This is a genomic window from Delftia sp. WY8 (genome assembly GCF_018437695.1).
Classification (GTDB): Bacteria; Pseudomonadota; Gammaproteobacteria; order Burkholderiales; family Burkholderiaceae_C; genus Comamonas; species Comamonas tsuruhatensis.
Map to the genome: position 1 here is coordinate 1240852 of NZ_CP049795.1, position 55170 is coordinate 1296021.

The 55170-nt window shown below is 64.4% G+C and carries 58 protein-coding genes and 3 tRNA genes (2 of these 61 cut by a window edge); 35 read left to right on the top strand and 26 right to left on the bottom strand.

Annotation, left to right across the window (positions count from 1 at the left end):
* The 11 genes from nhaA to G4D77_RS05755 all read right to left on the bottom strand — a co-directional run.
* A protein-coding gene (gene nhaA, locus G4D77_RS05705) for a Na+/H+ antiporter NhaA (protein ID WP_128730099.1) crosses the window boundary here: on the bottom strand, nt 1-507 show its 5' portion. The gene continues 1359 nt to the left of window position 1, outside the view; the window shows 507 of its 1866 coding nt (coding positions 1-507); it begins with the start codon at nt 505-507; the stop codon falls past the left edge of the window.
* A gap of 56 nt (nt 508-563) precedes the next feature.
* The gene (locus G4D77_RS05710; RefSeq protein ID WP_128730101.1) at nt 564-1877 is read right to left on the bottom strand and encodes a replication-associated recombination protein A; all 1314 of its coding nucleotides are present in this window, start codon (nt 1875-1877) and stop codon (nt 564-566) included.
* 51 nt (nt 1878-1928) lie between these two features.
* Nucleotides 1929-3236, bottom strand: coding sequence for an NAD(P)/FAD-dependent oxidoreductase (locus G4D77_RS05715; RefSeq protein ID WP_128730103.1), 1308 nt, complete (start codon nt 3234-3236; stop codon nt 1929-1931).
* A gap of 20 nt (nt 3237-3256) precedes the next feature.
* The gene (gene fghA / locus G4D77_RS05720) at nt 3257-4087 is read right to left on the bottom strand and encodes an S-formylglutathione hydrolase (protein WP_128730105.1); all 831 of its coding nucleotides are present in this window, start codon (nt 4085-4087) and stop codon (nt 3257-3259) included.
* A gap of 54 nt (nt 4088-4141) precedes the next feature.
* The gene (locus tag G4D77_RS05725; protein ID WP_128730107.1) at nt 4142-5476 is read right to left on the bottom strand and encodes a DUF3422 family protein; all 1335 of its coding nucleotides are present in this window, start codon (nt 5474-5476) and stop codon (nt 4142-4144) included.
* A gap of 182 nt (nt 5477-5658) precedes the next feature.
* On the bottom strand, nt 5659-6057 hold the full coding sequence (locus G4D77_RS05730; protein WP_034007259.1) for a VOC family protein: 399 nt from the start codon (nt 6055-6057) through the stop codon (nt 5659-5661).
* 43 nt (nt 6058-6100) lie between these two features.
* On the bottom strand, nt 6101-7210 hold the full coding sequence (locus G4D77_RS05735) for an S-(hydroxymethyl)glutathione dehydrogenase/class III alcohol dehydrogenase (RefSeq protein WP_128730110.1): 1110 nt from the start codon (nt 7208-7210) through the stop codon (nt 6101-6103).
* A 59-nt stretch (nt 7211-7269) separates the two neighbouring features.
* A complete protein-coding gene (frmR, locus tag G4D77_RS05740; RefSeq protein WP_007182548.1) occupies nt 7270-7545 on the bottom strand; it encodes a formaldehyde-responsive transcriptional repressor FrmR in 276 nt (91 codons plus the stop codon).
* A 282-nt stretch (nt 7546-7827) separates the two neighbouring features.
* Nucleotides 7828-8718 (bottom strand): carbon-nitrogen hydrolase family protein, encoded by an 891-nt coding sequence (locus G4D77_RS05745; RefSeq protein WP_028690945.1) that lies wholly within the window; start codon nt 8716-8718, stop codon nt 7828-7830.
* Nucleotides 8715-9323, bottom strand: coding sequence for a GNAT family N-acetyltransferase (locus tag G4D77_RS05750; RefSeq protein ID WP_023103883.1), 609 nt, complete (start codon nt 9321-9323; stop codon nt 8715-8717). Before G4D77_RS05750 ends, G4D77_RS05745 begins: the two co-directional genes overlap by 4 nt.
* 1 nt (nt 9324) lies before the next feature.
* Nucleotides 9325-9732: a ketosteroid isomerase-related protein gene (locus G4D77_RS05755; protein WP_023103882.1), complete on the bottom strand. Its 408-nt coding sequence runs from the start codon at nt 9730-9732 to the stop codon at nt 9325-9327.
* Nucleotides 9733-9886: 154 nt separating this feature from the next.
* Between G4D77_RS05755 and G4D77_RS05760 the strand changes: the two genes are divergently transcribed.
* Nucleotides 9887-10792 carry a LysR family transcriptional regulator gene (locus tag G4D77_RS05760; protein WP_023103881.1) on the top strand — a complete coding sequence of 302 codons (906 nt, stop codon included), beginning with the start codon at nt 9887-9889 and terminating at the stop codon, nt 10790-10792.
* Between the two features lie 150 nt (nt 10793-10942).
* On the opposite strand, the gene uvrB is transcribed toward G4D77_RS05760, so the two are convergent.
* Together uvrB and G4D77_RS05770 are read right to left on the bottom strand one after the other, a co-directional pair.
* Nucleotides 10943-12919 carry an excinuclease ABC subunit UvrB gene (gene uvrB, locus G4D77_RS05765; protein ID WP_128730116.1) on the bottom strand — a complete coding sequence of 659 codons (1977 nt, stop codon included), beginning with the start codon at nt 12917-12919 and terminating at the stop codon, nt 10943-10945.
* Nucleotides 12920-13294: 375 nt separating this feature from the next.
* Complete coding sequence (locus G4D77_RS05770; protein WP_023835768.1) at nt 13295-13726, bottom strand: DUF488 domain-containing protein; 432 nt, start codon at nt 13724-13726, stop codon at nt 13295-13297.
* Nucleotides 13727-14210: 484 nt separating this feature from the next.
* On the opposite strand from G4D77_RS05770, the gene G4D77_RS05775 reads away from it, so the two are divergent.
* From G4D77_RS05775 to G4D77_RS05785, 3 genes are all read left to right on the top strand, one after another.
* Entirely contained in the window at nt 14211-15152 is a 942-nt protein-coding gene (locus G4D77_RS05775; RefSeq protein ID WP_028698648.1) for a LysR family transcriptional regulator, read from the top strand.
* A gap of 514 nt (nt 15153-15666) precedes the next feature.
* Complete coding sequence (locus G4D77_RS05780) at nt 15667-16833, top strand: glutathione-independent formaldehyde dehydrogenase (RefSeq protein ID WP_020924942.1); 1167 nt, start codon at nt 15667-15669, stop codon at nt 16831-16833.
* A 484-nt stretch (nt 16834-17317) separates the two neighbouring features.
* Nucleotides 17318-18208 carry a LysR family transcriptional regulator gene (locus G4D77_RS05785; protein WP_023103878.1) on the top strand — a complete coding sequence of 297 codons (891 nt, stop codon included), beginning with the start codon at nt 17318-17320 and terminating at the stop codon, nt 18206-18208.
* A gap of 22 nt (nt 18209-18230) precedes the next feature.
* On the opposite strand, the gene G4D77_RS05790 is transcribed toward G4D77_RS05785, so the two are convergent.
* Nucleotides 18231-18524 carry a helix-turn-helix domain-containing protein gene (locus G4D77_RS05790; protein WP_009459591.1) on the bottom strand — a complete coding sequence of 98 codons (294 nt, stop codon included), beginning with the start codon at nt 18522-18524 and terminating at the stop codon, nt 18231-18233.
* Between G4D77_RS05790 and G4D77_RS05795 the strand changes: the two genes are divergently transcribed.
* Both G4D77_RS05795 and G4D77_RS05800 read left to right on the top strand, forming a co-directional pair.
* Nucleotides 18482-19297, top strand: coding sequence for a substrate-binding domain-containing protein (locus G4D77_RS05795; protein ID WP_017514781.1), 816 nt, complete (start codon nt 18482-18484; stop codon nt 19295-19297). The two genes, G4D77_RS05790 and G4D77_RS05795, sit on opposite strands and share 43 nt — an antisense overlap.
* 118 nt (nt 19298-19415) lie before the next feature.
* Nucleotides 19416-20384: a Dyp-type peroxidase gene (locus G4D77_RS05800; protein WP_020924940.1), complete on the top strand. Its 969-nt coding sequence runs from the start codon at nt 19416-19418 to the stop codon at nt 20382-20384.
* 37 nt (nt 20385-20421) lie between these two features.
* Here the strand turns inward: G4D77_RS05800 and G4D77_RS05805 are convergent, their stop codons facing one another.
* From G4D77_RS05805 to tig, 7 genes are all read right to left on the bottom strand, one after another.
* Nucleotides 20422-22365 (bottom strand): tyrosine-type recombinase/integrase, encoded by a 1944-nt coding sequence (locus G4D77_RS05805; RefSeq protein ID WP_023103875.1) that lies wholly within the window; start codon nt 22363-22365, stop codon nt 20422-20424.
* A 226-nt stretch (nt 22366-22591) separates the two neighbouring features.
* A tRNA-Gly gene (locus G4D77_RS05810) sits at nt 22592-22667 on the bottom strand.
* A gap of 67 nt (nt 22668-22734) precedes the next feature.
* Nucleotides 22735-22810 (bottom strand) — tRNA-Gly (locus G4D77_RS05815).
* A gap of 103 nt (nt 22811-22913) precedes the next feature.
* Entirely contained in the window at nt 22914-25328 is a 2415-nt protein-coding gene (lon, locus tag G4D77_RS05820; RefSeq protein ID WP_012204531.1) for an endopeptidase La, read from the bottom strand.
* A gap of 120 nt (nt 25329-25448) precedes the next feature.
* Nucleotides 25449-26711 (bottom strand): ATP-dependent Clp protease ATP-binding subunit ClpX, encoded by a 1263-nt coding sequence (gene clpX / locus G4D77_RS05825; RefSeq protein ID WP_012204530.1) that lies wholly within the window; start codon nt 26709-26711, stop codon nt 25449-25451.
* Between the two features lie 107 nt (nt 26712-26818).
* The gene (gene clpP, locus G4D77_RS05830; protein ID WP_016445088.1) at nt 26819-27427 is read right to left on the bottom strand and encodes an ATP-dependent Clp endopeptidase proteolytic subunit ClpP; all 609 of its coding nucleotides are present in this window, start codon (nt 27425-27427) and stop codon (nt 26819-26821) included.
* Between the two features lie 135 nt (nt 27428-27562).
* On the bottom strand, nt 27563-28873 hold the full coding sequence (tig, locus tag G4D77_RS05835; protein WP_016445087.1) for a trigger factor: 1311 nt from the start codon (nt 28871-28873) through the stop codon (nt 27563-27565).
* A gap of 568 nt (nt 28874-29441) precedes the next feature.
* Here tig and G4D77_RS05840 point away from each other — a divergent pair.
* The 23 genes from G4D77_RS05840 to G4D77_RS05950 all read left to right on the top strand — a co-directional run bounded on the left by G4D77_RS05840 (nt 29442) and on the right by G4D77_RS05950 (nt 47917).
* A complete protein-coding gene (locus G4D77_RS05840) occupies nt 29442-29660 on the top strand; it encodes a hypothetical protein (RefSeq protein ID WP_016445086.1) in 219 nt (72 codons plus the stop codon).
* A gap of 384 nt (nt 29661-30044) precedes the next feature.
* Nucleotides 30045-30248 (top strand): tail protein X, encoded by a 204-nt coding sequence (locus G4D77_RS05845; protein WP_213757914.1) that lies wholly within the window; start codon nt 30045-30047, stop codon nt 30246-30248.
* Between the two features lies 1 nt (nt 30249).
* The gene (locus G4D77_RS05850) at nt 30250-30516 is read left to right on the top strand and encodes a hypothetical protein (protein WP_016445084.1); all 267 of its coding nucleotides are present in this window, start codon (nt 30250-30252) and stop codon (nt 30514-30516) included.
* On the top strand, nt 30513-31094 hold the full coding sequence (locus tag G4D77_RS05855; protein WP_213757915.1) for a glycoside hydrolase family protein: 582 nt from the start codon (nt 30513-30515) through the stop codon (nt 31092-31094). The genes G4D77_RS05850 and G4D77_RS05855 overlap by 4 nt, the downstream gene beginning before the upstream one ends.
* The gene (locus tag G4D77_RS05860) at nt 31094-31672 is read left to right on the top strand and encodes a DUF2514 family protein (RefSeq protein WP_213757916.1); all 579 of its coding nucleotides are present in this window, start codon (nt 31094-31096) and stop codon (nt 31670-31672) included. Before G4D77_RS05855 ends, G4D77_RS05860 begins: the two co-directional genes overlap by 1 nt.
* The gene (locus G4D77_RS05865; RefSeq protein WP_213757917.1) at nt 31656-32165 is read left to right on the top strand and encodes a phage tail protein; all 510 of its coding nucleotides are present in this window, start codon (nt 31656-31658) and stop codon (nt 32163-32165) included. The genes G4D77_RS05860 and G4D77_RS05865 overlap by 17 nt, the downstream gene beginning before the upstream one ends.
* An 86-nt stretch (nt 32166-32251) precedes the next feature.
* Nucleotides 32252-32857, top strand: a complete 606-nt coding sequence (locus G4D77_RS05870) for a phage baseplate assembly protein V (protein ID WP_213757918.1) — start codon at nt 32252-32254, stop codon at nt 32855-32857.
* The gene (locus tag G4D77_RS05875) at nt 32854-33204 is read left to right on the top strand and encodes a GPW/gp25 family protein (RefSeq protein ID WP_016445079.1); all 351 of its coding nucleotides are present in this window, start codon (nt 32854-32856) and stop codon (nt 33202-33204) included. Before G4D77_RS05870 ends, G4D77_RS05875 begins: the two co-directional genes overlap by 4 nt.
* An 8-nt stretch (nt 33205-33212) precedes the next feature.
* Nucleotides 33213-34058, top strand: a complete 846-nt coding sequence (locus G4D77_RS05880; RefSeq protein ID WP_250134260.1) for a baseplate assembly protein — start codon at nt 33213-33215, stop codon at nt 34056-34058.
* On the top strand, nt 34055-35035 hold the full coding sequence (locus tag G4D77_RS05885) for a phage tail protein (RefSeq protein ID WP_012204517.1): 981 nt from the start codon (nt 34055-34057) through the stop codon (nt 35033-35035). The genes G4D77_RS05880 and G4D77_RS05885 overlap by 4 nt, the downstream gene beginning before the upstream one ends.
* 2 nt (nt 35036-35037) lie before the next feature.
* Nucleotides 35038-35523, top strand: coding sequence for a BW3TFN family phage tail fiber component (locus G4D77_RS05890; protein WP_012204516.1), 486 nt, complete (start codon nt 35038-35040; stop codon nt 35521-35523).
* 10 nt (nt 35524-35533) lie between these two features.
* Nucleotides 35534-38650: a DUF4815 domain-containing protein gene (locus G4D77_RS05895; protein WP_213757919.1), complete on the top strand. Its 3117-nt coding sequence runs from the start codon at nt 35534-35536 to the stop codon at nt 38648-38650.
* Entirely contained in the window at nt 38647-39186 is a 540-nt protein-coding gene (locus tag G4D77_RS05900; RefSeq protein WP_047327083.1) for a hypothetical protein, read from the top strand. The genes G4D77_RS05895 and G4D77_RS05900 overlap by 4 nt, the downstream gene beginning before the upstream one ends.
* The gene (locus tag G4D77_RS05905; protein ID WP_213757920.1) at nt 39183-39878 is read left to right on the top strand and encodes a hypothetical protein; all 696 of its coding nucleotides are present in this window, start codon (nt 39183-39185) and stop codon (nt 39876-39878) included. The genes G4D77_RS05900 and G4D77_RS05905 overlap by 4 nt, the downstream gene beginning before the upstream one ends.
* A gap of 345 nt (nt 39879-40223) precedes the next feature.
* A complete protein-coding gene (locus G4D77_RS05910; RefSeq protein WP_213757921.1) occupies nt 40224-40631 on the top strand; it encodes a hypothetical protein in 408 nt (135 codons plus the stop codon).
* Nucleotides 40632-41117, top strand: a complete 486-nt coding sequence (locus tag G4D77_RS05915) for a hypothetical protein (protein ID WP_213757922.1) — start codon at nt 40632-40634, stop codon at nt 41115-41117. It begins immediately after the preceding gene.
* Between the two features lie 57 nt (nt 41118-41174).
* On the top strand, nt 41175-42368 hold the full coding sequence (locus G4D77_RS05920; RefSeq protein ID WP_016450710.1) for a phage tail sheath subtilisin-like domain-containing protein: 1194 nt from the start codon (nt 41175-41177) through the stop codon (nt 42366-42368).
* Nucleotides 42369-42431: 63 nt separating this feature from the next.
* Nucleotides 42432-42941 carry a phage major tail tube protein gene (locus G4D77_RS05925; protein WP_213757923.1) on the top strand — a complete coding sequence of 170 codons (510 nt, stop codon included), beginning with the start codon at nt 42432-42434 and terminating at the stop codon, nt 42939-42941.
* A gap of 96 nt (nt 42942-43037) precedes the next feature.
* Entirely contained in the window at nt 43038-43397 is a 360-nt protein-coding gene (locus G4D77_RS05930) for a phage tail assembly protein (protein ID WP_012204507.1), read from the top strand.
* 8 nt (nt 43398-43405) lie between these two features.
* Complete coding sequence (locus G4D77_RS05935) at nt 43406-43522, top strand: GpE family phage tail protein (RefSeq protein WP_012204506.1); 117 nt, start codon at nt 43406-43408, stop codon at nt 43520-43522.
* Nucleotides 43523-43635: 113 nt separating this feature from the next.
* On the top strand, nt 43636-46464 hold the full coding sequence (locus G4D77_RS30985; protein ID WP_213757924.1) for a phage tail tape measure protein: 2829 nt from the start codon (nt 43636-43638) through the stop codon (nt 46462-46464).
* Between the two features lie 11 nt (nt 46465-46475).
* On the top strand, nt 46476-46916 hold the full coding sequence (locus G4D77_RS05945) for a phage tail protein (protein WP_016450707.1): 441 nt from the start codon (nt 46476-46478) through the stop codon (nt 46914-46916).
* Complete coding sequence (locus G4D77_RS05950) at nt 46904-47917, top strand: contractile injection system protein, VgrG/Pvc8 family (protein WP_213757925.1); 1014 nt, start codon at nt 46904-46906, stop codon at nt 47915-47917. Before G4D77_RS05945 ends, G4D77_RS05950 begins: the two co-directional genes overlap by 13 nt.
* Nucleotides 47918-47965: 48 nt before the next feature.
* Here G4D77_RS05950 and G4D77_RS05955 read toward each other — a convergent pair whose 3' ends face one another.
* Nucleotides 47966-48298, bottom strand: coding sequence for a helix-turn-helix domain-containing protein (locus G4D77_RS05955; RefSeq protein WP_012204502.1), 333 nt, complete (start codon nt 48296-48298; stop codon nt 47966-47968).
* 158 nt (nt 48299-48456) lie between these two features.
* Between G4D77_RS05955 and G4D77_RS30815 the strand changes: the two genes are divergently transcribed.
* The 6 genes from G4D77_RS30815 (at nt 48457) to G4D77_RS05985 (ending at nt 52069) form a co-directional block, all read left to right on the top strand.
* Nucleotides 48457-48606: a hypothetical protein gene (locus tag G4D77_RS30815; RefSeq protein WP_236884675.1), complete on the top strand. Its 150-nt coding sequence runs from the start codon at nt 48457-48459 to the stop codon at nt 48604-48606.
* 61 nt (nt 48607-48667) lie between these two features.
* Nucleotides 48668-48991, top strand: a complete 324-nt coding sequence (locus G4D77_RS05965; protein ID WP_012204500.1) for an Ogr/Delta-like zinc finger protein — start codon at nt 48668-48670, stop codon at nt 48989-48991.
* Nucleotides 48992-49097: 106 nt separating this feature from the next.
* Nucleotides 49098-49562 (top strand): hypothetical protein, encoded by a 465-nt coding sequence (locus tag G4D77_RS05970; protein WP_213757926.1) that lies wholly within the window; start codon nt 49098-49100, stop codon nt 49560-49562.
* A 4-nt stretch (nt 49563-49566) separates the two neighbouring features.
* Nucleotides 49567-51549 carry a replication endonuclease gene (locus G4D77_RS05975; RefSeq protein ID WP_213757927.1) on the top strand — a complete coding sequence of 661 codons (1983 nt, stop codon included), beginning with the start codon at nt 49567-49569 and terminating at the stop codon, nt 51547-51549.
* A gap of 21 nt (nt 51550-51570) precedes the next feature.
* The gene (locus G4D77_RS05980; protein ID WP_213757928.1) at nt 51571-51828 is read left to right on the top strand and encodes a hypothetical protein; all 258 of its coding nucleotides are present in this window, start codon (nt 51571-51573) and stop codon (nt 51826-51828) included.
* 34 nt (nt 51829-51862) lie between these two features.
* Nucleotides 51863-52069 carry a helix-turn-helix transcriptional regulator gene (locus G4D77_RS05985; RefSeq protein ID WP_012204496.1) on the top strand — a complete coding sequence of 69 codons (207 nt, stop codon included), beginning with the start codon at nt 51863-51865 and terminating at the stop codon, nt 52067-52069.
* A gap of 26 nt (nt 52070-52095) precedes the next feature.
* On the opposite strand, the gene G4D77_RS05990 is transcribed toward G4D77_RS05985, so the two are convergent.
* From G4D77_RS05990 to G4D77_RS06005, 4 genes are all read right to left on the bottom strand, one after another.
* Entirely contained in the window at nt 52096-53403 is a 1308-nt protein-coding gene (locus G4D77_RS05990) for a type II toxin-antitoxin system HipA family toxin (protein WP_213757929.1), read from the bottom strand.
* Nucleotides 53403-53816, bottom strand: coding sequence for a helix-turn-helix domain-containing protein (locus G4D77_RS05995; RefSeq protein WP_212646052.1), 414 nt, complete (start codon nt 53814-53816; stop codon nt 53403-53405). Before G4D77_RS05995 ends, G4D77_RS05990 begins: the two co-directional genes overlap by 1 nt.
* A 119-nt stretch (nt 53817-53935) precedes the next feature.
* Entirely contained in the window at nt 53936-54952 is a 1017-nt protein-coding gene (locus tag G4D77_RS06000; protein WP_026062098.1) for a tyrosine-type recombinase/integrase, read from the bottom strand.
* Between the two features lie 185 nt (nt 54953-55137).
* A tRNA-Leu gene (locus G4D77_RS06005) sits at nt 55138-55170 on the bottom strand; it runs 54 nt beyond the window's last position.

Consider the following 55170-nt stretch of genomic DNA (forward strand, 5'->3'; position numbering starts at 1 on the left):
GAACACGCGCAACTGACCGGATAGCCGCGGGCCGACGATCGCCAGGGTGCCCAGCATGAACGCCGTATCGGTACCGACCACCGCCCCCCACCCGTGCAGGCCCTCACTTCCGGCCAGCCCCACGATCAGGACATACACCAGCGCGGGAAGCACGACACCCGCGACCCCCGCGATCAGAGCGAGACGGGCACGGCTGCGGTCCCTGAGCGACCCGTGGGCGAATTCCTGACGCACCTCCAGGCCGATCAGGAAGAAGAAGACGACCATCAGGCCGTCGTTGACCCAGTGATGCAGATCCATGTGCAGGCCCAGCGGCCCGAAGTCAAACCCGACGTCCAGGTGCCACAACTCGAAATAGGCATCGGATAGCGGCGAGTTCGCCCACGCCAGCGCCACGACCGTGACGATCACCAGCAGCACCGCAGCACCAGACTCCGTGTGCAGATAGCGGGCAACTCGTCTTCGTCGGATACTCGCCGAGGATTCACCGAGAGAAGCGTCTGGCATGTTCTTATCCTGTAGTTCGTGAGGTAGCGATGGGCCGATTTCGGGGGAGATGTCGGTCAAGCGTCCGGGCTTGGCGGCGTCGCGTCATCGAGCGAGCGCAGCCAAGTAAGCCTTTCTCCCAGCCTTCGCTCGACGCCCCTGTCCGTTGGCTGGTACCAGCCCGGCCGCGCCACGCCCTCGGGAAAATAGGTTTGCCCAGCGGCATAGCCGTTGGGCTCATCATGCGCGTAGCGGTAGCCTTCGTGATATCCCATCTGCTTCATCAGCTTCGTCGGCGCATTGCGAAGATGGAGCGGCACAGGCTGGGAGCCGCTGCGCTTGACGAATGCCTTGGCCTGATCCCAGGCCGCATAGGCGGCATTCGACTTGGGGGCCAGAGCGAGGTAAGTCACCGCCTGGGCCAGCGGTATCTCGCCTTCGGGCGAGCCCAGCCTGTCGTAGGCCAGCGCGGCATTGAGTGCCAGTTGCAGCGCCTGCGGGTCGGCATTGCCGATGTCTTCGCTGGCCATCACCACCATGCGGCGGGTCACCTGGCTCACGTCGCCGCTGCCGTCGAGGATGCGGGCCAGCCAATACAGGGCCGCATCGGGGTCGGAGCCCCGTAGCGACTTGTGGAAGGCTGAGAGCTGCCAGTAGAACTCGTCACCGCCCTTGTCGAACCTGCGCAGCGATGGACTGGTGGACAGCTTGGCGAACTCGCCATCGACCACGGTCTTGCCAGCGCCCGACGCCGCATTCGTCACCTGCTCAAGCAGATTGAGGAAGCGCCTGCCATCGCCATCGGCAAAGCCCTTTAGCAGGTCCAGCGCGTCCGCGTCCAACGTGACGCCCTGGAGATGCGGCAGTGCGCGTTCGTAGAGCTGGTTCAGTTCGTCGCTGGACAGCGGTTCGAGGGTATAGACCTGCGCACGCGAGAGCAGTGCGGAATTGACCGCCAACCCCGGATGCTCGGTCGTCCCCCCCACCAGGGTCAGGAGCCCCGACTCGACATGGGGCAGCAGGGCATCCTGCTGCGCCTTGTTGAAGCGATGGATCTCATCGACGAAAAGCACCGTCGATCGACCATGGTTGTCCAGTTCGGCCTGGGCCTCGTCGATGGCTTGCCGGATGTCCTTCACCCCGGCCAGCACGGCCGAGATGGCGATGAATCGGCTGTCGGTCGTACTGGCGGCCAGGCGCCCTAGGGTGGTCTTGCCCACGCCTGGGGGCCCCCAGAGGATGAACGAGTGCAACTTGCCCGCCTCGAACGCGAGACGCAGCGGCTTGCCGGGGCCGAGCAAGTGCCGTTGCCCGACGAATTCGTCCAGCGTCTTGGGCCGCAGGAGTTCGGCCAAGGGAGGCTTGGGCTTTGTCGTGAATAGATCGGTCAAGTTCCTCTCCCTGGCATTTCTGATAGTTGACGTTCCGATAAAGTGGGCACCTCAATCCAGAGAGCCGGATTTATCCAACGCCGTGGGCTCTTTGTCGGCAATCGCATGCATGATGATGCGAGAGCCGCGGTAGCCGATGCTGTGGTTCCATACCCAGCTCAAAGCGACGCTGAGACGATTTCGCGTACCGATCAGAAAGTAGATATGCGCGAGCTTCCAGATCCACCACGCAAAGGCACCACGCAGCTTAACCCGCCCCATGTCAATCACGGCCAGGCTGCGGCCGATGGTGGCCAGGTTCCCCTGATGCCGGTATTTGAAAGGCCCGTCAGCGGACTTGCCTTTCAAACGCCGTCCAATGAGGTTGGCGACGTACTTCCCTTGCTGTTTGGCGGCCGGGGCGATGCCCGGTACGGGCTTCCCGTCGGCCATAGTGCACGAGGCGGTATCGCCGATGGCGAAGACCTCCGGGTGGCCGGCCACCGTCAGGTCGGGACCGACGACCACTCGACCGGCACGATCGGACGCAGCACCCAGCCAGCGAGCCGCGGGAGACGCCTGAACCCCGGCCGCCCAGACGATGGTCTTGGCCGAAAGGGGCTTGCCGCCATACACCACGCCGTCGGCCGAGCATTCGGTGACCGGAGTACCCAGCACGACCTCGACCCCGAGCTTTTCGAGCGCCTGGCGCGTATAGGCCGACAGATCCTCTGGAAAGACGGACAACAGACGCGGGCCAGCCTCGATCAGTACGACACGCGACGTGCCCGGGTCGATCGAGCGGAAGTCACGCGCCAGCGTGTCTCGTGCAAGCTCGGCAATGGTTCCGGCCAGTTCGACTCCGGTGGGACCACCACCGATGATGACGAACGTCTGCAGCGCGGCACGCTGCTGGGGATCGCTCGTGCGCTCGGCCTCCTCGAAGGCCGCGAGGATTCGGCCGCGAATGGTCGTGGCATCTTCCAGCGTCTTCAACCCCGGTGCGAAAGCCCCCCATTCGTCATGTCCGAAATAGGCATGGGTAGCGCCTGTCGCGAGCACGAGCGTGTCGTAGGCTTGCCGCGAGCCATTGTTGAGAATGACCTCGCGCGCGTCCTGGTCGATACCTTCCACTTCCGCCATCAAAGTGTTCACTTCCGGGCGATTGCGGAAGAGATAGCGAATAGGCCAGGCGATCTCCGATGTCGAGAGTGACGCCCCTGCAACCTGGTAAAGCAAGGGTTGGAACAGGTGATGATTGCGCCGATCGATGATCGTCACATCGACCTCGGCACCGGCAAGCTGGTTGGCAACTTCGATCCCGCCAAAGCCCGCCCCGATGATGACGACGTGATGTCGGTTTTTGGAGGTCTTTATCATGACCTGATCTCCTCTCTGTATCAGCGTTTCAGCGCCGAGGCGTGGTGTGCCATGTGCTCGCCAATGAAGCTGGCAATGAAGTAGTAGCTGTGGTCGTAGCCTGGGCGCAGATTCAACGTGAGCGGGTGCCCCGTCTCGTCGCAGGCTTTGCGCAGCAGATCGGGCTGAAGCTGACTCTCCAGGAACTCGTCGCCCAAGCCCTGATCCACCAGCAGCGGCAGACGCTCCTGCACGGTGCGAATCAGCTCCACGGTGTCGTACTGCTTCCACGCCTCCCGGTCGCTGCCCAGGTACGCCTCGAAGGCCTTGTGTCCCCAGGGAACCTGGGTGGGCGCGACGATGGGCGAGAAGGCCGAGACGCTTCGATAACGGCCCGGGTTGCGCAGGGCGATGACCAGAGCACCGTGTCCCCCCATGGAATGGCCGCTGATGCTCCGCTCCGCTGTCACGGGAAAGTGGGCCTCGATCAGCGCCGGTAGTTCCTGCACCACGTAGTCATACATCCGATGATTCGCAGCCCAGGGTTCCTGCGTGGCGTTGACGTAGAAACCCGCCCCCTGTCCGAGGTCATAGGCGGGATCGTCGGCGACGCCTTCGCCGCGAGCGCTGCTATCGGGTGCGACGACGGCAATGCCATGTTCGGCCGCGTAGCGCTGGACTGCGGACTTCGTGATGAAGTTCTGCTCGGTGCAGGTGAGGCCCGAAAGCCAGTACAGCACCGGCACCTTGCCGTGCTGCGCCTGCGGAGGCAGATAGACGCCGACTTTCATCGTGCAGCCCAGCGTCGTGGATTCATGCTGATAGACGTCCTGCCAACCATCAAAGCTGGTGTGATGTTCGACGCGTTCCATGTTGTTCTCCTGTATTAAAACGGCGCTGCGATCGCGCGCCAGGGTGGCAGTCCGTCAGGAAGGTTTCTCTTCCGCCGCCGTGTCGCCGTGGGCGTGTCTGATCCTGCGCACGATCCACCAGATCGTCAGCATCACCACAGGCACCAGAACCGCCGTCACCGGCGCCACAACGTCGTGAACGAGCGGAATGCCCTTGAGCAGATAGCCGAGAAGGCTCACGACGTAATAGGAGATTGCCGCGACCGACAGGCCTTCGACGGTTTGCTGAAGGCGCAATTGCATCTTGGCCCGGTTGTTCATCGAAGCCAGCAGATCGCGGTTCTGGCGTTCGAGTTCGACGTCGACCCAGGAACGCAGCAAGGCGATGGCCCGGGTCAGCTTGTCGGAGAGCTTGGCCTGGCGTTCCTTTACCGATTGGCATGTCCGCATGGCTGGAGCGATGCGGCGCTGCAGGAAATCCGCCCAGGTGCAGTACCCGGATACGGCCTCTTCCGAAAGCGCTGCCAGCCTTTCCTCGACGATCTCGTAGTAGGCACGGCTGGCGCCGAAGCGATAGAGATTCGCCGCAACGCCGGCTTCCAGCTCGGCAGCCAGGCCGGTCAGTTCGGACAGCAGCACGTCGCTGTCGCGCCGTTCCACCAAGCTCGTACACATCTCTTCGGTGATCGCTGCGAGCCGCGACTCCATGCGTCGCAGTTCCGACGCCATCGATCGTGTCAACGGCAGCGACAGCAACGCCAAGGTACGGTAAGTCTCGATCTCCAGCAGACGTTGGGCCAGCGCCCCCGCCCGCGCCGGGGTCAAATCCCGGGCAAGGATGAGGATCTGCGTCAGGCCGTCCTCATCCTGTCGAAAGTCGGTCAGGATGGCGGCAGAGCCGTTCTCCACCAGCGAGTAGCACAGGCTGGCAGGATCGAAGCGATCGGCCTCCTTCTGCGTTTCCGGCGTCCATGGAAGCAGTCTCAAACGGATGCCGGATACGACCTGGCCCGGAGCGACAAATCCATGCTTGAACGGGTTTTCGCCGCACGGCTCTCCCGTCTCGGAATCCAGCGAAGCGCACCAGAGATACGTCGAGAACTCGGTGTGCTTTTCGCAGTGCAGGTCTCCCTCGTCCCATGTCACGCCGTGAAGCGGCGTAGCATGGTCGGGCTCGGCAACGCCGAAGCGATGAGACAACTCGCTCATCGCCACCTGATCCTTGGCCACGTCGCCTTCGGTCATGAAAGCGAGCTGCAATATGCTGCGGGGGGCCTGAAGCAACAGATGCGGGCGCGCGTGCACTTCACCCACGGCTGCAGCACGATCGGCATAGGCCGGCATGCCGTACACGGTGGCGGTCGGGGCGGGTTGTGCGGTCGTCGTATCGATGTTGGCCGGCTCTTTCATAACGACCTCATTTCTCATTGGTTGAAAAACACGCTTCAAGGTAAATGCCCGCAGCCATGCGTTTCGCACATGGCTGCGGGCCGATCTTCATGAGCAGGCACCGCCCTACAGGGTCTGTCTAATAGGCTCGCCGGATAGAGGCTTGTGCTGGCCCTTTCAGAACGCCCTCAGCTTCCTTGCTTTCAGACGAAGGTGTACGAGCAGACCTTGTTGCCCGCCGGATCACGCAGGTAGGCCGCATAGGCACCCGGCAGGTGACCACGCGGGCCGGGCTGGCCCTCGTCGGTGCCGCCTGCGGCAAGGCCGGCGGCATGGAAGGCATCCACTTCGGCGGGAGTGGCGGCCGCAAAGCCGATCGTCACGCCGTTGCTGGAGGGCGCTTCACCATTACCCGGGCGGGCGATGATGAAAGCCGGCTTTTCACGACCGAAAAGCACCCATCCGTTGCCGAAAGGACCGAGGTTCTTGATGCCGAGAGCACCCAGGGCGGCGTCGTAGAACGCGGCCGACTTCTGAACGTCGGCGGCGCCGATGAAGACGTGCGAGAAGATGCCGTCGCCGGAAATGACAGGATTGGACATGGTTAATTTCCTTGGTGGTTGGTGTTGAATGGAGAGTGAGTGATCAGTAGTGGATCACCGTGCGAATCGACTTGCCTTCGTGCATCAGGTCGAAGGCCTTGTTGATGTCGTCGAGGCCCATGGTGTGGGTGACGAACGGGGCGAGATCGATCTCGCCTTTCATTGCGTCTTCCACCATGCCCGGGAGTTGGGTGCGCCCCTTGACCCCGCCGAAAGCAGAGCCCTTCCAGGTGCGGCCGGTGACCAACTGGAACGGACGGGTCGAGATTTCCTTGCCGGCACCGGCGACGCCGATGACGATCGATTGGCCCCAACCACGGTGGGCAGCTTCCAGGGCCGAGCGCATCACGTTGACGTTACCGATGCACTCGAAGGTGTGATCGACACCCCAGCCGGTCATCTCGATGAGAACCTCGTGGATCGGCTTGTCGAAGTCCTTCGGGTTGAGGCATTCGGTCGCGCCGAAGGTACGAGCCAGCTCGAACTTCGCCGGATTGGTGTCGATGGCGATGATTCGACCTGCCTTGGCCTGGCGTGCACCCTGAATCGCAGCGAGACCGATGCCGCCGAGGCCGAAGATGGCCACCGAGTCGCCCGGCTGCACTTTGGCCGTGTTGTGAACGGCGCCGATGCCGGTGGTCACACCGCAACCCAGCAGGCAGACGTGCTCGGGATTGGCGTCCGGGTTGATCTTGGCCAGCGAGACTTCGGCGACCACCGTGTATTCGCTGAAGGTCGAGCAGCCCATGTAGTGGTAAAGCGGCTGGCCGTTGTACGAGAAGCGGGTCGTACCATCGGGCATCAGCCCCTTGCCCTGGGTTGCGCGAACCGCGACACACAGGTTGGTCTTGCCGGACTTGCAGAACAGGCACTCGCCGCATTCGGCGGTGTAGAGCGGAATGACGTGATCGCCAGGCTTCACGCTGGTCACACCTTCGCCCACCTCCACGACGATACCCGCCCCCTCGTGACCCAGCACGACCGGGAAGAGACCTTCGGGGTCGTCGCCCGACAGGGTGAAGGCGTCGGTATGGCAAACGCCGGTATTCGTGATCTTGATGAGCACCTCGCCCTTGCGCGGCGGCTCGACGTCGATCTCGACGATTTCCAGCGGCTTTCCTGGCCCGAAGGCAACTGCTGCACGTGATTTCATGATGTCGCTTCCTTTACTAGCTAACTAAATTTGCCCTCACCGAGGGCACCCTGGTGCCTCTATCGCAGATAGGAGCGGACGATAGAGATGGTCTCGTCAATGGACTTGTTCTGCGAATCGCTCCTGATTTCGCTACTGGGAAATTCTTCCCGCAGATAGCTCTCCAGAACGGTTGCCATCAATCCGTTGACTGCCCCACGAACGGCCGCAAGCTGCTGAAGAATTGCAGGGCATTCCGCACCTGCATCAAGCGCTTGCTCAAGAGTCGCTACCTGACCTTTGATGCGCCGGATGCGCGTCAGTGCTTGCTTCTTTTCTTCCGGACTGTGTGGCATCGAACACCTCTCTACTTGGGTACACCGCCGCATTATACAATACTCCCCCATAGTATATGCGGCCGAACTTCGCCACAAATTCTGTGCTCTTCGAGCACTCTTACAGGCTAGTACAGGTTTGTTCCCAAGAAGCGCAAAACATTCAAATCAATGAATATTTCTTGCATGTATCGACAGCATCGGGGCAAGTTCAAAACTGGTCAAACTGGAAAAATCTATGCGCAGATAGATATGACCTATCTAAGCCGACTCATCGAGTTGAAGCTATCAAGATGAGACCGGCTAGGCGACCTGATGACCCGAGTGTCGCGCTTTCCGCAGTGCAGGCAACATCTGTCCGTCCCAGTCACGATCGACCGCAACCTGGGCCTGTTCTTGGTTTCGTTCGAGTGCTTCAACGTCAAGATCACCGATCGCCCATGTCTGCGTGCCGCAAGTAGTCGCGAGAATGCCATCCTCGGGGAATCCACGATCCATGGGTGCATAGATCGTGGCCTCGCCAGTGTTCGTGTCCAGCGCCGGACTCCAGTCAGCAGCTCCGGTCGTCACGGCCTGTGCGACGAACATCCGGTTCTCCAGTGCCCGCGCCATGCAGCCCACACGAACCCGGGTTGCACCTGCCCTCGTGTCCGTACAGCTCGGGACCAACAGCAGGCGTGCACCCGCCTCTCGCTGGGCTCGCACGGGCAATGGAAACTCACTGTCGTAGCAGACAGCGATGCCGGCACGCACGCCATTCAGGTCGAACACCTTGAGTTCGTCGCCCCCCTCGATGACGCCAGTGTCTTTCTCGAACCCCGTCAACTGCAATTTGTCCTGGTAGTCACGCGTGCCGTCCGGCGCAAACCACCACGCCCGGTTGCGATAGCGATCCGGTCCAACCCGGGTCAAGAACGTACCGGCCTGAATGGTCATGCGCAGCTCGCGCGCCAGGTCGGTGTACAGGGCCAGCCACGCAGGCTGCAAGGCCTGCAGCGCGGCCAGCGAGGCGTTGAAATCCTGGCGGATGCCAGGCTCGAACATCGCAGCCAGTTCGAGGGACAGATATTCGGGCAAGACGGCCAGTTCCGCTCCGGCACGGCTCGCCTCCTCCAGAACCCGCCGCTGCCGCGCTGCGAATGCCTCGAAGCCCGTGGGCTGACCCACTGCGTATTTCGCAACTGCTACTTTCATTTCGCGTTCTCCAGGGAGCGCAGCCACATCGTGAGCGTCTGCTCGGTTTCGCTCGGCTCACCCACCTGTTTCCAGGGCAGCGTAACCTTCATGTCCGACTGCCGCACGTAGCCACGACGGGTCCAGAAGGGATCATTACTGCGGTAGTTGGAAGGACGCCGGGGATCGTCGTCTGCTCGATCCACCGACGCGAACGATGTCCACTGCATGCCGCCCAACGAACGGGCATGCGCTTCGCGTTCGTCAAAGAAGCGATGGCCCAGGCCAAGGCCCCGGAAGGCCGGGAGCAGGACTGATTCGCCGCAGTAAAACACTGCCTCCATCGGGATTCCTCGATCGGCGAACGGCACCTGGAAGGCCGGCTCCGCATCGCCGAGCGGCAATCCCGTGGACGCACCCACGACCACGTCATCAGCGAGCGCGAGTACCAGCAGGCTGTCTGCCGAACGGGCGTACATAGCGAGGTAGTGCTTCTCGTATTCGGTGTCGCCCTCGTACAGGTAAGGAAAGCTGCGGAAGACGCTCGCCCGCAGGCCTGCCACGGCATCGAACCATTCGGCAATGTCCGGACCACGACGAACCAGCACCTGCACGTCGCTGGTCATTTCAGGCGTCCCCTCCAACCTGTGCGATCCAGTCGCCGAGGTTGTAGTAGTTGGTGACACGAGCGATCTTGCCATCGCGGATCTCGAAGAACGCGCCGCCCGGCAGCACGTAGCGCTGGCCCTGGGCTTCCGGCAGCCCGTCGTCCGTGACCTTGTATTCGCCATGCACCACGTACTCCGCGCCTGCACACAGGCCGTCGGCGCTGACCATCACCACGATCCCGCGCAGTTGCTCGCCATAGCAGCGGTCCATGCGCTGCAGGAAGGCGCGGAAGGCTTCGCGACCGACCTCACGAGCGCCCTGGTTCAAGTCGTGCGCGACGTCATCGGTCAACATTGACAGCATGGCCTCGCGGTCACCGCGGTTGAAGGCGTCGTAGTAGGCAGTGATGAGGGTCGCAGCGTTCATTCGCGTTCCTTATTGGGTTGTTCGGAGCGGAGCATTCCGGGGTGTTGTCAGTCTGGGCAACCGCGCCTCCCTTGTATATGGAATTGTTGCGATTTTATAATTCCACAATCTGGAACAATCAACGAGCAGCGAAATCGGCCATAAGGCGTGCGTCATGAACAAGGAAATGGAACTACTGCGCATCTTTCGGGTGGCGGCCGAAAGCAGCAGTTTTCGCGATGCGGCCGTCCGGCTGGGGACTTCTCCGCAAGGTGTAACCCGTGCCATCCAGCAACTGGAGCAACACTACGGCGAGGTGTTGTTTCATCGAAGCACGCGCCAGGTGCGCATCACCGCCTTCGGCGAAGGGCTGCTAGACCAAGTGCGCCCCGCATTGGAGCGGTTCGAGGATCTGTGGCGAACGCCTGGCTCCGACCAGCAGGCCTCTCTGTCCGGTACGGTTCGCATCACCGCACCGCACAGCTTGGGCACCAGAGCGGTGCTACCGGCACTGGAGCGCGTGGCCGCGCGCCATCCCGGCATCACGCTGGATGTGCGCCTGTCCGATCGCATCAGCAATACGGTTGACGAAGGGATTGACGTCGGGATCAGGGTCGGATTCATGCGCGATAGCCGCTTCGTCGCACGCAAGGCCGCCGACATGAGACTCCCCATCGTTGCCGCTCCGCGCCTGATCAAGAAAGTGGGCGTACCTGCAAACATCGATGCGCTAAGCAGCCTGCCAGTTACCGTGGCCTTGGATATCAATACCGGCCGTCCCTGGCCTTGGCACTTCAAGGCGGGACGCCAGTGGACACCTACCGCACCCACTCTCGTCGCCGACAATGCCGACATGGAAATGGGAGCGGCGCTGGCCGGGATCGCGTTCGCGCAACTGGCGGACTACATGGCCGCCCCCTACATTGCCAGCGGGAAGCTCGTGCGAGTGCTGGAGAACGAAGAACCTCCGGCATGGGGGTTGTACGTCTATCGGCCTCAGCGTGGCCCCATTCCGGGAAGGGTTCGAGCGGTATTTGATGAAATGCTGGTCGCCGTTGGATCGTTGCCAGCTTTGCGCTGACACGTCGCAAGACGCTGTAGGGCACACACCTTGGAAAGCGGGGCACTGAGCCTCGGCGGCTCACCCCTCCGGTTGAATGATGAGCCGACCGTCTGCCCGCTTGCCCCAGGTGCAGATCGGTCGGCCATGCAACCCAATGCCGGCGAACGATTAGATGTAAATGAATTGCCGGTACAACCCATCCAACTGATGACGAATGTCTTCGACGCGCTGCTCGTCACCGGTATCGGTAAATTCGAGTAGCTGCTGTTCCTTGGCAGTGATCTGATCGCAAAGGTCGGACAAGTTCTCGCAGAAAGCCTCGGAATGAACGGTGGGCTCCTCCGTATTCGTCTCTTCCCCTGCTAGTTTTCGCACAGACGAGGCTGGAGAAATCCCATTTTCCTCGTTAAAGGCAATTTGAAGCTGCCTGCGCCTATTGGTCTCATCGATCGCCTGCTTCATCGCCGGCGTCACCGCGTCGGCGTACAAGATCGCCTTGCCGTTTTCATTCCGAGCGACTCGACCGATCATCTGAATGAGCGCATGGGCCGAACGCAAGAACCCTGCACGGTCTGCATCGAGAATGGCAACCAATGATGCCTCTGGAATATCCAGCCCTTCGCGCAAAAGACTAATCCCAATCAAAACATCGAACTCTCCTGCGCGCAGGCCATTGATGATCTCAACACGATCCTCCGCTTTTATGTCCGAATGCATGTAGCGCGCTCGAATCCCGTTGTCCGTCAAGAAATCCGTTAGCTCTTCTGCACTGACCTTCGTCAGCGTAGTCACAAGCACTCGATTCTTTCTCTTCACGCACTTCGATATTTCGGCAAGCAGGTCATCTATGTATCCATCCGCTTTCCGCACTTCAACCTTGGGGTCAAGCAGTCCCGTTGGCCTGATAACCTGTTCGACAACCCTGCCTTTCGACACCCTCAGCTCGTAGTCGCCCGGAGTAGCGGAAACAAAGATGGTCTGAGGCTTGACCTTCTCGAACTCGTCAAAGTTCAATGGCCGGTTGTTCTTCGATGAAGGCAAACGGAACCCGTAATCGATCAGCGTGTCCTTGCGCGCCTGATCCCCCCGGTACATTGCGGATATCTGTGGCACCATGACATGAGATTCATCGACGAACAGCAGCCCGTCTTTCGGCAAATAATCCAGCAACGTGATCGGAGGAGAAGCTGCGTCTCGGTCGCTGAAGTAGCAGGAATAATTCTCCATCCCCGAGCAATAGCCGACCTCGCGCATCATTTCCACGTCATGCGTGATCCGCTCGTACAGCCTGTTTGCCTCGACCAAGCGATTATTCCTGTTCAGCTCGGCAACCCGCTCTTCCATATCAGCGAGTATCTTTTTGGATGCAGAATCTATTTTGTTCGTGGGCGGTGCGAAAAGCGTTTTTGGCGAAACCAAATAATGGTCTATCTCTCCCAACGTCTTGCCAGTAACAGGGTCCATCCATTGGACAGACGCAACAGTGTCATCCAACAGTTCCACCCGAACCGCCCTGTACTCGGAATCAGCGGGGAAAATGTCAATCACATCACCTTGGACGCGGAACGTTGCACGCTTGAGAGTGCGCTCCGTGCGATCATATTGCAGCAAAGCCAAGCGACGAATTAGCTCTCTCTGGTTTAGTTTGACCCCAGGGGACAGAGCGATCTGTAGCGCTCGATATGCATCTGGATCACCCAGGCCGTAGATTGAAGACACCGAAGCGACGACGATCACGTCACGACGCTCAATCAAGGATTTGGTCGTGGACAGGCGCAGGCGCTCAAGGTGGTCATTGATGGCCGAGTCCTTTGGAATGAAACGATCGGTGCCCGGCATATAGATTTCGGGCTGAAAATAATCGTAGTAGGAAACGAAGTACTCGACCGCGTTCTCAGGAAAGAAGTGCTTCATTTCACCATAAAGCTGCGCGGTCAACGTCTTGTTAGGAGCCAAGATCAACGTAGGCCGCTTCAGACGATGAATCACATTGGCCATGGTGAAGGTCTTACCTGAGCCGGTGATACCTTTCAGCGTCTGGTGCGTCGCACCTTCTTCTATGTCCGACAGCAGGCGCGCTATCGCCTCTGGCTGGTCCCCCGCCGGCGTATAGTTGGAGTGCAGAATAAACATACCGGTTGACATTAGATATCTCCTAATTGAGCTACTTCAATTTGTCCTGATGTATCGGCTATTCCAGAAGACCTATAGCAGTACCAAACTGGGGTGTAAATGACGGCGATCCTGCCGCGCCCCACCTGGGCGTAGGCGTCGCCAACATGATAGCCCAACACATGGGCGGGCTTCCCAGTGCATATCCGCCGATCGCCACGACGTCAGCCAGCGGCCCGTCTGCCAATGCACCTGGAGCCACTCGCCTCGTTGAGCGCTGACATCGAGCCGTGGCGGGCGAGGTTGCTCTGTACGCCCAATGTGTGGCGCCGGCTCCCGCCGATACGCGCCTTTGTCTCTCTCAGCCCTCCAGACGAGGCGTTGGAAACGTGGAGCTACGTCGCCCCTCTAAAGATGCACGATCTCAACATTCGGCCATTTGCCTGCAAGGTACTCGGCCACTAGCCTCCGATGGCAGTGATGGGGCTTGTCTTCGCTGCAAAGCAGGCAACTGTTATCAATCTTTTCTTTATCGATTGACTCAATCTTTCGGGACGACATTAAATCCAGAAATTTACTGGCGTAGATATCCCAATCTCCCCCTTTTATTTTATATTCCTCGAACATGTCTTTGGTTGGAGCAAGTGCTGGTAGATGTTCATATTCCATCCCACACAACGCCTCGGAAAAATATCGAAGATCCTCGCGTTTAGCGAATCCGGCCAATTGCGAAACATTATTCAGGCGAACATCGACAAGGCGCTTGGCACCAGAAGCACTTAACTTGGTGAAGAAGGACCGCGCGGAGGTCTTAGTGAATCCAATGGTGAATATCTTCATCTGCCTTATTCCCCTCATTCCTTCATCCATAAATGGCTGTTATTGAGCTACCGCCAGGCATGCCCGTCAATCGCAGCTAAGGAAACGCTGGGGGCATGGTGTACTAGCTGCGCCACAACGGCCATGGCAGGCTCCATTCTCTCGCCGCTTCAACGGCCACGACCCGAACAGCTCAAGAGCTTAGCACCGCCTTTTGCGGTTGCGTGCCTCACCACTCACGCTTACTCCCTTCCAGAACGCGCCAACTGCTAAGCTACATGAGGACGACTCGCCCACAGCGCAAAGCACCTGTGTTCGCGCTATTGGCTGTCCCGTGCGTTGTGGTGCTGACCGTCGATGACGAGTCGAACCTACTGTATGGGCACTGCGCGCGGCAGCCTTTCATGCGTGCCAGCTACGTGCCCAAGGTTGGACGCGGATCGAAGCGTGCGCAGGGTTTTTCGTGAAAGTATAAAATCTAATCAACTTTATCAGAAGAAAATATATGATCGTAAGAAACTTTGAATACTTGCTTGCTTTGCACCGTGAAGGCCATTTTGGCAACGCGGCCAAAAGCTGCAATGTTTCTCAGCCGACACTCTCCGCGGGCATTAAGCAATTGGAGGAAGACATGGGTGTCGAGATCGTGCGTCATGGCCGACGCTATGACGGCCTCACTTCTGAAGGGATGCGCGTACTGTCTTGGGCTCAGCAGATGTATGACGACTGCAAAGGGCTGGAGCGAGAACTCTCCGCACTACGGCGAGGTATAGAGGGGCAATTCCGGCTAGGGATACTCCCAGGAACTGCCGGTGTAGCGCCCACATTAAGCATCGCCCTTGCTGAAAAAACACCCTTACTTCAACAATCAGTTCTGGTTTCCGGCGCTTCTTCCCTGCTACAGGCGATTCGAGAAAACAATTTGGATATCGCACTCATGCATTTGGAGGATATCCCAGGGGAAGACTTCGATACTCACCTTCTGTACCGTGAACGCATTTTCCTTTTTCACGCCGCGAGAACACAGCAACCCCGAAGCACAACGTGGGACCATGTTCTCAATAGACAACTCTGCGTGCTGAACTCGGCAGTACCTGAACCCATTCAAGATAGGCTGATGCAATGTACCGCGCAGACTATTCGCACTGATTCAATTGACGTGCTATCGGCACACGTGGCGACAGGAAAATATTCGGCAGTTCTTCCGCAATCTCTCGCCGGCCAACTCGCGCACATTCCAAATCTCCACGCAATCGCAATCAATGGACCAATGTCGCACTCAAATGTCGGATTCGTTGCTGGGAAAAATGCGTTCGAGGCACCGTCATCGCGTGCATTGCTCGAAATGGTGCACACCCCCGAACTCGCCGCCACTCTTCAATCCGTTATATCGATCCATCGTCGGTTCCAGCCCAAAGCAGACTCATCTCAAAGCCCCCTGAAATAGCGAGTCTTGAAGAGCAACTCTGTATTGCTTCAACCAGGCGAAGATTGCAGGCATGCCGTGTGCGCCGCTAACAGGCGCCACGTGCTGAGCAACCCATCGAAGGCCACTAGGTCCAGGGGCAACTCGGGGGACAGGAGTACCTGCTGCATGCGGCCTCCTCATGTCTCGCTGGGTCGAGCTGACTGTTCCTAGATCAAGCTAGGAGGCGCGATGTAGCGATGATCGTTGCCCTCTCCCGGCTAGGAGACGAGCACGGCTCGACGATCCCGCGTAGATAGATCGTGCCTATCTGCACATAGATTATTCCAGTTTGACCACTTCTGAGCTTGATCCGATGCTGTCAAGACCGCAGAAGGAGACGCGGCCAACGGCTAGGCAGTACCACGATCGTTCTTCTTGACAGCGGTAAATTTCGTTTCCCACTTCGATTTAGAAGATGGAAACATTAACGCACAGAGGTGACGAAATGACTCCGACCGGTAACCGAATCGTGACTTTCGAGAAGCCCTTGGAAATGAAGGTCAACACCTTCAAATTTCCAGAGCTGATAACCCCTCAAGGGAAAAGCGCACCCCATGGCGCTATCCTCAAAATAGTTACCACAAATATCTGTGGCAGCGACCTTCACATTTATCGCGGTTCGTTTGCTGTTCCCAAGGGAATGACCATGGGCCATGAAATGACCGGCGAAGTGATCGAAGTGGGATCAGACGTCGAAGTCGTGAAGAAGGGCGACATCGTTTCCGTTCCCTTCAATGTGGGGTGTGGGCGTTGCTACAACTGCAAGCATATGCGCTCCGATGTATGCGAGAACACCAACCCCGAAATCGACTGCGGAGCCTACGGGTTCAACCTCGGTGGCTGGACGGGGGGGCAAGGTGATTATCTCTTCGTACCGTATGCGGATTTCAATCTCCTTCGCTTCCCTGACAAGGATGCCGCCATGGAAAAAATCCGCGACCTGACCCTTCTCTCTGACGTATTACCCACAGCTTTCCATGGGTTCGCTGGCCCAGACTGGCCAGCCGCGCCGGCCTACGTCGTCGGCGAAAACATCCTGATCTTCGGTGCCGGGCCGGTCGGCAGAGCGGGTGCCGCCTGCGCCAGACTTCTGGGTGCAGGCGCCATCATCGTTGCCGATTACATTCAAGAGCGGCTGGACCTTCTCAAGCCACACGGCGTGGAAACCATCAACCTTTCCGACGGCGTGCCGATCGAGGAGCATCTCGAACGCATTACCGGGCACAGGGAGGTGGATCGCGTCATCGACTATGTTGGTGTGGACTGCCGCGGGTTTGGCGCGGAGGCTGACAAGATCGTGGAGAGCGCTGTTACCAACGCAATGCTCAAATATGTCCGCTTCGGCGGAATGACCAGTACGGTCGGTGTGTACTGCGCAAACCCGATCTCGAAAGACCCGAAAGCCAAGAAAGGCCATATGGATCTGGAATGGTCCAACGCCTGGATCAAGTCGCCGCGAATGTCGGCTGGTCAATCTCCGACGGCCAACTACAACCACGCGTTAATGCGGGCGATACTGAACGATCGCATGCCTTACCTTTCGCCGATGATGAACACTAAGTTCATCAAGCTCGAAGACGCGCCCGCCGCGTACAAAGAGTTCGACGCGGGTTCTGCATACAAGTACGTCATCGACCCGCATGGTTCAGTGCGGCATTAAGCATCCGGCGCGGGCTAAGCATCAGGATGTCTCACACTTTCTGGTGAGAGGCATTCTGGTCCCGCCAGTCTCCGGGCAGCAACTGGAGCCGGCGAATATTTTCGCCGGCATTTGCCGTCTGCCCCAGGGTACTTGCCTTGGCTCGGACCAGGAGCAGAGCCTCAGCAACCCGCAGGTGATGATCAACCGCAAGCGTGTTCAAGCGCTTGGTTCGCAATCGGCCAAGGGTCAGACGGGGACGATGCACGGCATCCATTGACGTGCGTGGCTGGAGATAGCCTTCGTCTGATCCTTATCACCCCACGGACTTGATCAGGCTCGCCTAGTGTTGTGCCTGCCTCGGGCCATCGCACGGTCAACCCAGCCCTGGCTCATTCAGCCAGAAGTTTCCAATGATGTGGCCGAACTCGCCGCCGCCAGAATGGCAGTCACTTCTATAGGGAGATAGCACAGTGTTGGATAAGTCGGAACGGGAGGGTGGCCTATGGAGCTGCGCCATCTTCGCTGCTTCGTAGTTCTTGCTGAGGAGCTACATTTCACGCGGGCGGCTGAGCGCCTGCATATCGAACAACCACCGCTATCACGAGCCATCAAGGAACTTGAGGACGAGTTGGGCGTAGTGCTCTTCGACCGAAACCGACGAGGAACAGTTCTAACGGCGGCGGGCGCGGTCTTCTTGCAAGATGTTCGCCGTCTATTCACAGTGCTGGAACAGGCTCGTGAAAATGCCAAGGCTGTGGCATCGGGCTTGCGCGGTAGCCTGCGCATCGCTGTATCAGATGGGGCTATCGATCCACGGCTGTCGGCATTTCTGGCTCGTTGCCGCGCCGAGGAGCCGGAGATCGAAATACGCTTGTCAGAAGTGCCTCTGGCAGAGCAAGTGCGTGGCTTGCGTTCGGGCGACTTCATGATCGGGTTCGCGCACACGGGCGATGTCGGCGACGGTATCGCTGCCGAACCAATCTGGCACGACCCGCTGGTGATTGCGGTGCCAGCTCGTCACTCATTGCTCACCTACAAGGAGGTGCCACTTCAAGAACTTCAAGGCCATCCACTTGTCCTGTGCGACCCGCAGGTATGCGAGGGCTATTGCCGCGAACTCAAGCGGCTGCTCAACACGTTGGAGCACAAGCTGAATGTTGTCGAGGAAGTGTCCTCGCTGGACATGATGCTCACGTTGGTCGGCGCCGGCTACGGCATCGGCTTCATGACGGCGACCAAGATTCCCATCTCCCAACGGCCGGATGTGGTGATCCGCCCCTTGGCGATGGATTCTGCCGTGATCACCACCTACCTGCTTCGGCCGGACGGCGGCAATTTATCGGCTTCGGTGGAGCGATTTATCGTTCGCCTTCGCGACTCTTCGGACGGTTGACGGAGCCTGGCAGGCTAGACACTCAGGGATCAGTGTCGGCACGCAGATTGCGTTCGGTCGCCGTCATCAGGTCAGCCGCGCTTATTCCAAGTGCCGTAGAAATTTTCAGTATGAGCGGAAGCGTGGGCACGTGCTCACCACGCTCGATCTTACCCATGTGAGAACGCGAAATGCTTGCCCGAGATGCGAACTCGTCTTGCGCGACTCCTTGAGCGACGCGCGCAGCGCGCACGGCCTGTCCGAAGGCTAACGCCGACTCGGATTCATACGTCGATGTGCCAGAAGGACGGCCTGGCTGAATTGTTGATTTCTGCATTAGCAGAAGCGTCAAACAATCTGCCACAATTAACCACGTTAAAGATAACGACGTTAAACTTCACTCTTTCCTGCAACGCTGGTTTGCCTTTCTGGACAGATCGCTTATTGGGGGCCCTCATGCATGACGCCACCAGCCAGTTTTCCCATTTCAGGCTTGCTATCGCGCCCGGAGTGCCATCCTCTTGCCTCACAACGCTTCTTGCCCTACAGCGCGCGGAGGAACCAGAAGTCACCATCACGTTCTTTGAGACCTCAGCCGATGATCTGTTGACGGGCCTTGAGGAAGGCCGCTACGACGCTGGAATGACGCTTCGGAACGCTGGTGCTCCGGCTGTGAAAAGCCAACCGCTCTGGGTGGAGAACGTGGCTGTTGCAGTGCCGCTGGGGTCCCCCTTAGTTGCCCAGGCGAAGATCACGCTTGCCGAGCTTCTGGACTATCCGGTGTTTCGCTGGCCGGCGGAGGCTTGCCTACTGCTGGATCAGCGACTGTCCTTTCTTCCGTTGAGCCAGCAGAGCATTCAGCACGTGACTTCGTTCGAGATGATGGCGCTTTGGGTGACCGCTGGCTACGGAGTGGGGCTCTCCGCGCAATCGCGCATTGAGCGTGCCCATGCGTGGGGGATCACTATGCGACCGCTTTCAGACGGCCCCTACGAGATCGTGACATACCTGCAGCGGCCCCACGGACGAGCCAATGTTGTTTCTGAGCGGTTCGAGCACAGGGCAATGCTGGTTGCCAGGGACAGGGCGGCTTGCTCGAATACCCCATAGCCCGCTCTCGCCGAGGCTGCGTGCGGGTAATTGCAGCGGCACGCGCCTGTTAGCGCGCCAGTGATAGCGCTTCCATCTCTGGCAATATGATGAATTAACATGGTCTTTGGAGGCACGAATGGTTGGAAGTGGTTGGGATCGAGTACCAATTGACTCGCAAAGCATCGATGCGCCGCTGTCGCGCGCGGCGGTGTTTCTCACGTTGACGGTCGCCGAGGGCCACGAGGCCCTTCAGGCGGTCGCCGGCGTCTTGGACGGGCTGGACGACCTGATCAAAACGGTGGGCTTCCGCGATCTCAACGGCCGGCTGTCGTGCATCACTGCACTGGGATCGGCGCTATGGGACCGTTTCCAGACCGGGAAGCGCCCGAAGGAACTACGGCCCTTCGTGCCCATCGAGGGTGCCAAGCACACCGCGCCTGCCACGCCCGGCGACCTGTTCTTTCACATCCGTGCCGAACGCGAGGACCTCTGTTTTGAATTCGAGCGCCTGCTGCTGGACCAACTGGGCAGCAGCGTGACGGTGGCCGACGAGGTGGTCGGTTTTCGCTACTTCGACTCCCGCGACCTGCTTGGCTTTGTCGATGGCACGGCCAACCCGACCGGGCACGACATCGGCGCCTCGACGCTGGTCGGCAGTGAAGATCAGGCGTTCGCCGGCGGCAGCTACTTGGTGGTGCAGAAGTATCTGCACCAAATGCAGCCGTGGGCTCGGCTCGCCAAGGACGAGCAAGAGCGGATCATCGGCCGGGAGATCGTCAGCAATGTCGAATTGCCCGACGCGACGAGCGGCCAGAAATCGCACAAGACCCTCGCCACGATCGTGGACGACGACGGCACCGAGCACGACATCCTGCGCGACAACATGCCCTTCGGCCGCCCCGGCCAGGGCGAATATGGCACCTACTTCATCGGCTACTCCAGGCATCTGTGGGTGACGCAGAAGATGCTGGAGCGCATGTTCCTCGGCGATCCGCCAGGCATGCACGACCGCCTGCTCGATTTCTCGACGGCGCACACCGGCGCCGTGTTCTTCGCTCCCGCACCGCGCACGCTGAGCGAACTCGTGGAGGCGGTGCAAGCGTAATGCAGGGGCCGCAAGGCCCCTGCAAGGTTTGAGAGCCCTATGCTCCGTCTAGAACTACTGCGCTATCCACCAGCCGACGAACGCTTTGCCGCACATCCTCGGGGATGGGGTACGGGGCAATGGCCTCGGGCATATCCGCATAGTGCTGGTAGTCGCCCATGATGACCTGGATGATCGCCGGCACGTTGGTCGGCGTGACCGCATCAATGGCCGCGCGGTCCCCCAGGTCAGGGTGCGGCTGGGTCAGCATGCGGTACAGATCCCACGAATCCGCGTGCGGGCACTGGTTCATGAGCACCTGGGCCAGCTTGTGCTTGAGCGGCACCAGTTGCCAATCGGGAACACGCTGCCCCCGATTGCCCAAACTGATGGACAGCAACTTGCCCGCTTTCAGTTCGCGGTTGATCTGGTCCTTGGACTTTCCGGCCAGCTTGCCGAACAGCGGGACCGGCAAGCTGCTTGGAGACTCGTAGATGGTCAGCATTTCCTCGCGCTCGCGCTGGATCGCGGACACTTCCGGCTCTGGGGCATGCGTCGGAGGCGGCGGTACCTGAGACAGCCGCTGGAACGTGATGCCGCCGCTGCTCGGGGTTACGACAATAGGCGTGGCCACGACGGGCGGGACGCCGGGAGGAGTGGGCTCGGCCATCGCGAGGGTCGCATCCACCGCTTCCTCCACTTCTGCCATCGCCGGCGCCCCGTCGATACGGATGGTCAGATGCGCGCTCGCGGCTTCCACTTCGCCCTGTTCGAGCAGGTCGAGCCGATCGGCCCAGTCCTGCATCATCCGACGGCGCGGCTCAACGTACTTGGCGTGGTTGTAGGACGAACTCACCTTGTTGGGGTCGGAATGGGAAAGCTGCGCGTCCACCCAAATCTTCGGGTAGCCAATCTCGTTGAGCGCCGTCGAGATAGTGCCGCGGATGCCGTGGCCGGTCAGGCGCCCCTCATAGCCCATGAGCTGCACGGCCTTGTTGAGGGTGTTCTCGCTGATGCGCTTCTTGAGTTCGCTGCGGTGTGACAGCAAGTACTTCTGCGCCGGCCGCATCACCCCCAGGAGATAGCGCACGATCTCGATGGCCTGCAGGGATAGCGGCACGATATAGGGGGGCACATCCTGCGGCCGCTTCCCTGCCTTGCGCATTTCATCCTGGAGCTGCTTGACGATCTGCGGTGGGATGATCCACAAGCCCCTGTCGAGGTCGAACTGTTCGGGTTCGGCCAATCGCAGTTCGCCGGTGCGCACCCCGGTCAGGAACAGCAGCCGGACGCCAAGCTGGGTCTGCCAGCCACGGGGGTTGTAGAGCCGGAGCTTCTGGAGGAACTCGGGCATCTCGGGCAGGTGCAGGTAGGGATTGTGGGCTACGGGGGGCTTGGGCTCTGCCACCACGTCCAGGTCGGCGGCCGGGTTGACTTCCAACCCCTCGGCAATGACCAGGGCATAGCGGAACAACTGGTTGAACCAGGTGCGGACCTTCTCGGCGGTGGTGAACGCCTTGCGTTTCTCGATCGCCGCCAAGACGCCCAGGAGTTGGGGGCGGCGAATGTCGTAGATCGACATTCTTCCCAGGGTGGGCAACACGTCCTTGTTGAAGATGCGCAGGATCTGCGACAGCGTGCTTTGACGGCCTTCCTTGAGTTCCTTGCGGCGATGCTCGACCCAGGCATCGAAGACGGTCTTGAAGGTGTATTCGCCCGCCAGCTTGGCCGCGTGCCGTTTCTGGTCGCGCTCGACCTGAGGATCGATCCCCCTGGCGAGCAGGGCCTGGGCCTTGTCTCGCTCGATCCGGGCCTCGCGCAGGCTGAGAGCAGGATAGCCGCCCAGGCACAGGCGCTTTTGCTTGCCCAGCCAGTAGTAGCGGAATTGCCATGACTTGCCGCCTGCGGCTGAGACCATCAGGCCCAGGCAGTCGTTGTCGGAGAGGGTGTAGCGTTTTCCGGTGGTCTTCGCCTGCCGGACGGTCAGATCAGAGAGCGCCATTTCGAGACTCCTAAGTAATGACTTAGGCCCTATGCTCGTCATGGTCCCCGCTCAGCCCCAGCAACTATCCGGTAGCCGACCCACCCGTATTCTTGTGCCTTATTTGGTCACTCAAAAACGGTAGCTGTGGGTGGATTTCCGTGGCACTCGCTGGAATGAAAAAAGGAGCCGAAGCTCCTTTTTTCAATGACCTACAGACCCCAGTAGAAGTCTGTGGATCAAAATTTGGAGCGGGAAAACGGGTTCGAACCGTCGACCTCAACCTTGGCAAGGTTGCGCTCTACCAACTGAGCTATTCCCGCTTGAATCATCCATTCTGGCAGCCAACCGCCACCAGAACCAAACACACTCGAAAGCATGTTCAAAATCTGGAGCGGGAAAACGGGTTCGAACCGTCGACCTCAACCTTGGCAAGGTTGCGCTCTACCAACTGAGCTATTCCCGCATTTCTACCGAAGCCTGACATTCTACAACGTCGTTTGCTGCGATGGGATGAATTGTAGCGTAGTTCTTGGAGGGTTCAGGAAAAACGCTACATTTTTTCATCTTCAGTGCTTGACGGCTGGCTCCACAGGCTTGGATTCCGCTGGCGGCGGCGCTGCGGCCTCCTCCTCGGACAAGGGCTCGGGCACACGCTCCAGCGCCACCTTGAGGACCTGGTCGATCCACTTGACGGGGATGATTTCCAGGCCGCTCTTGACGTTGTCGGGGATCTCCTGGAGATCCTTGACGTTCTCTTCCGGGATCAGCACCGTCTTGATGCCGCCACGCAGGGCCGCCAGCAGCTTTTCCTTGAGGCCGCCGATGGCGGTGACCTCACCGCGCAGCGTGATCTCGCCAGTCATGGCGACATCGGCACGCACCGGGATACCGGTCAGCGCAGAGACGAAGGCCGTCGTCATGGCCGCACCCGCGCTGGGGCCGTCCTTGGGCGTGGCGCCATCAGGCACGTGCACGTGGATGTCCTTCTTCTCGAAGGCCTCGTCCTTGATGCCGAGCATGCGCGAGCGGCTGCGCACCACGGTGCGGGCGGCTTCCACGGATTCCTTCATCACGTCGCCCAGCGAGCCGGTGCGCGAGATCACGCCCTTGCCGGGCATGATGGCGGCCTCGATGGTCAGCAGGTCGCCACCGACCTCGGTCCATGCCAGGCCCACGACCTGGCCGACCTGGTTGTTGTGCTCGGCACGGCCGTAGCTGTACTTGCGCACACCCAGGTAGTCGGTGAGGTTGTCGGCATTGACGACGACGGTGGGCTCCAGCTTCTTGAGCTGCAGTCCCTTGACCACCTTGCGGCAGATCTTGGAGAGCTCGCGTTCCAGCGAGCGCACGCCGGCTTCACGCGTGTAGTAGCGCACGATGTCGCGGATGGCGGACTCGTCGACCTGCATTTCGCCGTCCTTCACACCGTTGTTGGTGAGTTGCTTGGGCAGCAGGTAGCGGATGGCGATGTTGACCTTTTCGTCCTCGGTGTAACCCGACAGGCGGATCACTTCCATGCGGTCCAGCAGCGCGGGCGGGATGTTCATGGAGTTGGAGGTCGCCACGAACATCACGTCGCTGAGGTCGAAGTCCACCTCGACGTAGTGATCGCCGAAGGTGTGGTTCTGCTCGGGGTCCAGCACTTCCAGCAGGGCGCTCGACGGGTCGCCACGGAAGTCCATTCCGAGCTTGTCGATTTCGTCCAGCAGGAACAGCGGGTTGCGCGTGCCGACCTTGTCCAGGCTTTGCAGCACCTTGCCCGGCATGGCGCCGATGTAGGTGCGGCGGTGGCCGCGGATTTCCGCCTCGTCACGCATGCCGCCCAGCGCCATGCGCACGTACTTGCGGCCCGTGGCCTTGGCGATGGACTGGCCCAGCGAGGTCTTGCCCACGCCCGGAGGTCCGACCAGGCACAGGATGGGCGCCTTGACCTTGTCCACGCGCTGCTGCACAGCAAGATATTCAAGGATGCGATCCTTGACCTTTTCGAGGCCGAAGTGGTCGGCATTGAGCACGTCCTCGGCATTGGCCAGGTCGTGCTTGATCTTGGTCTTCTTGCTCCAGGGCAGGCCCGTAAGCACGTCAATGTAGTTGCGCACCACGGTGGCTTCGGCCGACATGGGCGACATGAGCTTGAGCTTCTTGAGCTCGGCCTCGGCCTTCTTGCGCGCCTCGGCGGGCATGCGGGCCAGCTTGATCTTCTTCTCGATCTCTTCGATGTCGGCGCCGTCTTCGCCCTCGCCCAGTTCCTTCTGGATGGCCTTGACCTGCTCGTTCAGGTAGAAGTCGCGCTGGTTCTTCTCCATCTGGCGCTTGACGCGGCCGCGGATGCGCTTGTCGACGTTGAGGATGTCGACTTCGCGGTCCAGTTGCTCGAAGAGGTTTTCCAGGCGCTCCTTGATGTCCACCAGGTCGAGCACGGCCTGCTTGTTCTCAAGCTTGAGCGGCAGGTGCGCGGCAATGGTGTCGGCCAGGCGGCCGGCATCGTCGATGCTGGCGATGGAGGTGAGGATCTCGGGCGGGATCTTCTTGTTGAGCTTGACGTACTGGTCGAACTGCTGCGTCACGGCGCGGCGCAGGGCTTCGATCTCGCTGGGCTTGTGGGTTTCGGCCTCGGGCGCCACGGGCACGACGGAGCCCACGAAGTGGGTCTCTTCATCCATGACCTGCTTGACCAGCGCGCGCTGCTGGCCTTCGACCAGCACCTTGACCGTGCCGTCGGGCAGCTTGAGCATCTGCAGGATGGTGGACACGCAGCCGACGTCGAACATGTCGGCCGCCGTGGGTTCGTCCTTGGAGGCGGTCTTCTGGGCCACCAGCATGATGCGGCGGTCGCCCTCCATGGCCAGCTCCAGCGCCTTGATGCTCTTGGCGCGACCCACGAACAGCGGGATCACCATGTGGGGGAACACGACCACATCGCGCAGCGGCAGCAGCGCCAGGTCTAGGGGGGTGGAAGGCAAAGGGGTATGTCCTGACATGGGAATCCTCGGTTTGTCAGCGGAAGATGGTCCGCCCACCGGTGTATTTCAACCCCGCAGCCCGAAAGGATTTCGGGCCACAGGGACTTGCGCTGCCGGACCTTTGCAGGCAGCGGCGCATCAGGCTTTCTTGGCCGCTTCGCGGTAAACCAGCAGCGGTGCTTTTCCGTCTTCGATGGTGGACTCGTCCACCACCACCTTCTCGACATTGTCGGCATTGGGCAGTTCGTACATGGTGCCGATCAGCGATTGCTCCAGGATGGAGCGCAGGCCACGCGCACCCGTCTTGCGCGCCAGCGCCTTGCGGGCGATGGCCTTGAGCGCGGCAGGCCGGATCTCCAGCTCCACGCCTTCCATGGCCAGCAGCTTGCTGTACTGCTTGACCAGGGCGTTCTTGGGCTCGGTCAGGATCTGCACCAGGGCGTCTTCACCCAGTTCGGCCAGGGCCGTGACCACGGGCATGCGGCCGACCAGCTCGGGGATGATGCCGAACTTGATCAGGTCTTCAGGCTCGATCTCCTGGAACACTTCCGAGATGGAGCGCTGCTTCTTGCTCTTGACCGTGGCGCCAAAGCCGATGCCCGACGCCTCGGTACGGTTCTCGATGACCTTCTCCAGGCCCGCGAACGCGCCACCGCAGATGAACAGGATGTTGGTCGTGTCGATCTGCAGGAAGTCCTGGTTCGGATGCTTGCGGCCGCCTTGCGGGGGCACGCTGGCCATGGTGCCTTCGATGAGCTTGAGCAGGGCCTGCTGCACGCCCTCGCCCGACACGTCACGCGTGATGCTGGGGTTGTCGGACTTGCGCGAGATCTTGTCGATCTCGTCGATGTAGACGATGCCGCGCTGCGCACGCTCGACGTCGTACTCGCAGCTTTGCAGCAGCTTCTGGATGATGTTCTCGACGTCCTCGCCCACGTAGCCGGCCTCGGTCAGCGTGGTGGCATCGGCCATGACGAAGGGAACGTTGAGCATGCGCGCCAGCGTCTGCGCCAGCAGCGTCTTGCCGGAGCCCGTGGGACCGATGAGCAGGATGTTGCTCTTGGCCAGCTCAATCTCGTCCTTGCCGGCCTTGTCCTTGTGACGCAGGCGCTTGTAGTGGTTGTATACGGCGACAGCCAGCGTGCGCTTGGGCAGGTCCTGGCCGATCACGTAGTTGTCCAGGTTGGCCTTGATTTCGGCGGGCGTGGGCAGGTCGCCTCGGCCGTCCTTGGCCTCGGTGCTGGGCTGCTCGTCGCGGATGATCTCGTTGCAGAGATCGATGCACTCGTCGCAGATAAAGACTGACGGACCCGCGATCAGCTTCTTGACCTCATGCTGGCTCTTGCCGCAGAAGGTGCAATAAAGGTTTTTTTCGCTGGAGGAGCCTTTTTTCTCGGCCATGGGGTCGGTGCCTTGTTACAGAAATATGGAAAAGGATGATAACCAAATGGAAAGCGGCGTTTTCCGTAGGGGGAAAACGCCGCCCATTCTCATACAGCCTCCGGGCTTCAGGAGCGCTTGTTGATCACCTGATCGACCAGGCCGTAGTCCTTGGCTTCGTCGGCGGACAGGAAGTAGTCGCGCTCGGTGTCGTGCTGGATCTTTTCCAGCGGCTGGCCCGTGCGCTCGGCCAGGATCTTGTTCAGGCGCTCGCGGGTCTTGAGGATCTCGCGGGCGTGGATCTCGATCTCGGTGGCCTGGCCCTGCATGCCGCCCAGCGGCTGGTGGATCATGACCTGGGAATTGGGCAGCGCAAAGCGCTTGCCCTTGGTGCCAGCGGCCAGCAGGAAGGCACCCATGCTGGCTGCAATGCCGGTGCACAGCGTGGACACATCGGGCTTGATGAAGTTCATCGTGTCGAAGATGGCCAGGCCGGCGCTCACGGAGCCGCCGGGGCTGTTGATGTAGAACGAAATGTCCTTGTCGGGGTTTTCGCTTTCAAGGAACAGCAGCTGGGCCACGACGAGGTTGGCCGTCTGGTCATTGACAGGGCCCACCAGGAAGATCACCCGGTCCTTGAGCAGGCGCGAGTAGATGTCGTACGACCGCTCTCCGCGGCCGGACTGTTCGATGACCATTGGGATCATGCCCAAACCCTGAGTTTCCAATGCGCTCATGTTTTCTCCAGTACTAGGGGGCTACTTTAGCCGTATCCGGAAAGAAAATGGGGCTTGTGCGCCAAAGCACAAGCCCCGCAGATGCCAACCCGCCCGCCGATCTCACGAAGCGGCAGGCAGGCGGTGCTCAAACCCTCAGGCCTGGCCCATCAGTTCGTCGAAGGACACGGCCTTGTCGGAGACCTTGGCCTTGCCCAGCACGAACTCGGTCACGTTGTTTTCGATGACAACGGCTTCGACTTCAGCCAGGCGTTGGCGGTCGCCGAAGTACCAGCGTGCCACGTCTTCGGGCTTTTCGTAGCTGGCGGCCAGCTCTTCCACGTGGGCCTTGATCTGCTCGGGCGTGGCGTGCAGCTCGTTGGCGCGCACCAGCTCGGCCACCACCAGACCCAGGCGCACGCGGCGCTCGGCTTGGGGCAGGAACACGTCTTCAGGGATCTCGGCCTTGTCGGCGTCCTTGATGCCGCGCTGCTGCAGCTCGGCGCGGGCGCCTTCCAGCAGACGGGCGACTTCAGCCTGCACCGAGGCCTTGGGCAGTTCCAGCTCGGCCTTGGACACCAGCGCGTCCATCACAGCCTGCTTGTTGCGGCCCTGGACGCGGAACTTGACTTCACGCTCCAGGTTCTTCTTGATGTCGGCGCGCAGGCCTTCGACCGTGCCTTCAGCCACGCCCAGGGCCTTGGCAAAAGCCTCGTCCACTTCGGGCAGGTTGGCGGCCTCGATCTTCTTGACCGTCACCAGGAAGTCGGCGGTCTTGCCGGCCACGTCCTTGCCGTGGTAGTCAGCGGGGAAAGCCAGGGGGAAGGTCTTGGACTCGCCGGCCTTCATGCCGCGCACTGCGTCTTCGAATTCCTTGAGCATCTGGCCTTCGCCGACCAGGAACTGGAAGTCTTCAGCCTTGCCGCCGGAGAAGGTCTCGCCGTCGATCTTGCCTTCGAAGTCCACGGTCACGCGGTCGCCGTCCACGGCCACATCGGCCTGGGCGCGCTGCGCGAAGGTGCGGCGCTGCTTGCGCAGGATGTCCACGGTCTTGTCGATGGCGGCGTCGTCCACTTCGGCCGTCAGCTTCTCGACTTCGGCCGAGGTCAGGTCACCGATCTTGACTTCAGGCATCACTTCGAAGATGGCTTCGAACTGGGCCTCGCCCTCGGGAGCGCCTTCCTTTTCGGAGATGCGGGGCTGGCCGGCCACGCGCAGCTTGGCTTCGTTGACGGCCTGTGCAAAAGCCTCGCCGACCTTGTCGTTGAGCACTTCGTACTGCACCGAATAGCCATAACGCTGGGCCACCACGCTCATCGGCACCTTGCCGGGACGGAAGCCGTCCATCTTCACGGTGCGCGCCACTTGCTTGAGGCGGTTCTCGACTTCGCTCTGGATGGAGTTCAGGGGCAGGCTCAGCGTGATCTTGCGCTCGAGCTTTTCAAGGGTTTCAACAGTAACGGCCATGTTTGTTCCTATGAGGGATTGGACCGTGCCGGCTGCTGTACAGCCCGCACCGTATTGCGCAAAAGTCACGGTGCGACGCGAGCCAAGCCAGTCGGCCGCGCGGCACCTCAGATTTCAAGGGCTTACATCACATGCGCCTGGCCGCTGGGGACCGCACATGGTTCGCTCAACCCGTGATGTAAGCGAAGCCGGACATTATAAACGAGGCGGTTTTAACCTCCGGACGCACCCACTTGCGGGGAATCCCCCAATCCGTTTGCAAACGGGCCGTCCCTACAGGAAGCGGACTTGGGCAGTGTTCGCCGCAGTTGAGCGGCGTTGGTGCGTGGTGCGCGGGGGGCGGGTCGTCAACCATTCAAAAACAATCACTTACCTCCACAGCACGGGATTCGCGCGGGCCGTTCAAAAGCCTCGAGGTGCACTCTGCACACCCCAGGTCGACATGTACACGACCTGATCAAAACCCCGCTTGCCGTCCTCAATCAGCAGATGAAACAGGGTCACTTCAAATTGAAACATCTGCCCATTCGACCTATACTGTATGTGCATACAGTAGAAAGAAGACGTGATGCAGCACCAGATTGAGACGGTCAGGGACGATGTGGAAAGCGCCAGCGAGCAAGTGGCCGCCATCTGCGAGCTGCTGGCTGCAGCCCGGGGCACGGCCGTGCACGCCTCGGCCATTACCGCATTGCTGCTGCCGGTGTCACGCAAGCTCAGCGCGGCGGCGGGCGACCTGTCCGACCATCTGCATCGCAGCCAGGCAATTGGCAGCAAGCGCAGCTAGCCCAGCCCACCTTCGCCTCGACAAGGCCCCGCCCTGCGGGGCCTTGTCGTTCCTGCACCGGATACGCCGATGGTGTGCCCGGTTTGCGCACAGGCTTCGGCGATTGCCCGGCTGGCGCCCCTGGGCAAACATGGCATTCATACCCGGCCCGCGCGCCGGACCCGGCATACCGCCTGCCCGGTGCCCCCGCGATCCGGTGGCCTGAGGCGTTCCCGGCATCCGCAGCCACACGCATGGCAGGTGCACCAGGAACAGGTCCGCGCGGGCCGGCCCACGAGGAGCTTCAGTGAGTCTTGCCATTCCCTTTCCCGCGCCGGATCAGGCGATACCGCCACCGGCCCGTGCCGCTGCTCCCGCCGACCCTGCATACAGGGAGCGCGACTGATGCAGGCCATCGCCCGTGAATACGAAACGCTGGACGAGCTGTGCATGCGCCAGTTGGGCGCCACGCGCGGCGTGGTGGAAGCCACGCTGGAGCGCAACCCGGGCCTGTCGGCCCACGGGCCCCACGTGCCCGCCGGCCTGGCCGTCGAGCTGACCGAACCCACCCAGGCGCCCAGCCTGCCCTTGATCAGTTTCTGGGATTGACATGGACCGAGAAACCATCGTCAAGACCGCCGCCCTGGAAGGCGCCAAGGCCGCGCCTCCCGTCACCGTCGTGGCCGCTAACGTGGCCAATGGCTGGACCATGACCCATACCGCCACCGCGCTGACCATCGTCTACGTGCTGCTGCAGGCCGTGTATCTGCTGTGGCGCTGGCGCAATGAGCGCGAGGATCGGCGCGCGCGCCAGGCCGAGGACGCCGCGCGCAGGAAGGCGTCTTCGACCGCCACAGACACCGGAGCGGCGCCATGAGCACAGCGCGCATGCCAGCGGCAGGAATGGGCATTGGCGCGGCCATCGTTGCTGCCTGGATTGCCGCAGAAGGCTTCAGTGCGGCGCCCATCATTCCCGTGCAAGGCGATGTGCCCACCATCGGCCACGGCGCCACGCGCTACGAGGACGGCACACGCGTGACCCTGGCCGACCCGCCCATCACCCGCGAACGGGCGCGCGAGCTGGCCATCAACCTGCTGGAGCAGCAGTACGGCGCCTGCGTGCGTGATTCGCTTGGCGACACGCGGGTGCACCCGGCCGAGTTCGCCCAGGCGGTGGACTTCGCAGGCCAGTACGGCTGCGGGGCCTGGCGCGGCTCCTCGATGCTGGCCAGGACACGGGCTGGCGACTACGCCGGCGCCTGCCAGTCCTACCTGGCCTGGCGATTGATGACCAGCACTCAGCCTTTGCAGGGCTTCAGCGCCTATCGATGGGATGGCGCAGGCCGGCCCACGCGCTGGCGCTTTGACTGCTCGGCACCCGGCAACAAGGTATGCCGCGGCGTTTGGACACGCCAGCAGGCGCGCCACGCGGCCTGCATGAAGGCCCAGCCTTGATGGACCGCCTGCAAACCCATGCCTGGCAGTTGCTGGCCCTGCTGCTGGCGGCGCTGCTGGTCTGGCAGTCGCTGGCGCGGCTGGGTGCCGAGCGCGATGCGGCGCAGGCGCGCACGGATCTGGCGACCGACCGCCAGGCCGCTGCCACCGCCGCCCTGCACGCATCCGAACGCTATCGACAACGGGAAGGAGCCTACCGTGAACGCCTCGACTTTCTTGCACGCGACTCGGACCTGGCCCTGGCCCGCGCTGCGGCGGATGCCGATGCTGCCCGCGCTGCTGCTGGCCGGCTGCGCGGCGACCTCGCCGACTACCTCACCGCCCACCGTGCCGCCGCCCAGGCTCGCGCCGCTGCCGGACAGTGCGCGCCAGACACCGCAGCCCTCGATCTGCTTGCCGAGCTGCAGCGCCGCGCTGACGAGCGAGCGGGAGCGCTGGCGCGCATTGCTGACGACGCCCGCCACCGAGGAAGCGCCTGCGAGCGCGCCTACGACGCCGGGCTCGCCCTGACCAGCGCCCTGACCAGCGCCCTGACCAGCACCATGACCCAGGACCCACGCCATGCTCAAGCCCACTAGCCTGCGCGACGCGCTCGTCGCTGCCCTGCCCCAGCTGCAACTGTCGCCGGGGAACATCCGTTTCACCATCCAGAGGGGCCGTGTGGTCAACACGGGCACGCCGTCCCTTTCCTGGGAATACCGCTACACGCTGAGCCTGGTGATTGCGGACTTCACCGGCAGCATCGATGCCGTGACCGTGCCGCTGCTGGTCTGGGCGCGGCGCCACCAGCCGGACCTGTTCGACCATGCCGAAAGGCGCGAGCAGGCGATCCGCTTCGACATTGCGCCTCCTTCCACGGACCCTGCAGCCGCCTCGCAGCCGCAGCAGCTCGCCATCGAGATCGACCTGGTGGAGGCCGTGCTGGCGCGCCCGCGCGAGGGCAGCCCCGGCGCCTTCGACCTGATCTACAAGCCCGAGCCGCCGGGCCAGCTCGACATTGCGCAGCGCCAGTTGTGGGAGCTGTTCCTGTTCGGCGAGAAGGTGGCCGAGTGGAATTACGACCCGCGCTGAGGCGTGGCCGGGCTGCATGCCGGGCCGCATGTGGCAGCGTGCGCCACGCCCGGCACACGGCGACACGCAAGGGCCCGGCCGGCACCATGAACGCCATGGATTCGCCCGTCGCACAAACCGAGAGCCCGTACGAGATCATCCGCCGCCTGGAGGGGCTGATCCGCACGGGCACCATCGCCGCAGTCCGCCATGCGCGCCCTGCGCGCTGCCGCGTCAAGACCGGCAACCTGACCACCAACTGGATTCCCTGGCTGGCCCTGCGCGCCGCGGGCGAGAACGCCAGCGTCTGGTGGCCACCGGCCGTGGGCGAGCAATGCCTGCTGCTGTCGCCCGGCGGCGACCTGCTGGGCGCCGTGGCGCTGACCGGCATCTACAGCAGTGCCGCAGCCCAGCCCAGCGACCGCGAAGGGGTGTGCCACACGCAGTGGAGCCCCACCGATTTCATGGAGCACGACAGCACCACGGGCCGTCTCAACATCAACGTGGCCCATGGCATCACGCTGCGCGTGGGCAACTCGGTGATCAGCATCGACGAGCAAGGCATCAGCCTGCAGGCAGGTGGCGGTTCGGCCACCGTCAATGCGCAGGGCCTGGCCGGCGCGCCAGATGTGACCACCGGCCCCATCAGCCTGCTGCGCCATCGCCATGGTGGCGTCAGGGCGGGCGACGCCATCACGCAGGGGCCGCTATGAACCGCCATACAGGCCGCCGCATCGAGGGCATGGAGCATCTGCGCCAGAGCGTGGCCGACATCCTGTCCACGCCCATCGGCTCGCGCGTGATGCGCCGCGACTATGGATCGCTGGTCCCGGCGCTGCTGGACCAGCCCGACAACAACGCCACCCAAGCGCGCCTGCGCGCCGCCGTGGCCAGCGCGCTGATGCGCTGGGAGCCCCGCATCCGCCTGACACGCATCGTGATCGAGCGCGATCCGGCCGCACCCGGGCGCGCCGACCTGACGCTGATCGGCACCTTCAACAACACGCGCCGCCCGGCACCGCTGAGCCTGCAGATGCCCATCGCCCGCACCCTTTCATGAAGCAAGACATGACCCCTGCACTGGACGCCCTGCCGCCGCCCGGCGTCGTCGAGACGCTGGATTTCGAGCGCATCCTCGACGCCCACCGCGCCGATCTGCTGGCGCGCCACCCGGAGGCCGCCGAAGTCCTGGCGCTGGAGAGCGAGCCGCTCAACAAGCTGCTGGAGGCGCACGCCTATCGCGAACTGCTGTACCGGGCGCGCGTCAACGATGCCGCGCGTGCGCACCTGATTGCGTTCGCCCAGGGCTCGGACCTGGACCACAAGGGCGCCTTCTATGACGTGGCCCGACTGCCCGGCGAAAGCGACGAACGCTACCGCCAGCGCATCCTGCTGCGCGTGCGCGCGCTGGCCGGCAGCGGAACGGCAGAGCACTACGAGCACCTGGCCATGACGGCCAGCGCCAATGTGCACAGCGCCATCGCCACGCAACCCCAGCCCGGCCGCGTGAGCGTGCAGCTGTGGCTGGTCGAGCCCGCACAGGCCGAAGAGACCCTGGCCATCGTGCTGTCGGCCCTCAATGCGCCAGGCGCACGGCCGCTGGGCGTACCCGTGTCGGTATCGCTGGCGCGCCCGCACCCCATCGACATCACGGCGCACCTGCTGCGCGAGCCCGGTGCGCCCGTGGACATCGTGGCGCGCCTGCAGGCCGGCCTGGCCGCACAGATCGCGGCCTACGCGCTGCTGGGACGCGATGTGCCGCGCTCGTGGATCACCACGCGCCTGCATGTGGACGGCATTGCCCGCGTCACCTACCCCGATGCACTGGCCCCGGCCGAGCTCACGCCGCTGGCCGCCGACGAATACCCGGTGCTGGGCCGCGTCCAGCTGGTGGACGAGGGCCTGCAGGCATGAGCACCGCCGCCATCGTCCCGACGGCGCCCCGCCGCCATGTGCTGCCGCCCAACGCCACGGCGCTGGAGAAGGCCGTGGACCAGGTCGTCCCGAATTGGGATGGCCTGGCCGGCGCCTTTCCCGCGCCGGCCCAGGGCGAGCCTGCGGCCTTTCTGCCCTGGCTGGCGGCCGAATGGGGCATTGCCCAGTTCGACCGCTACTTCGACGACGTGCCCGCCCTCATCGCCAACGGCCTGCCCTGGCTGCGCGAGCGCGGCACGGCCGCGTCCATGCAGCGTGCGCTGGGCTGGCTGGGATATGACGGCGCGCAGCTCGACGAGGACGGTGCCTGGCTGCACCTGGACCTGGGCCGCATCATCGGCGACGCAGAGCTGGCCAGCGTGGCCCATGTGGTGCGCGCCAGCCTGCCGGCGCACGTGCGCTTTTACCGCGTCTTCCACGGCCACGACCTGCGCCCGCTGCGGCTGGACCACGGCCCGGGCCTGGACGCAGGCATGCTGGACAACGACAGCGGCACCTGGATCGATGTGTCGCCGTATGGCGAACCCGTCAAGCTCAGCCAGGGCCTGCCCCGTCGCACCGGCACCGAGGCACCGCCTTCGGACGGCGTGCTCACGGCCCAGCTGTTCCGCGTCACCACCATCGCCACCTATGCCGACCGCATGCTGCTCGATGCCTGGACGCTGGACAGCGAGATCCTGATCGACGCCAGCCTGGGCATCACCGAAGTCAACGCCACCACCACGGGCGAACCCGCCTACTACGCGCCGCTGCGGCCCATTCCCGCGCAGGCCATGGCCACCCACAGCGCCTGGACGGCGCCCGCTCCGCTGGCCCTGGCCAGCCTGCATCCCTGGGCCAGCACCGAGCGCCCGCACGACAACACCCGTACCTGGACCGGACGCTGGGACAGCACGCCCTGGCGCCGATCCTTCGAAACCCGCACCACCACCACCGAAGAACCCGAGGAACCCTGAACATGGCAGTTCTGCAGCAAGCGGGCCGCATCGCCCTCGCCAAGGCCGTCGCCGCCCAGACCATCCACATCGCCTGGGGCCGCGGCCTGCCCGCCTGGGACGCCGCGCCCGAGCCCGAACCCATCACCGCCAACGCCCTGGTCGACGAAATCGGCCGCCGCCTGGTCACCGAGGTGCGCTTTGCGCGGCCCGACGACAACGGCGAGATCGAGCTGCCCAGCGGCGCGCGCTACAGCGTCAGCGACACACCCACCACCTTCGTCTACCTGCGCGCGGCCTTCGGCTTCGACGACGCCAAGGGCGAGGACGTGCGCGAGATGGGCGTGTTCTTCGGCACCCAGGTCGCCACGGACGTGCCGCCCGGCCAGCGCTGGGTGCTGGCCAGCCAGCTGACCGGCAAGGGCGAGCTGTACACGCTGGAGCGCCGCCCCCGGATCCTGCGCAGCGGCAGCGTGCGCCAGGTCGAAGAAATCATCCTCCCCTTCTGAACGGCACCCCATGAGCCAGACCAAGATCTACGACCGCTTCGACGCCGGCAAGCGCTACGACAGGCTGCAGTTCGCGGCCGACCGCGTGCTGCAATCGGCCGAACTCAACGAGCTGCAGAGCATGCAGCAGCACCGCCTGCGCGGCATCACCGATGTGCTGTTCAAGGAGGGCGATATCGTCCGCGGCTGCCAGTGCATCACCTCCGCCGACACGGGTGCCACCACCATCGAGGCCGGCGCGCTCTACGTGGCCGGCGCCGTGCGCGGCATCACGCCGGGCACGCTGACCGTGGCCACCGTGGGCACGGTCTACGTGGGCGCCTACCTGCAGACCGATACCGTCACCGAGCTGCAGGACCCCGAACTGCTCAACCCCGCCGCCGGCACGCGCGGCTATGGCGAGCCCGGTGCGCTGCGCGAGCGCGTCACCCTGGTCTGGGGTGCGCAGGGCGACGGCACGGCCGGCACGTTCTATCCCGTGTGGACCATCATCGACGGCTCCGTCATGCCCAAGGAGCCGCCGCCCAACATCGACGCCGTCACCCAGGCCCTGGCCCGCTATGACCGCGACAGCGCGGGCGGCACCTACGTCGTGCGCGGCCTGGACGTGATCATGGGCGAGGACCTGGCCACCGGCCAGCAGGTCTACACCGTGCGCGAGGGCGCCGCCCGCGTCAACGGCCATCCGCTGGAACTGGGTGCCAGCCGCCGCCTGGTCTACGAGGCCAAGCCCGACCTGTTCTTCGTGGACAGCGAGCCCCACACCTCGGCCGGCACGGCCGCCCAGCGCATCCGCTTCGACCGCCAGCCCGCTGTCGGCACACCCCAGGTGCGCGTGCAGGCCCGCAAGACCGTCACGCTCACGCATGGCGGCTTCACGGGCGCGGCCGACCCGCTGCCCGACAACGCCGTGCTGGCCGTGGACAGCGTGGTCCAGGCCGGCACCACCTACGTGCAGGGCACTGACTGGAAGCTGGTGGGCGGCCAGATCGACTGGAGCCCCTCGGGCGCCGAGCCCGTGCCCGGCAGCACCTACCAGGTCACCTACCAGTACATGCTCAACGCCACGCCCACGGCCGTGGACTCCACGGGCTTCACCGTGGAAGGCGCGCTCAAGGACACCCTGGTACTGGTCAGCTACCACTACGCGCTGCGCCGCTACGACCGCCTGGTGCTCAACAGCGAAGGCCAGCTGCAATGGGTGCCCGGCGTGCCCGCCGCCTGGTCGCCCAAGGTCCCGGCCGCACCCAGCGGCACCCTGGCCCTGGCCTCGGTCTACCAAAGCTGGGACAGCAACCGCCGCGTGGACCAGGACGCCGTGCGCGTCGTGCCCATGCAGACCCTCAAGGCCTACCAGGACCACATCCAGACCATCTACGCCGACCTGGCCGAGCTGCGGCTGTCGGTGGACGTTTCGGGGCGGCACAGCGGGGTCAAGAAGGGGTTGTTTGCGGATCCGATGCTGGACAACGGCCTGCGCGATGCGGGGCGCAGCCAGAGCGCCCATATCCTGGGCGGACAGCTGCAGCTGCCCATGAACGCCAAGCTGCACCAGATCGGCACCGACATCACCGCTCCACAGACCACGCCCTACCAGCCTGTGGTCGTGCTCGACCAGTTGGGCCGAACCGGCTCCATGCTGGTCAATCCCTATGGCGCCTTCGATGTGCTGCCCAGCGCAGCCACCCTGACGCCGGCCGTGGACTACTGGACCGATGTGCAGACCCAATGGGCCAACCCCATCATCCTGCGCCTGACGCCCAGCCAGGCGCGTCCTTCGGAAACCGAAAAGCTGCTGTCCGAATCCACCAAGGCACTGGAGAAGCTGCGCCAGATCGATGTGCAGTTCTGGCTGGATTTTCCGGTGGGCGAAACCCTCACCGAGCTGATCTTCGACGGCATTCCCGTCACGCCCCAGCCCCTGACGGGCGGCACGCTCGTGGCCACGGCGCAGGGACTCAAAGGCACGTTCAGGATCCCGGCGGGCGTGCCCTCGGGCACCAAGAGCGTGCACTTCACGGGACGCGCCGGCAGCCATGCCGAAGCCGTCTTCACGGGCCAGGGCCAGTTGCTCGAGCGCAGCGTGGCCAAGATCACGGTCCAGCTCTACGACCCGCTGGCGCAGACCTTCACCCTGGGCACCACGCGCGAGATCTGCGGCACGCGCCTGTGGTTCGCCGCGGCGGGCGACAAGGATGTGCAGGTGCAACTGCGTGAAGTCACCAGCGGCGTGCCTTCGCGCAGCATCCTGGCCGAATGCGTGCTCAAGCCGGCCCAGATCAACGCCGACATCGCCGCAGCCAAACCCACGCAGGCGCAATGGGCGCCGGTGCTGCTGGAGTCGGGCGTGGAATACGCCATCGTCGTGCTGACCAACGACGCCACCACCGCCCTGGCCGTGGCCGAGCTGGGCGGCTGGGACGCGGCGCGCGCGCAGTGGGTCACCAGCCAGCCCTACAGCGTGGGCGTGCTGCTGTCCAGCAGCAATGCCAGCACCTGGACGCCCCACCAGACACGCGACATGACCTTCGAACTGCTGGCGGCCGAACACACGGCCACCACGCGCACCATCGAGCTGGGCAGCATCGCCGTGCAGGACGCCACCGACCTCATGGTCCAGGCCGGCGCCATGCTGCCCGCAGCCGACGCACAACTGGTCTTCGCCATGCAGCTGGAAGACGGCAGCACGCTGGAGGCCGCGCCCGGCCAGGCCGTGCAGCTGGCCAGCCGCTACAGCGGCAACGTGGCCGTGCGCGCCAAGCTTTCGGGCAACACCAACCACGCAGCCCACCTGCTGCCGGGCATGCAGTTGGTAGCCGGCAGCCTGCAGGCCACGGGCGACTACATCAGCCCCGCCATCAACGCCGGCACCAACGTCACGCTCAACGTCGTGGCCGAGGCTGTGCTGCCCGCTGGCAGCGCCCTGGCCGTGCAGATGCAGGCCGAAGGCAGCAGCGCCTGGACCAACGTGCCCTACCTGAGCACCAGCCCCCAGACCGCAGGCGTGCTGGAACTGAGCTACCGCCTCACCGGCATCAGCGCCGAGCGCCTGCGTGTCCGCCTTGTCCTCACGGGCAGCCACGGCGCCCGTCCCCAGGTCACCAACCTGCGAGCCATCGTGATATGACATTGCACGACGACAAGACAGCGCAGGGCTGGCCCCTGCCCCACCCCGACAACCGCCTGGAAGACGACGTGCTGCGCCTGCGCCAGGCCGTGCAGGACGTGGACCAGGCGCTGACCGCAGCGCGCCAGCTCATCGACACCAAGGCCAGTTCCCAGGGCGTGCAGGACGCCATGGACGTGGTGGCTCACCGCATAGAGCAACTGGAGACCGCCGTCCAGTCGCTGAGCACCGGCAAGGTGGCCAGCGTCAACGGCGTGGCCGGCGTCAACGTCAAGCTCAACCCAGAGCACCTTGCGCTGGGCCCGGCCAACGGCGCCACCAGCGAAAGCTTCGGCTACGACGCCCAGGGCCGCATCAGCAGCATCACGCGCAGCGTCAACGGCTTCAGCGCCACCACCGCCGTCAGCTACGACGGCGCCGGCCGCGTCTCCCAGCAGCAGACCAGCTACCGCGGGCGCGTGCGTACGGAAACCTATGCCTACGACGCCGCCACGGGGCGGGTATCGGGGGTCAATGCCACGGAGGTACAGGGATGAGTTTCGATCCCATCACGAATGCAGGCGTCAAGGCGCTGCAGGGTCAGGTCAACACGGTGCAGGCGCAGACGACTGCGCTGACCACCAAGCTGGCGCAGATCGAGAGCGCGCTGGCCAATCTGGGAACGGCGCAGGCTGCGTCGCGCAAGCCGTTGAGAGTGACGGAGTACACGTCAGGTTCGGGGATGCATGTCTTTCTACCGGAGAGCTCCTACCAGTACATCCTGCTGATAGGTGCTGGCGGCGGCGGCGGCAACGGCTACCGCAGCTACTCCAACGGATACACCTACTGGGGCTCGGGGGGCGCAGCCGGCGATGAACTCTACCGTCGAGTTATCTTCAAAGGTGGCATTGCCTATCAGGTCGGGATCGGCGGTGTAAACAACGGTGGCCAAACCCAGTTCGGAAATCTGTGGGTTGCAGGAGGCGTCAGGGGCAATAACGGACGCACGGATGGGGATGCATCTCCCACCACTGTGTCTTCCCGCCAAGGCTATGGCATCACACCCGGCAATACGGGCACGTTGACCAGCGGGGGAGACTCCCTGCTCGGGAAAGGTGGTGCCAACGGCACTCCAGTGGCAGGCAACGCTTCTGGCTACGGTGCGGGTGGCGGCGGAACTTACGGCCATATCAATCCCACAACTCCTTCACCAGGTATGGGGGGTTATATCCGCATCGAAGAGTACTGAACCGCAGAGGCCGAACGTCGGCAATCCACCTCCTAAGCGATACCCCTTTTCAATCCTCAAGCTCCGGCGCCCTACGCGGCCGGGGCTTTGCCGTGCTTGGTCGGCACAACAAGTCAGCGCCAAACCAAGCCTCTGTGCAGCCCTCCGGCACAGCCAAGGTCGCTGGTGCCCAAGCCCCCACCGCGAGAACATCAATGCAACCCGGGCGCAACGCCAGCGGCCTTGCAGGCTGCAGGCGCCAACCCGGCCAGGACAACCAGGCCGCCTTGGCTGCATGAACTTCAGCATGACACAGACCATCACTGTCGATTCCATCAACACCGCAGCTTGCGCAAAGGTGCCTGCATGAGCCTGGATGCCGTCATCAGTGCCGATCTGGTGAAGACGCGGGCGGATATTGCTGCGTTGAGCAGCGCCGTGGCAGCCACCCGCAGCGAAGTTGCAGGTCTGACTATCCAAATGAGCAACGGCAGTGCAATCAAGAGCATTCAGCGAGGCATCATCATCGTTGCCCCCATTGAGAAGAGCATTGGGCGCACCATTGCAGTAGCAGCAGTTAATCCAAGCAAAAGCCAACTCAATCTACTGGGGATCTGCGGATATGGCTATTCGAGCACCTCTATTGCCGGTTGCTTCAACGGCCGGATACAACTCATATCCTCAACTTCTCTGGAGGTGAGGTTCGGCAGCTATGCATGGACAGGAGAAACTACAGAACTGAGCTGTAGCTGGGAACTGGTGGAGTACAAATAAATGCCCCACCACTACGCCCAGCTCACCCCCGCCGGCGTGGCCTTCGCCATCACCGAAACGCACGCCGAGCTCAACGCTCCCGACCTGCTCCCTCTGCCCCGCTACGACACCTCGGTGCTCGGCCGCCGCTGGACGGGCACGCACTGGGAAGACGTGGCGCAAGCCTTGCCTGAAGACCAGGCAGCGTCCAACGAACCCGCCCCCCGCCACATCACCCCCCACGCCCTGCGCCGCCGCTTCACCGTGGTCGAGCGTACGGCGCTGGAGTGGGCGGTGGTGGACCGTGCCGAGGCGGGCGAGGCCGATCGGCTCAACGCGGCCACGCTGCGCTCGCTGCTCAAAGACATCGAGCAGGCGCGGCAACTCGATCTTGACGACCCCGAACTGGCCGACAGCCTGCGCCGGTTCGAGGCCTTCGGACTCATCGCCGCGGGGCGGGCCCAGGAGATCCTGGCCGGCCCCGTACTAGCCCACGAACAGCCGTGACCACCCCTTTTTGACGACAGCCCCACGGCCCAACCACCCCCCAACCCGGAGAACACCATGGCGACAGCCCCGTTCCATCATGGCATTCGCGTCACGGAAGTGAGCGAAGGCATCAATTCCATCCGCATCGTGTCCACGGCCGTGATCGGCCTCGTGGCCACGGCCAGCGACGCCGATGCGGCCACTTTCCCGCTGAACCGCCCGGTGCTGGTCACCAAGGTCGATGCGGCCATCGGCAAGGCCGGCACCAAGGGCACGCTGGCCCAGGCGCTGAACGCCATCAAGGAGCAGTGCCGCCCGGTGCTGGTCGTCGTGCGCGTGGCCGATGGCGAAGGCGCCACCGAGGCCGAGCGCCGCACCGACCAGGACGCCAAGGTCATCGGCACCACCGCCGGCAACCAGTACACGGGCCTGCAGGCGCTGCTGGCGGCCCAGGCCCAGCTCGGCGTCAAGCCGCGCATTCTGGGCGCACCGGGCCTGGACAGCCAGGCCGTGACCGACGCGCTGGCGTCCGTGGCCATCAAGCTGCGCGGCTTTGCGTATGCGGCGGCCATCGGCAACGATGTGGCCGAGGCCCAGGCCTACCGCGAGCACTTCGGCCAGCGCGAGCTGATGCTGCTGTGGCCCGGCTTCAAGGCGCTGGACCTGTCCACCGCCGCCGTGCAGGACGCCTCGCCCGTGGCCTACGCCCTGGGCCTGCGCGCACGCATCGACCAGGAGCAGGGCTGGCACAAGACGCTGTCCAACGTGCCGTTGTCCGGCGTGCTGGGCATCTCGCGCGATGTGCACTGGGACCTGCAAAGCCCCGATACCGAGGCCGGCATCCTCAACCAGGCCGGCATCACCACGCTGATCCAGAGCCAGGGCCACCGCTTCTGGGGCTCGCGCACCTGCACGGACAGCGAGTTGTTCCGCTTCGAGTCCAGCGTGCGCACCGCGCAGGTGCTGGCCGACACCATGGCCGAGGCGCATTTCTGGGCCGTGGACAAGCCCATGCACCCCAGCCTGGTCAAGGACATCCTGGAAGGCATCAACACCAAGTTCCGCGAACTGAAGGCCCTGGGCTACATCCTGGACGGCAAGGCCTGGTACGACGAAACGGTCAACGAGACCGCCACGCTCAAGGCCGGCAAGCTGGTGCTGGACTACGACTACACGCCCGTGCCTCCGCTGGAGGACCTGGGCTTTCGCCAGCGCATCACCGATCGCTACTTCGCCGACTTCGCCCTGCGCGTGGGCACCGGCCAGTAAACGGCGGCCGCACCCGACACACCCAATACACCGAACACACCGGATACACAGGAGAAAAGCACCATGGGACTGCCCCGCTCTCTCAAGAATTTCGCCACCTTCGTGGATGGCAACTCGTACATCGGCGACATGCCCGAAGTGGGCTTGCCCAAGCTCACCCGCAAGATGGAGAAGTACCGCGCCGGCGGCATGAACGGCGAGGTCAGCCTGGACTTCGGCATGGAGGCCATCGAGGCCGACCTGACCGCTGCCGGCTACATGAAGGAATTGATCTCCACCTGGGGCACGCTGCGCCACGACGGCGTGCTGCTGCGCTTCGCCGGCGCCCTGCAGGGCGATGACAGCGAAGGCGTGGACTCGCTGGAAGTGGTCATGCGTGGCCGCTTCTCGGAGTTCGACCCCGGCAAGGCCAAGGCCGGCGACAAGACCGAGATCAAGTACAAGCTGGCCGTCAGCTACTACCGCCTGTCCATCAACGGCCAGGTGCTGATCGAGATCCATCCGGTCAACTTCGTCGAAGTCGTCAACGGCATCGACCGCCTGGCCCAGGTCCGCGCCGCGCTGGGCATCTGAGCCTGGCTCGTCTGACCTGACCTCACCGGGCCTCACCGGGCCCCCGGGCCGGCCGGCCCGGTCCTCACTTTCCCTTCACCCGAACGCTGACACACCATGGACACCACCAAGCCCCAGGAAGACCTCCAGAACCAGGCTGCCGCCAATGCGGCCGCCCTCGCATCGGGCGATGCGCGCGAGATCACGCTCGACGTGCCGCTCAAGCGCCCCGGCGGCGACCTGGCCCGGGTGCTGGTGCGCCGCCCCAATGCCGGCGCGCTGCGCGGCCTGTCGCTGGTCGAGCTGCTGCACATGAACGTGACCGCGCTGCAGACCCTGCTGCCGCGCGTGACCGAGCCCATGCTGCACAAGGCCGAGGTGCTGCAGCTGGACCCCGCCGACCTGGTGACCCTGGGTACGGAGGTGGCCTCTTTTTTGGTGCCGAAGGCGCAGAGGGAGCAATTCCCGAGCGCGTAGAGGACGCCATGGCCGACCTGGCCATGGTCTTCCACTGGCGGCCGGCGGACATGGAGGACATGTCGCTGGCCGAACTCGGCCAATGGCATGAACGGGCGCGCGAGCGCTACGAAAGCCAGGACTGAGCCAGGACTGAGCACCACCTCCACTCCATCGCCCGCCTCTCGCCCCTCTCTTGCACGCCCCTTGCCCATGACCTCCATCCAACGCCAACACCGCACCGGCCAGGGAGCCCTCCATGGCCGTTGACACCCTGCGCCTGGACGAGGTGCTCAAGCAGGCCGAGCGTGTGCACCAGCCCCTGGCGCTGCTGGGCAGAACCAGCAGCAACACGGCCAGGGAACTCAAGGAAACGGTCGACCAGTTGAAGAAGCTGCAGCAGCAGCAAACCCAGCTGGGCGACTACCGCGCGCTGCGCAGCGGCCTGGCAGACACCACGGCACGGCTGCGCGGCGCGCGCCAGCAGATGGCCCAGCTGCGGCTGGAATCGGGCGCGGGCGAGCAGCCCTCGCGCGCCATGCTGCGCGCGCTGCGTTCGGCCCAGGTCGAGGAGGAGCGCCTGGCGCTGCTGCGCGCCACGCAGCGATCGCGCCTGATGGACATGCGCGAAGGCCTGCGCGGCGCGGGCGTGGACACGGGCAACCTGTCCGCGCACGAGCGCAAGCTGCACAACGACATCCGCGCCACCACGGCCCAGATGGAAAAGCAGCGCAAGGTGGTGGCACCGGCCGCCCAGCGGCTGGAGAGGATCGACGCCCTGCGCGAGCAGAGCAAGACCCTGGCCGATCGCGGCCAGGCGCTGCGCGAGACGGGCGGCAAGATGCTGGCGCCCGTGCGCGCCGTGAGCCAGGCCTTCATGACCGACGACCAGGCCGCCGCACAGCTGCGCGCCACTATGGCGGGCAGCAATGGCAAGCCGGGCGCCGATTACCAGCAGGTGCTGGACTTGGCCAAGAGCCTGGGCACCGACATGCCCGGCAGCACGGCCGACTACATCGCGATGATGAACCAGCTGCAGCGCCAGGGCGTGTCCTCCCAGGATGTGCTGGGCGGCGTGGCCCGGCAGGCGGCCAACCTGGGCGCGGTGCTGAACATGCCTGCCAAGGAGGCCGGCGAGTTCGCGGCGCAGCTGCAGCAGGCCACCCGCGCAAGCGCGGGCGACATGGCCGCACTGGCCGACACGGTGCAGCGCACCTCCCACCTGGGACTGGACCCCACAGGCATGGTCAAGGGCCTGGACGCCATCGGCAAGGCCCTGCCGCAGCTGGGACAGCAGGGCGCAAGGTCGGGACAGATGTTTGCGCCGCTGCTGCTCATGCTCAACGACGCCAGCATCAGCGGCGAGGCCGCGGGCAAGGCCGTCGGCAACCTGGTCAAGAACTCCATGGACCCGGCCAAACTGGGCCAGGTCAACAAGATGCTCGCGAGCCAGGGCGTGTCGCTGGACTTCAAGGACGCCAGCGGCCAGTTCGGCGGCACCGAGCAGATGATGGCCCAGCTGCAAAAGCTGCAGAGCCTGGGCAGCGACAAGCTGCGCGCCGCTGCGCTGAACAAGCTGGCGGGCGGCGATGCGCAGACGCGCAAGGCCTTGGAGGCGCTGCTCCAGCAGGGCCCGGGCGGCTACCAGCAGATCGCCTCCCAGCTCAAGTCACAGGCGGATATGGATGGGCGCGTGGCCATCCTGAAGGACTCGGTCTCGGCCCAATACGAGTCCGTCAAGGACAGCTACAACGGCCTGTTGAGCGACATGGGCTCGACCATTGAGTCCGACCTCAAGGCCGTGCTGGGCACGCTGCGCGAGATGACCGAAGGCATGCGTGCCTGGGTCAAGGAGCATCCCCAGATCGTGCAGTGGACGCTGCGCATCGTGGCCGTGCTGGGCCTGCTGGTGGCAGGCGTTGGTTTGGTGAGCAGCGTGCTGTTCGGCCTGCTGGCGCCGCTGCTGCTCACGCGCACCGTGTTCGGCCTGATGGGCGCGGCCATGGGCGCAGGCAGCGGTGCCTTGGGCGTGCTCAGGCGCGGCCTGGCGGCCGTGGTCCTGTCGCTGGGCATGATGGGCGGCGGCGGCAGTGCCATGGGCCTGTTGGCCGGCGGCATGCGCATGGCCAGCAACGCTGCGGGCGTGCTCCGGCGCGGCGTGGGCGCCGTGGTCCTGTCCCTGTCCATGATGAGCGGCGGTGGCGGAGCCATGGGTCTGCTGTCGGGAGGCTTGCGCATGGCCAGCAACGCTGCGGGCGTGCTCAGGCGCGGGCTGGGCGCCGTGGTCCTGTCGCTGGCCATGATGGGCCGCGGCGCTGCCATGGGCAGCATAGGCACCGCCCTGGCCGGCGCGGGCCGCGCTGCAGGCCGCATCTTCGGCGGCGGTGCAGGCAAGGGCCGTGCGGGCGCCGTCATGGGCCTGCTGGGCGCCGGCCTGGGGGCCGCAGGAGCCGTCGGCGGTGGCCTGGGCGGCAGTCTGGGTGGTGCAGCCGCATCGCTGATGGGCCTGGTGCGCATGACACCCATGGGCCGGCTCGCAGGCGGCCTGATGGGCGCGGGCGGCTCGATCATGCAGAACTGGGACGGCCTGTCCACCGCCTTCAAGGCCGGCGACTGGAAGGGCGTCGGCGGCACGCTGCTGGAGGCCGGCAAGGCCGGCCTCGATGGCGCCACGGGCGGCCTGTTCGGCGTGGTCTCTGACCTGGCCGGCAAGGGCATCAGCGGCCTGGCCTCGTCGGTGGGCTCATGGTTCAAGTCCGGCGATGCGTCAGCACCCGACCAGGGCCGCGCCGGCGCACTGCGCCAGGGTGTCGCTGCTGCAGCCACGGCGGCCACGCTGGCCACGGGCGCCATGCCGGCCCTGGCCGACACGGGCGCCGTGCGCATCGACAGCCGCCCGCCGCTGGCCAGCGCCGCTGCTCCCGCGCCGGCACCGGCCCCGGTGGCCGGCGCCACCATCCATATCACCGTCAACGCTGCGCCCGGCCAGGATGCGCAGGCCATTGCCCGCGCCGTGGCCGCCGAGCTGGACCGCCGCGAAATGGTCAGGCGCTCCAGCGTGCTGTCGCAGCTGTCGGACATCGACTGAGGAGCATGAGCATGCTGATCACACTGGGCCAGTTTGCCTTCGGCATCGACACACTGGCATTCGACAAGCTGGTGCGCAGCAGCACCTGGCGCCACCCGAGCAACAGCCGCGTGGGCGCGCGCCCCGCCCGCCAGTCGCTGGGCCCAGGCGATGAAACGCTGGGCCTGACCGGCGTGCTCGCACCCGAGTTCCGGGGCACGGCCAAGTCGCTGGACGACCTGCGCGAAATGGCCGACCAGGGCAAGGCATGGGCCCTGGTGGGCGGCGAAAGCATCCTGGGCGCCTGGGTCATCGAGAGCCTGCAGCAGACCGGCACGCACTACACACCGGGCGGCAAGCCGCGCCGCATCGAGTTCGATCTCAAGCTGGCCCGCGTGGACGACCACCTGGCCGAAGGCAGCGGCGGCGTCGATCCCTGGCCCGATGAAGACTTCTGGGAATGGTGGATCTGATGGCCACGCAGGAATACTTGCACGCCAAGCCCCAGTACGAAATCGTCCTGGACGGGCACGACATCACCAGCCAGGTGGACACGCGGCTGATGAACCTGACGCTGTCCGAATCGCGCGGCGAAGAAGCCGACAAGCTGGACATCACGCTGGACGACAGCGATGGGCGCCTGGCCCTGCCGGGCAAGGGATCCAAGATCGCGCTGAAGCTGGGCTGGGCCGGCCACGGCCTGGTCGACAAGGGCACCTACGAGGTGGACGAGGTGGAGCACCAGGGCGCGCCCGACAGGATCGTGGTGCATGCGCGCTCGGCCGAGCTCAAGCGCCAGCTGCGCATGCGCTCCGAGCACAGCTACCACAACAGCACGCTGGGCCAGATCGTGCGCAGCATCGCCCAGCGCAACGGCCTGCAGGTGCGCGTGGACGCGCAGTTCGAGAACCTGCGCGTGGACCACATCGACCAGACCCACGAAAGCGACCTGAACTTCTGCAGCCGCCTGGCGCGGCAGTACGACGCCGTGTGCACGGTCAAGAAGGGCAAGCTGGCCTTCATCGCCATCGACAGCAAGATCACCGCCGGCGGCCAGACCGTGGAGGCCGCCACGCTCACGCGCACCGTGGGCGACAGCCACGCCTACCACACGGCCGCGCGCAACGACTACAGCGGCGTTCGCGCGTACTGGAACGACGCGGATCGCGCCGAAAAACGCAGTGCCACGCAGGGCACCGAAGACAACGAAAAGCGCCTGAAGGACACCTACGGCAGCGAGGCCGAGGCGCAGGCCGCCGCCAAGGCCGAGATGGGCCGCATCAACCGCGCCAAGGCCACCATGGGCCTGAAGCTGGCGCTGGCGCGGCCCGACCTGATGCCGCAGACGCCGCTGAAGCTGCAGGGATTCAAGGCAGAGATCGATGACACGCCGTGGCTGGTCGTCAAGATCCAGCACGAACTGGGCGACGCCGGCTTCACCTCCAAGCTGACGCTGGAGACGCGCGCCAAGTGAGCGAGAGGGGCGGGTAGAGCGCGTCTTGGAGCGGCCGGCGCAGGCCGTTCAGCGCGCGGCCAGGGTCGCCACGGCCATGATGGCGGCGCGGCCCGAATCGTCGGCCCGGCCGTAGCAATCGAGCAGCTCGCGCTCGTCGGGCGCCAGGGTCTGGACCGATGCGTTCGCATGCTGGCCCGTGACCACATACAGGACATCCACGCCCAGGCCTGCCATCACGGCCAGGGCAGCCGCATTCGGCGATTGCTCGCCCTTCTCCCAGGTGGCCAGGGTGCCGCGCGAGACGTCGCAGGCGTCGGCCATGGCGAGCTGCGCCACGTCCAGACGCAGACGCTCTTGCCTCAGCCTTTCACCGATGTGATCGAAATTTCTTCTATTCATCAATTGACATGCTCGAAATTTCGAGCAATGATGCAGTCAGCGTGTAACCAAACCATCCAAACCATCCCAAATACTACATGACAGCCATGCACTCCCCCAGAGCCGTGCCCGGTATCCCTGCGGATCCGGTGCTTCATGACAGGCCCGTGCCACTGCGCATGACGGCATCCGAACGCGAACGCCACGCCCGCTATGCCAGCCGTGAAAGCCGCAGCGCCTCCAACTTCGCGCTGAAGCTGTACCGCATGGGCATGCAGCAGTACGAGCAGCAGATGCCGCCGCTGCCCCAGGCCGATCAGGCGCGATAGCCACCCGCGCCGCCCTGTTCACCGCCTTGTCTTCGATCCCAACTGCCCCCAGGAGCCTGCCATGCGCATGATGTGCCCCCACTGCAACGAACACGCCTACACCCGCACCAGCCTGCAGCTGACCAGCACCAGCCGCGAGACCATCTTCCAGTGCCGCAACTTCGAGTGCGGCCATGTGTTCTCGGCGGTGACCGAGATCAACCGCACCATCAGCCCCAGCGCCATCCCCAACCCCATGGTGATCCTGCCGATGAGCACGCACATCAAGCGCAAGCTGCTGCAGACCCAGCTGGACGCCATGCCGTCCTCGCAATACGAAGGCGCAGCGCACCGCGCAGCCCAGGCGGCCGAATCCGCCCAATCCAGCGAAGGCGCGCGCAGCTAGCGCGGCCGGGGCGCCTTCGCCGCTCCTGACGGCGCCCCACCCGGCGCGCGGGCAGCCCGCCTGCACCGCCGCCACCCCCCCCTTTCCCGCAACCTGCGGAGCCTGCATGAAGGCCCTGCGGGACGCGCTCACCCTGAAACGACCTGGACAGACCATGAAGCTCGGCGACCTGCGCCTTTCCGATCTGATGCGACTGCTGCAGGCAGACGATGCGCCCGCGCCCGAATACCGGCCCGAATACCGGCCCGTGGACCCGCCCGCACTGCCCGAGGCCTACCAGCGCCTGAGCGTCCAGGACTGCCGCATCCGCCTGCGCGAGCTGCAGCGCGAAGCCGCGCAGCGCGCCTCCAACGGCCGCTCGGGCAGCGCCGAAAGCCGCGAATGGGCGGGCCTGGCCAGCCACTACCGCATGGCCCTGGTGCTGCTGGCGGGCATAGACGGCGAGATCGAGGAGCTGGCCCTGCGCGACTGGCGCGAAATGCCGCCGCCCGAGCGCGACGCCATCCGCCGCCAGATCCGCGCGCTGCGCAGCTGCCTGCTGCCGCTGCGCGCGCTGGCCCTGAGGACCTGAGCCCATGTCCGTCCTGCTCGCCGCCAAATCCACCGGCCGCAGGCTGCGCACCGCCAGCCTGCAGCAATGGGATCAGCACAAGCCCCGCCCCCACATGGTCCAGCGCGCCATGCAGGCGCTGGAAAAAGCCTTGCCGCCGCAGTGGCTGCAGCCCATGAAGCTGCTGGGCCTGGGCGACTGGCAAAAGGGCGCGCAACACGCCAACGGCCAGCCCGAGTGGGCTGCCTGCCACGACGCGCTGGCCGCCATTGACGACTTTGCCAGCCGCCACGGCCGTGCGGCCGAATGGAATCTGGACGACTACGAGATCTGCCAGATGGCCAGGCGCCTGAGCGACGAAGTCGGTGAGCTCGACGCCGGCGCCCAGGCCCAGAACATGGACCTGGCCGCACGCGTGGACCTGGTGCGGCTGATGCTGCGCATGCTGGGCCTGCAGGAAAGCACGCCGCTGGCCGGCGAGCCCGCCATCCGCCGCGCGCTGGATGCCGCCTGGTGGCGCCGCATGCTGCGCCGCCACGTCACGCGCACCGTGGAGGCCGGTGCCGTCAAGCTGGGCATCGTCAACCGCAGCGCCGGCGGCTATGCCAGCAATGCCACCGTGCGCCGGCGCACCGCGCAGATCGAACGCAACGCCCGCGCGCTGGAGCGCAGCCTCTACCGAAACGAGGCCGGCCAGGTCTTCACCCTGGCCGAGCTGGCCGCGCTGTCGCCGGCCAACCCCGTGATCCGTGGCGGCGAGCTGATGACGCGCATCCGCGGCGCAGAGGAATATGCCGACGCGCGCAGCCACGTCGGCCTCTTTCTCACGCTGACGGCGCCCAGCCGCTTTCACGCCGTCACGCTGGGCAGCGGCGGCCGTCCCCGCCCCAATCCGCATTACGACGGCCACAGCACGCCGCGCGATGCCCAGCTGTGGCTGCGCACCATGTGGGCGCGCGTGCGCTCGCACCTGGGCCGCCAGCGCATCGCCATGTACGGCATCCGCGTGGCCGAGCCGCACCATGACGCCACGCCGCACTGGCACGCCCTGGTCTGGGCCGAGTGCGAGGAGCACGCCCGGCACATCGAGGCCGCCATCCGCAAATGGTGGCTCAGCGAAGATGGCGACGAGCGCGGCGCCCAGCGCAACCGCGTCCACGTCAAGCGCATGACCGGCGGTGGCGCTGCCGGCTACGTGGCCAAGTACATCGCCAAGAGCGTGGGCCATGCGGCCCTGGCCGACCACCTGGACGTGGTGCAGGGCCGCCTGTGGGATGTGGAGCAGGGCGGCATGCCCGGCCACCGCCGCGTGGACGCCTGGGCCGCCTGCTGGGGCATTCGCCAGTTCCAGGCCGTGGGCATGCCCAGCGTCTGCGTCTGGCGCGAGCTGCGCCGTGTCAGCAAGGACCAGGTCGAACAGATCCGCATCGACGGCGACAAGGCCAGCTGGAAGGCCTGGGGCGCCAGCCACCGCCACGGGCCCGACATCCCCGCCGACTGGCGCCGCTACATGGAAGCCATGGGCGGCCACTGCCTGGCCCGCGACCGCTGGCACCTGCGCATGGCACGCCGCCCCGTGCCCGCCGGCGCCGTCAACCAATACGGCGAGGCCATCGCGCCCGGCTGCGGCCGCGTGGTGGGCCTGGAAACCCGGCGCGGCCAGTGGCTGGTCTCGCGCCGCATCGCCTGGCGCAGCGTGGCTCGCGCCACGCTGGAGTTCCAGGAAACCCACGGTGCAGAAAGCGTCGAGGGCGCCGAGGGCGCCGAGGTCGCCGACGTGGCCCCGCCCACCTTGCCCGCCCGCGCGCCGCTGGCGCGCGCTTGGACTGGTTTCAATAACTGTACGGCCCGGCTCACGGGCCACACGCTGCGCGCCCTCATCGGCCGCGGCGGGCACCAGCGCGAGGACCGGGCCAACCCGGCCGGGCCCGATTCGGGTGCCGATTCAGTGCTGCACCGCCCCGCATCCGGCGCCACGCCATCCAACCACCCTTTCTTGACCAGCTGATCCACCCCAGGAGGACCCACCATGCACCACAACATCACCGCCCTGCGCAGCTACCGCGCCACCCTCATCCCCCATGGCGTGGACGCCGCGCAGCTGGATCAACTGGCCGACGCCCGCCTGCTGCCCGTGCTGCGCCTGAAAGCGGCCAGCGCCAGCCACGCCCAGGCCTGCGCCCTGCTGGCCAGCGGCCGGCCCGTTCTGCGAGTGGAGCGAGTGGAGCGAGTTGAACGTGTGGAGCGCAAGAAGTCAGGCAAGTCCATCACGCCGCGCCAGGCCTGATCAAGCCCCGGACACGACATCGGAGAACACCGCAATGACGCAACAGAACATGGAACTCTTTCACAGCGCCCCGCGCCTGGACACCCAGGGCATCGCCAACTACCTGGGCCTGAGCCGCGAGCACGTCACCGCGCGCCTGACCAAGCGCCCGGACTTTCCCAAGCCCTTCATCAACGCCAGCCGCCGCATCCGCTACTGGCGCATGGCCGACGTCAAGGCCTGGGCCGAGGGGCGCCGGTGAGCCGGCACCAGGCCATCGCCGTGCGCTCAGTAATCGCTGCCCGCAAGAAAACGGCGTGCCTGGTCGCGCGCCCCGTCGAAGATCTGCCGGGCCATAGGCTGCGGCACGCTGGCCGGCAGGCGCGGCTGCAGCCGGGCTATGGCGCCGTCCAGCGCCTCGACCATCTCCACCATGCTTTCCCACAGGCCTGCGATGCGCGTGGTCTCGGCCAAGGCCTTCCAGTGGCGGCGCTGGATCTCGGCCAGGCGGTAGTGGCGGCTGCGCCCCGGCAGGGCCATGGCCATCCTGGCGCGCTGGCGGGCAATCTTGCCGTGGCCGTGACCGATGATGGGCCAGGCCGACAGCACGTCGTACAGCGGCGTCATCTCATAGCCGCCGCCCGGCTGCAGAAACACAGAGAAATTCTTGGCATGCCCGTCCGTGGCCGCCAGCAGCCAGAACGCCAGCTGGGCCATCACGAAGCGGGCGCAATCCTGGGCAGGCTCGCTGCCATGCTGCAGCACCTGCAGGCACTGCAGCATGCCGGGCCCGCCATGGGTCTCGTACTTGTTTGCGCTGGCAACGCCGCGCACCTGGCAGAAATCTTCCTGGGGCAGACGCGCAATCCAGCCCTGGGCCGTCCAGGCGCGGTCAAAGCGCTCCACGCACAGCACCTGCTGCCCGCCAAAGGTCTCGATGCTGCTGTCGGCCACGGCAAAGCCCAGCTCGGCCAGCAGGCGGGCGCACAGCCACTCATTGGCCACTGACTCGCTCAGGTCGTAGTGCCAGTGCGGCACCACGCCGATGGCCGGCTTCAGGATATGCGTGGTCGGCGTCGCACCCAGCGGGCGGCACCACTGGCCGCCATGGCGCAGCACCGCCGTCTTCTCCTGCGCACCGGCGATGGACAGCCGGAACTCCTGGTCCACCTCCAGCGCGCCAAACCCGCCACCCAGGCTGGCCAGGTGCTCTGCAATCTGCGCCTCGCTCAGCGGCTCGAAGCGCACCTGGTCAAAACCGTCGGGCACGGCCCCCTCGGGCAGCAGCTGCACGGCACCCACGCAATCGCGGCCAATGGCCTCCAGCAGCGAAAACGCATCGATCCCGCGCAGCCCGAAGCGCTGGTGAATGCGCCGGCGAATGCCCTCGCCATCCGGCAGCAGGTTGTCGAAATAGTGGGCCACCACCTCGCCCGCCACCGTCAGGTCGCGGGTGAAGGGCATGGACAGTGACAGCGGCCGCGCATGCGCACTCTGCGGCCAGGCCGGGTCATAGGCGAACACATGGCGGCCCGTGCGCGTGACCTCCCAGGTGCCCACCCGCTCCCCATTCATCCAGACGCCCAGCGCCGCCATCACCAGGACCCTTTCGGCTTGCGGTCCTGCCAGTGCGGCGGCAGCGCCTGCGGCTTGAAGGCCACGGGGCGGTCGGCGGGCTTGCGGGGCACGTTGTCACCCGCGTACGGTTGTGGAGCGGGCTCGGCAACCTTCGACGCAGCAGGTCCAGGTACAGGCACAGGCACAGGTGCAGACGCAGGAGAAACCACCGCATCCGCCCTGGGCCGCATGAGCAGATCGGCATCCAGCAGCTGCAGGATCTCCATCAGCTGGCGCACGCTGATGGCGGCCGGGTCACGCTCTATCGCCGCCACACGCGACTGGGACACGCCCAGCCGCTGTGCCAGTTCAGCCTGGCTCACGCCAGCGGCCTTGCGCAGCGACTTCAGGTGCAGCGCAAGCTGATCGGGCAGTTGCAACAGGTGGTCCATGGTGTTCTCCTGGCCAGGGCATTCAAAATATCATCTCAAGATGATGAATTGAAATTATCACTCCAGAATAATATTGTCAAGATATCATATTGGAGTGATATTTCTGGCAGCCATCCTGCCTACAACCGTGCCGCGATGTCCTCGGCCGTCTCTCGGTAATAGGTATTGAACAGCTCGTTGATATCCACGTGACCGCTGATGCGGGCCAGCGTCATCACATCCACGCGCTTGCTCAGCCAGGTCAGCGCCGTGGCGCGCAGGTCATGGAAGCGCAGGCCCTGCACCATCACGCGGTCGCGCAGCTTGCGGTAGAGCGTGTCACGGCTGGCGTCGCTGATGGTCCAGTAGGCGTCGCGCCCGGCAGCCTCGGCGGCGGCGTCCAGCACGCGCAGCAGGCGCACGGCACGGCGCGTCAGCGGCACATGGCGCTCGCCCACCTTGGCCTCGGTCTTGTGGTGCGGCAGGTGGTAGACCCGGCGCTTGAGATCCACATTGCTGCGGCCCATGCGCAGGATCTCGCCGCTGCGCATGGCTGTGTGCAGGGCCACCAGCATGGTCCAGGCCGTCTGCTCCATGGCGGTGACAGGCGCCAGGCGCGGCGAGACATTGGCCGAGCGCAGCATGCGCCGCACCTCGCTCCACTGCCCCGTGCGCCGGCGCGCATGGGACTTGGCCGGCAGCTTGATCTCCGGCCAGGGGCTCTTGCCCACCCATTTCCACTGCTTGACCGCCAGCGTCCAGATCGGACGGAACTGCTGCGCCTCGCGCAGCACGCTGGCGCCGGAGACCTGCTGCAGCCGCGCATCGCGCCAGCGCGCCAGGTCGTCGCCCGTGATCTCGTGGAACACCTTGGCCGCCAGCTCGGGAAACTCGCGCAGCCAGGCATCGAAGCGCAAATGGTCGGCCCGCGCCGTGCTGGCCGTCTTTTTGTCGGTGACCTCGCGCCGATAGCGCTCCACCGCCTCGGCCAGCGTGCGCCGCGGAAACTCCCCGCGCGCCCCGGCCAGAATGGCCGCCTCCTCGGCCACGGCCCATCCCTGCGCCTCGGCCTTGGTCGCCCGCGTGGCGGTGCGCCGGATGCCCGCACGCTCCACCTCGGCCCGCCAGCCGTTCTTCACCTTCCGGAAATACGCCATCCCACCTCCTGCCGCCCGCGCGAGATCACAAGCGGGATCTGCGCGGGATTGTGATGTGATTTTGCGCTGTTTTGTGCCGGTTTCAACCTGTTCCGTTTTGCAGCGGAGACCCAGAAAAAAAGCCCGCCTCCTCTACAGGAAGCGGGCTTGAGCAGTGTTCGCCGCAGTTGAGCGGCGTTGGTGCGTGGTGCGCGGGGGGGGACTCGAACCCCCACACC

Excerpts from the sequence above, each read along its gene's own strand:
- G4D77_RS05715 (WP_128730103.1), bottom strand. The coding sequence starts at position 3,236 with ATGATAAAGACCTCCAAAAACCGACATCACGTCGTCATCATCGGGGCG.
- fghA (WP_128730105.1), bottom strand. The coding sequence starts at position 4,087 with ATGGAACGCGTCGAACATCACACCAGCTTTGATGGTTGGCAGGACGTC.
- G4D77_RS05725 (WP_128730107.1), bottom strand. The coding sequence starts at position 5,476 with ATGAAAGAGCCGGCCAACATCGATACGACGACCGCACAACCCGCCCCG.
- G4D77_RS05730 (WP_034007259.1), bottom strand. The coding sequence starts at position 6,057 with ATGTCCAATCCTGTCATTTCCGGCGACGGCATCTTCTCGCACGTCTTC.
- G4D77_RS05735 (WP_128730110.1), bottom strand. The coding sequence starts at position 7,210 with ATGAAATCACGTGCAGCAGTTGCCTTCGGGCCAGGAAAGCCGCTGGAA.
- frmR (WP_007182548.1), bottom strand. The coding sequence starts at position 7,545 with ATGCCACACAGTCCGGAAGAAAAGAAGCAAGCACTGACGCGCATCCGG.
- G4D77_RS05745 (WP_028690945.1), bottom strand. The coding sequence starts at position 8,718 with ATGAAAGTAGCAGTTGCGAAATACGCAGTGGGTCAGCCCACGGGCTTC.
- G4D77_RS05750 (WP_023103883.1), bottom strand. The coding sequence starts at position 9,323 with ATGACCAGCGACGTGCAGGTGCTGGTTCGTCGTGGTCCGGACATTGCC.
- G4D77_RS05755 (WP_023103882.1), bottom strand. The coding sequence starts at position 9,732 with ATGAACGCTGCGACCCTCATCACTGCCTACTACGACGCCTTCAACCGC.
- G4D77_RS05760 (WP_023103881.1), top strand. The coding sequence starts at position 9,887 with ATGAACAAGGAAATGGAACTACTGCGCATCTTTCGGGTGGCGGCCGAA.
- uvrB (WP_128730116.1), bottom strand. The coding sequence starts at position 12,919 with ATGTCAACCGGTATGTTTATTCTGCACTCCAACTATACGCCGGCGGGG.
- G4D77_RS05770 (WP_023835768.1), bottom strand. The coding sequence starts at position 13,726 with ATGAAGATATTCACCATTGGATTCACTAAGACCTCCGCGCGGTCCTTC.
- G4D77_RS05775 (WP_028698648.1), top strand. The coding sequence starts at position 14,211 with ATGATCGTAAGAAACTTTGAATACTTGCTTGCTTTGCACCGTGAAGGC.
- G4D77_RS05780 (WP_020924942.1), top strand. The coding sequence starts at position 15,667 with ATGAAGGTCAACACCTTCAAATTTCCAGAGCTGATAACCCCTCAAGGG.
- G4D77_RS05785 (WP_023103878.1), top strand. The coding sequence starts at position 17,318 with ATGGAGCTGCGCCATCTTCGCTGCTTCGTAGTTCTTGCTGAGGAGCTA.
- G4D77_RS05795 (WP_017514781.1), top strand. The coding sequence starts at position 18,482 with ATGTGCCAGAAGGACGGCCTGGCTGAATTGTTGATTTCTGCATTAGCA.
- G4D77_RS05790 (WP_009459591.1), bottom strand. The coding sequence starts at position 18,524 with ATGCAGAAATCAACAATTCAGCCAGGCCGTCCTTCTGGCACATCGACG.
- G4D77_RS05800 (WP_020924940.1), top strand. The coding sequence starts at position 19,416 with ATGGTTGGAAGTGGTTGGGATCGAGTACCAATTGACTCGCAAAGCATC.
- G4D77_RS05805 (WP_023103875.1), bottom strand. The coding sequence starts at position 22,365 with ATGGCGCTCTCTGATCTGACCGTCCGGCAGGCGAAGACCACCGGAAAA.
- lon (WP_012204531.1), bottom strand. The coding sequence starts at position 25,328 with ATGTCAGGACATACCCCTTTGCCTTCCACCCCCCTAGACCTGGCGCTG.
- clpX (WP_012204530.1), bottom strand. The coding sequence starts at position 26,711 with ATGGCCGAGAAAAAAGGCTCCTCCAGCGAAAAAAACCTTTATTGCACC.
- clpP (WP_016445088.1), bottom strand. The coding sequence starts at position 27,427 with ATGAGCGCATTGGAAACTCAGGGTTTGGGCATGATCCCAATGGTCATC.
- tig (WP_016445087.1), bottom strand. The coding sequence starts at position 28,873 with ATGGCCGTTACTGTTGAAACCCTTGAAAAGCTCGAGCGCAAGATCACG.
- G4D77_RS05840 (WP_016445086.1), top strand. The coding sequence starts at position 29,442 with ATGCAGCACCAGATTGAGACGGTCAGGGACGATGTGGAAAGCGCCAGC.
- G4D77_RS05845 (WP_213757914.1), top strand. The coding sequence starts at position 30,045 with ATGCAGGCCATCGCCCGTGAATACGAAACGCTGGACGAGCTGTGCATG.
- G4D77_RS05850 (WP_016445084.1), top strand. The coding sequence starts at position 30,250 with ATGGACCGAGAAACCATCGTCAAGACCGCCGCCCTGGAAGGCGCCAAG.
- G4D77_RS05855 (WP_213757915.1), top strand. The coding sequence starts at position 30,513 with ATGAGCACAGCGCGCATGCCAGCGGCAGGAATGGGCATTGGCGCGGCC.
- G4D77_RS05860 (WP_213757916.1), top strand. The coding sequence starts at position 31,094 with ATGGACCGCCTGCAAACCCATGCCTGGCAGTTGCTGGCCCTGCTGCTG.
- G4D77_RS05865 (WP_213757917.1), top strand. The coding sequence starts at position 31,656 with ATGCTCAAGCCCACTAGCCTGCGCGACGCGCTCGTCGCTGCCCTGCCC.
- G4D77_RS05870 (WP_213757918.1), top strand. The coding sequence starts at position 32,252 with ATGAACGCCATGGATTCGCCCGTCGCACAAACCGAGAGCCCGTACGAG.
- G4D77_RS05875 (WP_016445079.1), top strand. The coding sequence starts at position 32,854 with ATGAACCGCCATACAGGCCGCCGCATCGAGGGCATGGAGCATCTGCGC.
- G4D77_RS05880 (WP_250134260.1), top strand. The coding sequence starts at position 33,213 with ATGACCCCTGCACTGGACGCCCTGCCGCCGCCCGGCGTCGTCGAGACG.
- G4D77_RS05885 (WP_012204517.1), top strand. The coding sequence starts at position 34,055 with ATGAGCACCGCCGCCATCGTCCCGACGGCGCCCCGCCGCCATGTGCTG.
- G4D77_RS05890 (WP_012204516.1), top strand. The coding sequence starts at position 35,038 with ATGGCAGTTCTGCAGCAAGCGGGCCGCATCGCCCTCGCCAAGGCCGTC.
- G4D77_RS05895 (WP_213757919.1), top strand. The coding sequence starts at position 35,534 with ATGAGCCAGACCAAGATCTACGACCGCTTCGACGCCGGCAAGCGCTAC.
- G4D77_RS05900 (WP_047327083.1), top strand. The coding sequence starts at position 38,647 with ATGACATTGCACGACGACAAGACAGCGCAGGGCTGGCCCCTGCCCCAC.
- G4D77_RS05905 (WP_213757920.1), top strand. The coding sequence starts at position 39,183 with ATGAGTTTCGATCCCATCACGAATGCAGGCGTCAAGGCGCTGCAGGGT.
- G4D77_RS05910 (WP_213757921.1), top strand. The coding sequence starts at position 40,224 with ATGAGCCTGGATGCCGTCATCAGTGCCGATCTGGTGAAGACGCGGGCG.
- G4D77_RS05915 (WP_213757922.1), top strand. The coding sequence starts at position 40,632 with ATGCCCCACCACTACGCCCAGCTCACCCCCGCCGGCGTGGCCTTCGCC.
- G4D77_RS05920 (WP_016450710.1), top strand. The coding sequence starts at position 41,175 with ATGGCGACAGCCCCGTTCCATCATGGCATTCGCGTCACGGAAGTGAGC.
- G4D77_RS05925 (WP_213757923.1), top strand. The coding sequence starts at position 42,432 with ATGGGACTGCCCCGCTCTCTCAAGAATTTCGCCACCTTCGTGGATGGC.
- G4D77_RS05930 (WP_012204507.1), top strand. The coding sequence starts at position 43,038 with ATGGACACCACCAAGCCCCAGGAAGACCTCCAGAACCAGGCTGCCGCC.
- G4D77_RS05935 (WP_012204506.1), top strand. The coding sequence starts at position 43,406 with ATGGCCGACCTGGCCATGGTCTTCCACTGGCGGCCGGCGGACATGGAG.
- G4D77_RS30985 (WP_213757924.1), top strand. The coding sequence starts at position 43,636 with ATGGCCGTTGACACCCTGCGCCTGGACGAGGTGCTCAAGCAGGCCGAG.
- G4D77_RS05945 (WP_016450707.1), top strand. The coding sequence starts at position 46,476 with ATGCTGATCACACTGGGCCAGTTTGCCTTCGGCATCGACACACTGGCA.
- G4D77_RS05950 (WP_213757925.1), top strand. The coding sequence starts at position 46,904 with ATGGTGGATCTGATGGCCACGCAGGAATACTTGCACGCCAAGCCCCAG.
- G4D77_RS05955 (WP_012204502.1), bottom strand. The coding sequence starts at position 48,298 with ATGAATAGAAGAAATTTCGATCACATCGGTGAAAGGCTGAGGCAAGAG.
- G4D77_RS30815 (WP_236884675.1), top strand. The coding sequence starts at position 48,457 with ATGACGGCATCCGAACGCGAACGCCACGCCCGCTATGCCAGCCGTGAA.
- G4D77_RS05965 (WP_012204500.1), top strand. The coding sequence starts at position 48,668 with ATGCGCATGATGTGCCCCCACTGCAACGAACACGCCTACACCCGCACC.
- G4D77_RS05970 (WP_213757926.1), top strand. The coding sequence starts at position 49,098 with ATGAAGGCCCTGCGGGACGCGCTCACCCTGAAACGACCTGGACAGACC.
- G4D77_RS05975 (WP_213757927.1), top strand. The coding sequence starts at position 49,567 with ATGTCCGTCCTGCTCGCCGCCAAATCCACCGGCCGCAGGCTGCGCACC.
- G4D77_RS05980 (WP_213757928.1), top strand. The coding sequence starts at position 51,571 with ATGCACCACAACATCACCGCCCTGCGCAGCTACCGCGCCACCCTCATC.
- G4D77_RS05985 (WP_012204496.1), top strand. The coding sequence starts at position 51,863 with ATGACGCAACAGAACATGGAACTCTTTCACAGCGCCCCGCGCCTGGAC.
- G4D77_RS05990 (WP_213757929.1), bottom strand. The coding sequence starts at position 53,403 with ATGGCGGCGCTGGGCGTCTGGATGAATGGGGAGCGGGTGGGCACCTGG.
- G4D77_RS05995 (WP_212646052.1), bottom strand. The coding sequence starts at position 53,816 with ATGGACCACCTGTTGCAACTGCCCGATCAGCTTGCGCTGCACCTGAAG.
- G4D77_RS06000 (WP_026062098.1), bottom strand. The coding sequence starts at position 54,952 with ATGGCGTATTTCCGGAAGGTGAAGAACGGCTGGCGGGCCGAGGTGGAG.